Genomic DNA, 57,671 nt, shown 5'->3' with positions numbered 1-57,671 from the left:
CCGACACACCTTCATATACAAGGATACCGGCTGCACCAATAATTTTGTTGTTTTTCCATATTGGAATTCGATGAACGACTAAGTTTTGCCCTTGTAACCGATGAGGTTGGCTACGTTCTGGAATGCCTGTTTTTAAAACAACAGGTAATCGCGTGTTTTCGATAATGTCATCTGCCTTCTTTCCTAAAGCCTCTTCTTTAGCTACTCCAACATAACGACTGTACGCTTGATTAAACAATTGGATAACCCCTTGATCATCAACAACCGTCAACCCTTCATATGCCGTGTCAAAAATTAACTCGTACCAATGCATCAGATTTTCCATTTGGATAAACTGACGATACATATACTTTTGAAAAGCAAGTAACTCTTTTGCCGTTATTTGTCCAAGTAATTCTTCCGTGTTACCATCAATGACATAAACAGGGGTTTGATAAATATCTTCCATAGATGACCCTACAAAAGCTGTAGGATAATGTTTATTCATGATAGAAACTACTAACTCTTTTTGGCCCTTTATTTTTATATACTTCCATACATCATAACTTGACACAACACCTTGCATACACCCTTCAGCTACAACCGGTATATGAGTAATGGCGTGATTACATAACGTAGTAAATGCTACTTCAAGAGACGTAGATGGAGAAATAGATAGGGGGTTCGTGTCCATCCAATGCTCAACAAAAAAATTCTTTTTCAACTTATCTCTCCTCCAGTCATTTTAGCAACAGTACACTAATATATTTTCCTGATTTCACTTTTAAAAATGAGTAAAAATGAACATGGTTTTAAATGATGCATTTTTCAGAATTATATCATTGTCGCTATCACACCGCAAACGGATAATAGTTACATAATTTATTTCATTTAAAGCACATTAATGGAAAAGGAGGTTATACAATGGCTAAAGATAAAACAAAAACGAAAAACAAAAGCAAGCAAGAGCTAAATGATATGAAACAGCAAAACAAGTACAAGCGCAATCGCCCTCCAAGCAACTAATAAAACAACACTCTATGTGGGGAAAATCTTTTCTCCACGTACTATTGCCCTTCTCTCATAAACTCTCCTTGACTTTTATATGATTCCCCCAGACAATACAGAGAGAAGCACAAGTTCAAAATCAAAAACAAACTATTTATCGGAGAGGCAGGGAGAGTACGTATGGAGAAAAAAAATACTGTGAGAACGATTGACTTAGAAGGAAGTTTTAATTTTCGTGATTTAGGTGGATATGAAACGCGTTCAGGAAAAAGGGTAAAAAATGGAATTCTATATCGTTCTGGTAATTTGCAACATATTACAAAGAACGATATCGAGAAAATTAATCAAACTGGCCTAAAGACGATATTTGACCTTCGCGGAAGTGACGAAGTAAAAAACTACCCTACGCCTTCCATTTCAGGAGTTACGATAAAGCATATGCCTTTAATAGAAATAGATAGGGAAATGGTACGACAACCTAAAGACCTACAAAGATTTGGCGAACACCCACAAGAACCGGGAATGATATTAGAAAAGCTTTACCGGGAAGTAACGAAAAACACTAACGTCTATAACACATTTTTCTCAGCCTTACTAACAGATCCTGAATCGCCTCTATTATTTCATTGTATGGCGGGAAAAGACAGAACTGGTGTCATGGCAGCATTAACTTTGTATGCGCTAGATGTCCCCGAGGAGCTCATCTTTACAGATTACTTATATACAAACAACTTCCTTGATATTTTACGTGCAAATTTACAACCTGAATCTATTCAAGTAAATCAAGCTTTTATGCAAGCAATGCTCGAAGCAAGGCGAGAATATTTACAAGCCTTTTTTGATGAAGTGGAGAGCCAATTTGGTTCCGTGAATCAATATATTAATGAAGGTATCGGTTTAAGCAAGTCAGATGTTAAAACCCTACAAGCAGCTCTACTCGTTAAGTAATAACGGTAAAGACCAAAGAGAGGTTTATACTCCTTTGGTCCTTTTTAAGATAGTATAAAATTAGTATGGATTATAATATAAGAAAAACGAAGGCTTCCGTTATGGAGACTTAGCGGCAAGCCAAGTTTTTCTAAGCGAGCAATATAGGAAAGTATTGCGGGTTCAATCTTATAAGCCGCGTTTCTTACTATATAAAAAGCAAAAAGTGAAGGAAGATCCTTCGCTTATCCTTTTCTCGCTACTTGATCCATATATTATAACGTAGCAGCTCCTAATACTTTGGCTGCATGCAATAAAGCGCGCTCATCTATATCAAATTTTGGATGATGGTGTGGGTATGCCCTAGCCCAGTTAGCATCACTAGCTCCTGTAAAAAAGAATGCACCGTTTACATGTTGTAAGTAATAAGAAAAATCTTCTCCACCCATTATTGGTGGAGTTTCGGTTACTTCTTTAATCCCAGGAACTTGTTTAGCTATGTTGGCAACAAATTCTGTTTCTTGCGGGTGGTTTATGAGAGTAGGATATCCTCGAGTAAACGTAAATTCATAATCAGCATGAAACATGTCGTAAGAAGCTTTTATTGTGCGTTCCATTTCTGCTTCAATACATGTTCGCGTTTGCTCTGTTAACGTACGTACTGTTCCTGTTACGTACGGATGCGCAAAGTAGCAAAAACTAATTGCGCTATTACAACGATAGGTTAATATGCATTTATACAGTCAACAAGAAAAATTATTGACCCTATAAAGGAACAAGGACCCAATCATTAGGTCCTTGAAATAGTATTTTCTATTGAAGTAGTAAATTATTTTGCTCGTTTTGCTGCAAGGGAAAGTTAGCTCGAATATTGATTAAATAGTATACTGCATTTGGTTACTCTTTCATTTAAATGACACCTTGTGAAATCATAGCAGCAGAAACTTTTTTGAAAGCAGCAATATTCGCACCGACAACCAAGTTTCTTGACTCACCATATTCCTCTGCAGCTTCCGTTGAGTCTTTGTAAATCGTATGCATCATTTGATGTAATTTCCGATCCACTTCATCAAAACTCCATGCAATTCGTGCACTATTTTGCGCCATCTCTAACGCAGATACAGCTACACCACCAGCATTTGCTGCTTTAGCAGGAGCAAATAAAATATGGTTGTTCATGAAAACTTCTACCGCCTCTAAAGTGGATGGCATATTTGCCCCTTCGCCTACAGCTTTCACTCCATTGGCAATGAGTTGTTTAGCAGCTTGCACATTAATTTCATTTTGTGTCGCACACGGTAAAGCAATATCACAGGGGATAGACCAAATTTCTGTACATCCTTCATAAAAAGTTGCTTTAGGATGGACGTTGACATATTCATAAATTCGGCAATTTCCTTCTTCTTTTAGACGTTTTACTGTTGCCAAATCGATGCCTTGTTCATCATAAATGCAACCATCTGAATCACTGCAAGCAATCACCTTTGCACCTAATTGGGTTAATTTTTCCATTGCATAAATGGAAACATTTCCTGAACCAGATACAACCGCCTTACTCCCTGAAATACTTAAACCATTATCCTTAAGCATAGCGTCCATGAAATAAACTGTCCCATACCCAGTTGCTTCTTTACGGGCTAAACTACCGCCATATCCTACTCCTTTTCCGGTCAACACACCAGCCTGATAGCCTCCGCGCATTTTTTTATACTGACCAAACATATAGCCAATCTCTCTTTGGCCAACACCGATATCTCCAGCAGGTACGTCTTGATCTGGTCCGATATAATTACTGAGCTCTGTCATAAAACTTTGTGTAAAGCGCATAATTTCAGTATCAGACTTTCCTTTAGGATCAAAGTCTGCCCCTCCTTTTGCTCCACCAATTGGCTGGCCAGTTAAAGCGTTCTTAAAAATTTGTTCAAAACCTAAAAACTTAATAATACTATCGTTTACCGTAGGATGGAAACGAATTCCGCCTTTATAAGGGCCAAGAGCACTATTAAATTGGACACGGTACCCGCGGTTTACCTGAACATTGCCTTCATCATCGATCCAAGGTACACGAAACGAAATCATCCTCTCTGGTTCTACAATACGTTCAAGAATAGACTGTTTCATATATTCTGGATGCTTTGCCAAAACTGGGATTAAGGAAGCTAAAACTTCTTTTACTGCTTGCTGAAATTCTTCTTGATGAGGGTTACGCATTTTCACCGTTTCGTATACAGATTCTACATATTCTTTCGCTTTTTGCATGTACGTAAATTCCATTTTGTCAACTGTTTTCATTCAAGTCATTCCCTTATCCGTCATAATGTTTAGAAAGATATGGCCTGTCGCCAAGTTTAAATGGTAAAAGTTATCGTTTTTGCTAACCACTTTAAAGATATTTACTTTCTATAAAAAACTTATCTGCAAACACTTTTCCATGAAGACGCTAACTCTTTGAATGCCATGATGGTTTTCCTAACGTTTCAGAAAAACTTGGCTTCTATCGTGCAAAAATAGTAGATTTCCTTATAAGGAATATTCTATAATTAAACAAAGTATCGAATCAATATAAAGAAACGATAAAATCAATGCGTTTTACGCATGAATAAGGAGCATGAGGCAAAATGGAACTGAGGCAAATTCGTTATTTCATGGAAGTAGCTTCCAGAGAACATGTTACAGAAGCAGCGGCTGCGCTACATGTTGCCCAATCTTCGGTAAGTAGACAAATTGCCAATTTAGAATCTGAGTTAGGCGCTGATTTATTCATTAGAGAAAACAGAAAAATAAAGTTAACCCCTATTGGGAAAATCTTTTTCGAACGGATGAAGCAAGCGATGAACGTTATAGATCATGCCAGTAGGGAAGTAGAAGAATATGTAGACCCTAAAAAAGGTACCATTCGCATCGCCTATCCAATTAGTCTCGCTGCTTATATGTTACCTACCGTTATTCATGCCTTTCGAACAGAATATCCAGAAGCAAAATTCAACCTGAAGCAAGCACTTTATCCTGAATTAATGCATGGGCTTACAGATGGAGATTTTAATTTAGCTTTGCTTGGTCCGTTGCCTAAAGAAAATAGCAAATTTCAACGAAAAGCATTATTTACTGAAAGAATCGTAGCATTACTACCCCTTCATCACCCACTTGCAAATAGAAGTTCCATTCGCCTCAGGGAGCTAAAGGATGATCCTTTTATTGTTTTGCCAGAAGGATTTGTATTACGTAATCTAGTTGAGGAAGCATGTTACACCAAAGGTTTTGCTCCTATTATTGGGTTTGAAGGAGACGACACAGATGCTTTAAAGGGGTTGGTGTCAGCAGGACTTGGCATTGCGCTTATGCCAGAAGTCACGTTAATTGATAATACACCACGCTCTACGGTTGCCATTCCGTTAGCAGAAAACGATATTACACGAACAGTTGGCGTGATTACCCCTTCCCATCGACAATTATTACCAACAGAAGCAATCTTTTATGACTTTTTATTGCATTTTTTTTCTAGAATAAACTACTTTAGTCATTAGTTGTGCCTACAAAAGTAGCCTCCCGACAAGCATTTGTTGTTAACGGAAGGCTGTTGTAAGGTTTTTTTATTATACTGTAGGAGCGTTTAAAGATTTATCGTATAGGAAAAACGACATCTTTTTTCTCCATAAGACCTGGCGACAAGCAAAGTGCTGTAAGACTGCTGCTCCAAGAATTGGAACATGTGAAGTAAAAGAAAGATCCCACAGATGAACAATCAATTCTTATTGCAAAAGTAATTGTTGTTCCTTTAGGCTAAATGTGCTTTTTCTATATTGATAAACGAAGACGCTTCATGGATTAATTTATCAGCCGTTCACTATCCCAATACATTTGACGCAAACGAAATTTCTGTAATTTTCCTGTAGCTGTTTTAGGTAATTCTTTAACAAAAACTACTTTTTTTGGTGCTTTAAAATGTGCCATATTGTCACGACAATACGTAATCATATCTTCTTCAGTAACTGTAGCGTTTTTCTTCAAAATAATAATTGCTAGTGGTACCTCCCCCCATTTATCATGTGGAATAGCGATAACAGCTGTTTCTAATACGGCAGGATGACGATATAAAACACCTTCAATTTCTGTAGAAGAAATATTCTCACCGCCAGAAATAATAACGTCTTTAGCTCGATCACGTATTTCTATATAGCCATCAGGATGCGTTACAGCTAAATCACCTGTATGAAACCAACCGTCCTTGAACACCTCTTTGGTTCGCTCCTCATCTTTATAATAACCTTCCATAACAACATTGCCTCTAGTTACAATTTCTCCAAGTTCTTCCCCGTTCCATGCAACTTCTTCGCCATCTTGATCGACTACTTTTGTTTCTCCATTAAAAACCATTTCTACACCTTGTCTCGCTTTTAAAGCGGATTGTTCTTCAAGAGATAGTTGGTTGAATGAAGATTTCCACTCATTGTATAAAATGAATGGAGAGGTTTCTGTCAAACCATACACATGTAAGATATCCAATCCAAGCAAATCTTGCGCTTGTTGGATTAACGCTGCTGCTGGTGGAGAACCTGCTGTAGCCATTCGTGATTTCACATTAATCGAAACCTCGTTTACTTTTGGCTCGTTTACAAGCATGTTAATTACGATTGGAGCGCCACATAACAGCGTTATATGGTGTTTTTCAAATAAGTCTAAAATGACCGTTGGATCAACTTTTCGTAAACATACATGTACACCACCTACAGCCGTAATCGCCCAGACACCGCCCCAGCCATTCACATGAAACATGGGAAGTGTGTGAAGATAAACGTCTTCGTGCTTTACCCCTAAATGAAACATAAAATCTGCGGCATTCATATAATTGCTACGATGTGTTTGCATCACTCCTTTAGGCTTAGATGTTGTACCACTTGTATAATTAATGGTTAAAAGTTGATTTTCATCTAAGTGAAGTGGTGAAAATGAAGTGGGCTCAACGTATTGAATGAAATGTTCATAATCTATTCCCTGTATTTGATTATCATAGCCAGGTACCTCGACAACAATAATATCATTCAGATTCAATTCAGATTGAATCTCTTTAATAGAGGCAGTGAATGCTGCATCAACAATAAGTAATTTAGCATCGCTATGATTAATAATATACGCCATGTCTTCAGGTGAAATACGATAATTTAACGGAACCATCACCGCCCCCGTTTGACATATCCCATAAAAACATTCCAGCATATAATGTGTATTCGGTAACATAACTGCTATGTGATCTCCTTCATGGATTCCCGCATTGATTAACGCTTGTGATAGTCGATCTGTTCTTTCTCCAAATTGCGCATACGTAAATGTTTTTTCTTCATCAATAACTGCCACTTTGTTCGGATAATATTTAATTGCTCTTCGTTTCCAATCAATTGGTGTTAGTGGATAATGCATACAACCTGCCCCTTTGTATGTAGTTTTTATCTTCTTCATAATAGATGTCGTAAACGAACAGAAACTACGGATACGACATCTCTATGGCTAAAGTATTAGTCGGTACGTGCACGAGTTTCTTAACAAATCAGATAGTTTAGTAGAGAAGATTATTTGGTGTATACAGCATTTCGTTGTTTTATATTTCGTATGGCCTTTTCATAGGAATATTCTAGCTCATCCACAATTTCTGAAATAGTTTGAATCTCTTTAATAGGACCAATTCCTTGTCCAGCACCCCAAATATCTTTCCATGCTTTTGCCTCTGTTTGCAGCTTATTAAAATCAATTTCCTGTTTCGGTTTTAAGTTAGTTGGGTCTAACCCTGCTTTTGTAATACTCGGGATAAGGTAATTAGCATGTACTCCACTAAAAGCATCCGTATAAATAATATCTTCAATAGCAGATTCAACAATCATTTGCTTATAATCTTGAGAAGCTTCACTTTCTTTTGACGGAATAAATCGCGTCCCCATATAAACAAAATCTGCTCCAAGTACTTCAGAAGCTAGAATATCTTCTCCTTTTGACATTCCACCAGCTAAGATAACCGGACCTGAAAAGAAAGATCGAACCTCATGCAGAAATGATATCGGATTTAGCTGCCCTGCATGACCACCTGCACCACTTGCTACTAAAACAAGTCCATCTGCTCCTTTTTCTATTGCTTTTTTAGCAAATTTGATATCAATGACATCTGAAAAAACAATTCCACCATATTCATGAGCAATTTTCACAACTGGACTAGGATCACCTAAAGAAGTAATAACAATTGGCGGTTGATATTTTTCTATTAATTGTAAATCCTCCGTATAACGCTTATTAGAACGATGCGTTATAAAATTTATTCCCCACGGAGCAATTTTTTTATTTGGATTATCTTTTTTCATCTCCTCTAACTCGTTCGTAATTTGTTCCATCCAATCCTCCAATATTTCTTTTGTTCTTGCATTTAATGCAGGAAATGTCCCTACAATCCCTGCTGCACAAGCTTCTGTGACCATTTTAGGACTAGAAACTAAAAACATTGGTGCCATAACGACAGGTAAACGCATAGAAGCTTTCATTTCTTGGATTGCTTCGTTAACCATCATTTTTACTCCCCCTTTTGTCTGTATTTAGACCTACCACCCAAAGTAATCGCTTTCAGTAGCGCGTCTAGCAAATTTACTATGAGCATTAAATCCATCGTATGATTACTGATAATTCTAATAATTATTCCAATAATTGTCAAGACTTTTTATGCATAAATGCCTATGGCTTACAAACGTACTCCTCTAAAAAAACAGCATAGTGCCAATGCATATAAGAGGTATTTTATATGCACAAATAATAATTGGTCGCTAGCGCTCTCGGCAGTCATGATGGCTTTTTATTCGATTGAAACGATAACTACTTCATAGCAAAAATAGCACTTATAATCTAATGGCTTGATAGCGTATCAGATAACCGCTCTATATCTTTTGAAAAAACGCGATCTTTGGTAATCCTTGGCACAAATTCTCTATATTTCTTCCATTTATCTCTCGTTCTTGGAGCCATCTTATCAACTCCCCTATATTCTACAGCTTCAAGAGCACAAATACATTCTATAGCAATGACTTTTCGCAAATTATCAATAATTATTTTCGCATGTCTAGCTCCGATAGTTCCCATACTTACATGATCTTCCTGATTAGCAGAAGAAGGAATAGAATCCACACTAGCTGGATGCGCCAACGTCTTGTTTTCTGATACTAAGGAGGCAGCAACATATTGCATAATCATAGTTCCTGATTCGAGTCCTGGTGATGGGCTAAGGAAAGCTGGCAAATCATTTAACTGTGGGTTAACTAACCTTTCCACCCTACGCTCAGAAATATTTGCTAACTCAGCAACTGCAATTTTCAAAAAATCCATTGCTAAAGCAATTGGCTGCCCGTGAAAATTCCCGCCTGAAACGATCAACTTTCCATCATTTAAAATTAACGGATTATCTGTGGCTGCATTGATTTCTATCTCTAACTTCTCTTTCACATAATCCAATGCCTGCCATGAAGCTCCATGAACTTGTGGGATGCACCGTAATGAATACGCATCCTGTACTCGTTTTTCACCTTGACGTGTAATTAACTTGCTTCCTTTAAGCCACTCCCTCATTCGCTCTGCTACAGCTGTCTGTTGAGGGTAACCCCGCACTTCATGAACGGCTGGATGAAATGCATCGATAATACCTTCAAGCCCTTCCATCGTCATTGCTGCAATCCATTCACTATCAAACGCTAGTTTTTCCGTTTCAATATAATTCATCACACCTACTGCCACCATTGCTTGCGTTCCATTAATTAACGCAAGCCCTTCCTTAGACTGTAACATGATTGGGACTATTTCTTTTTCTGAGAAAACCATTTCTGTAGACCTTATTTCACCGTTCTTACCGAAAACGTTGCCTTCTCCTATCAACACTAAAGCTACATGCGCAAGTGGAGCTAAATCACCTGAAGCCCCTAATGATCCTTGTTGAGGAATAACTGGATGAACTTGTTTGTTAATCAGCTCTGCTAGTAAGTGTACCAATGTTGGCCTAACACCAGAAAAACCTTTCACTAGAGCATTTAGTCGCAGTAATAGCATAGCCCGAGAAATTGTTTCAGAAAAAGGCTCGCCAACTCCACAAGCATGCGAACGAATTAAGTTCAACTGTAAATCGCTTACGTCATCATTATTAATAATAACGTCACTAAGTTTCCCAAATCCTGTATTTATGCCGTAAACTGTTTTCTGATTTGCTACTATTTGATCGACGCTATTACGACTAGCTTTCACTTTTTCCATGCTTTCTTTGCATATAGATATATCTTCCATATTAACACAAACACGCCTCACTTCATCGACCGTTAATGAATGACCTGTTAATTCCACCATACGTACTCCCCCTTTTGAAATGTCTTTGTTAAACTGTATCTTCAAGTAGTGGGGTTTTCCTTCATCCCAAAACTTGTGCATAAGAGAAACTTGGCATTTTCCTTTTTTTATGACGAAAGCCGAAGTTTATACCCCTTTGGCCTTTATGCTTTCTTATAGTACAACAAAAAAGAGGTAATAATGGCAGATAAAACTAGCCATCATCACCTCTACTTAGCTAACGACTATAGGTAATGATTATATATGATTAATTCCTAAGCCAATTGCTTCGTGTTCCAGTCCTTTTATGGGCGCTCCAATTGTCCCATAAAAGGCTACCGCTATCCACTCGCCTTCTTGTTCAAGCTCATACGGCTTTCCGCGTACGACAGCAAAGCGCAAACCAACCGTTCGCATCATTTCTCCAAGCGCCCACTGCCCTCGTGTCACACCTTCAAGCGCTTCCAATATAGCATGATATAATGCATGCGTTTCACGGTAAAGCTTTCCTTCAATCATTCCACTCCGTTTAACAGCGGTTTCTACAGAGGAAATAACCTTCTGTAATTCCATTGACCCTACTTTCCCCTCACAAACCTGCACCGTTTCAAAAGCAGATGAGAAGTAAGTACGTTCTTCCTCATCCAGCATGACATGTAAAGTTGCAATCTTACCAATACGCAAATGGTTATTCATGATTAGTACATACCCCTAAGCCGACATCTTTTCTAATAACTAATAGCTATCTTCAGTATATGCGTTCTCCAATAATTTCGTCAAGATTGTGAAAACGAAGCGTAATATTATTTTTTACTTTTAACAAAAACTGTACATTCTCATCAATTCCAATTACTTAGTAATACACTAAATGTCTATCTTCCACAACAATTCCCCCATTTTTAATCACTGTATCTACATGATTCATCCCATACTGATAGGATAATGTTAAGTAGTTAGGTACATCAAAAATCGTTATATCTGCTTTTTTACCAACTTCTAAACTACCAACCTCTTTTGCACAGTCAATAGCGTGAGCAGCATTTATTGTTGTTGCCGTAAGCACCTCTTCTGGTGTCATTTCCATCTTTAAACAACCTAAATTCATAATAAATGGCAATGATAATGTTGGAGAGGATCCTGGATTAGCATCCGTTGATAATGCAACAGCAACCCCATTATCAATCATCTTCCGTGCATCTGCAAATGCCGCCATTAGGAAAAAAGCAGTGCCAGGCAGAAGAACACCAACGACATCATTTTCTGCCATTTTATTCATTCCTATTTCAGAAGCTTTTAACAAATGATCTGCAGAAATAGCACCTACTTCCGCAGCTAACTCTGCTCCACCGTATGGCTCAATTTCATCCGCATGAATTTTAGGTATAAGGCCATATTGCTTTCCTGCTTCTAAAATTCGTCTGGATTGATCAGGCGTAAATACACCACGCTCACAAAAAACATCGTTAAACACTGCTAAATTACGCTTGGCTACTTCTGGAAGCATTTCATGAATCACTTTATCGACAAATTTTTCCGGGTGGTTTTTTTCTGTAATTGGAATTGCATGCGCCCCCATAAATGTAGATACAATATCCATGACATGATCCATATTTAACTGCTGCGCTACTTCCAATTGCTTTAATTCGTGTTCTGTTGTAAGACCATAGCCACTTTTCGCTTCAATTGTTGTCACACCATGTAATAGAAACGTATCTAACCTTTTTTTTGCCGCTTGATAGAGTTGTTCAAAATCTGCTTTCTGCGTCGCTTCTGTCGTTGCATGAATTCCACCGCCTGCATGCATAATATCCATATACGTCTTTCCTTTTAGTCGCATTGCATACTCATTTTCTCTCGTTCCAGCATGTACAAGATGTGTATGTGGATCAATAAGCCCAGGTGTGACAATTTTTCCTGTTGCATGAATTTCTTTCGCATTTCTAACTACGTCTGGATAATTGTTTTTTATTTCTGCTTCCGTACCTACTGCTATTATTTCTCCGTCTTGAGCTAACACACTTCCATTCTCAACAATGCTTAATTGCTTCATCGCTTCTTTTTTAGCTGGTTTATCTGTATGACCTTGCATCGTAATTACCTGCGCGGCATTTTTCACAAATAGAGAGTTTGACATCTATAACGCCCCTTTATAGCATATTTTTTCTATTTTGTATGGATTGCATAGCTTCTGCAATAAAATAAGCAGCTAATTTTACTGTTTTATTATTTTCATCAACAACAGGGTTTACCTCGGAAATATCCATACTAAGTACATTCGGTTTGGCTACTATATACCGTATCAAGTCTCTAACTATTTTAGGTTCTAACCCAAGCGGAGATGGAGCGCTCACACCTGGAGCTGCAGTTGCTTCCACCGCGTCCATACATAAAGTGAAGATAATATAATCATGCTGTTTCGTAAAATCGTCTATCACTTTTATAGTTTGGCTATCATTGGCTACGTCCTCAGCAAAAATATAATTACTTTGATACTGAGCTGCTTCTTGAAAAAGAGCTTGCGTATTTCCCCATTTTTGAATACCTAAACATAAATACCCTGCATACTTATCTTGCTCCAATATTTGTTTAAACATCGTACCTGAAGTTGGCGGAAAATCATTTCGTAAATCAAAATGGGCATCCATATTGATTATCCCCAGTTTCGTTGTTTGATTGGCATATTGACGTGCCCCAAGATAATGTCCATATAATGTTTCATGTCCTCCACCAAGTATAATTGGTGTGGATTGTGCTCGTAGTAAATAATGCATGTATTTCCCTAATTCTTCTTGTGATGCTTCTAATTGTTGATCTATACAACTTACATTCCCTACGTCAAATAGAGACAATTTTTCTAAATGGTAGGCTAAATTTGCCAGTACAGATCTAATTTCATATGGCGCTTTTGCCGCACCGACTCGACCTTTATTTCTACGAACACCTTCATCAGAAGAGAACCCAAGCAAAGCTATGGATTCCTTTAAATCATTATCTTGTTTACATGATGCAATGTCTTTTAATTGAATAGCTTGGTGAAACCGAAAGTAAGCTGGATCTGTCGCATGATCAACCCTTCCAGACCACCATTGTTTTTCTGTCATCGAGTACATGTTTCAACCACCTTTCAGATGCTTTGTGACAAAAGCTATTGTTCTATACGAAAACCCTTTATTTCTCTATGGGAGCACACTGATCATGGTTAGAAAAATTTTGCTTGTCACCAATCTGATGACGAAAAAACGCTGTCGTTTATTTAACGATAAACTTTAAAATTTGTATAAAAAGGAAAATCTCAGCAGTTCAAATTCTTCGACTATACTTCGGAATCCATCATCGGAATGTGAATTCCTTTCTCTTTTGCTGTTTCAATGGCAATATCATATCCAGCGTCCACATGCCTCGCTACTCCCATGCCAGGATCAGTGATTAAAACCCGCTTTATTTTTTCAGCTGCTTCTTTCGTGCCATCTGCTACAATAACTTGACCCGCATGCTGTGAATATCCCATACCAACACCACCACCATGATGTACGCTAACCCAACTAGCACCACCTGCCGTATTAAGGAGTGCATTCAATATTGGCCAATCAGAAACGGCATCACTTCCATCTTTCATCCCTTCTGTCTCTCGATTTGGAGAAGCTACCGACCCTGAATCAAGATGATCACGACCGAATACAATAGGAGCTTTCATTTCCCCTGTGGCAACCAGCTTGTTAACTTCTAAAGCAAAACGATGACGATCTCCATATCCGAGCCAGCAGATGCGAGAAGGAAGCCCTTGCCATTGTATCATTTTTTGTGCCATATTTATCCACTTTACAAGAGACGCATCTTCAGCAAACATTTCTTTAACTAGACGGTCCGTACGATAAATATCCTCTGGATCACCTGAAAGCGCTGCCCAACGAAATGGCCCTTTCCCTTCACAAAATAACGGACGGATATAAGCAGGAACAAAGCCAGGAAAATCAAAAGCATTTTCAACTCCCATTTCTTTCGCATAAGCCCGAATATTATTACCATAATCAAACACTTCAGAACCAGATGCTTGAAAATCCAACATTGCCTGAACATGAACACCCATAGCAGCTTTTGCCTTTTCTTCATAAGCTTTAGGGTCATTCTTTCGTAATACCAAGGCTTGTTCGAAACGCATTCCATTTGGTATATATCCATTTATTGGGTCATGCGCGCTCGTTTGATCTGTTACAATATCTGGGACGATTCCCTTTTCATAAATAGCTGGAAATATATCAGCACAATTACCAACAAGACCAATGGAAACAGCTTCCCTTTTTTGGCGATATTTATTCACTAGCTGTAAAGCCTCGTCTATGTCGGTAACCAAGTAATCACAATAGCCCTCATTTATTTTGCGTTCAATTCGTTTTCTTTCTACTTCGACTACAAGCGTAACCGCTCCAGCCATTTTCCCTGCTAATGGTTGCGCACCACTCATACCTCCCATGCCGCCTGTTAAAATAAGTCTTCCGGATAAATCTGCCGATCCAAACGCTTTTTTGCCAGCTTCTACAAAGCTCAAATAAGTTCCTTGTAAAATGCCTTGTGCCCCAATATATATCCAACTACCAGCTGTCATTTGCCCATACATCATAAGGCCTTCACTTTCCAATTTATAAAAGTGATCCCAATTTGCCCAACTGGGCACGATATTTGAGTTTGCGATTAATACACGAGGTGCATGGTCATGTGTTTTAAATACAGCTACAGGCTTTCCAGATTGTACAATTAGTGTCTCATCGTTTTCCAGCTTTTTCAACGTAGCAATTATTTGATGGAAAGATTCCCAATTCCTTGCTGCTTTGCCTATCCCACCATAGACAACTAATTCATCTGGATTTTCTGCCACTTGTGGGTCTAAATTATTCATTAACATCCTCATTGCTGCTTCTTGCTGCCAACCTTTACATGTTAATTCCGACCCCGTAGGTGCCTTAATAACTTGATTTGTCTTCATCGTAACATCTCCCCTTTATATTCTTTATGAAGGAATCATTTTAATAAGTGACTAGCGATAACAATTTTTTGTATTTGAGACGTGCCTTCAAATATTTCTAATATTCGTTGATCGCGATAATATCTTTCTACCGGAAATTCTTTCATATATCCATAACCGCCATGAATTTGAACTGCTTTATGTACAATTCTTTGACTCGCTTCAGACGTTATTAATTTCGCAATAGCTGCTTCTTGAGAAATTCTTCCTCCGTTATCTTTTAATGAAGCTGCGTAATACGTGTACATACGAGATACTTCTAAATCAGCTTTCATTTCAGCCATCATCCACTGCACACCTTGATATTCCGCAATGGGGTTGCCAAATGCTGGCCTTTCTTTAGCATATTGAACTGCTGCATCTAAGGCAGCTTGTGATAAACCTACAGCCATCGCCGCAATGCCTATCCTTCCCCTATCCACAACTTGCATAGCAAGCTTAAAACCATCCCCCTCTTCTCCCAAAAGATTTTCTTTTGGTATTCGACAGTTTTCAAAAATCACTTCATCTGTGGTTGCTCCCCTAATCCCCATTTTGTCATCCCCTACTCCAAACGAGAGCCCTTCTGTTCCGTTTTCTACTATAAAAGCACTAATGCCTTTATTTCCTTTTGATGTATCCGTTTTTGCATAAACAACAATAATATCAGCGTATTTACCATTAGTAATAAAATGTTTCATACCGTTTAAAACATAATCATCCCCATCCTTTACGGCTGTCGTTTTCATGGAACCTACATCTGTTCCTCCAATCGGTTCTGTTAACCCAAATGCAAATAGCTTTTCACCTTTACAACCAGGGGTTAAGTACTCCTTTTTTTGTTCAACACTCCCAGCTAAGAATAAACCATCAACTCCTAAATAATGGGCTGTTAATATGGAACCAGTTGCTGCACAGCCATATGTTATTTCTTCAACTGCTATTGCTTCCGTTATAGAGTCAGCACCTACACCGCCAAATTCTTCTGGGTATGCTATTCCTAACAATCCAAGTTCCCCCATAGACTTTATGTGCTCCAAAGGGAATGCATTCTTCTCATCCAACTCTTTTGCGCGGGGCGCCAATACATTTTTCGCATATTCATGAACCATGCTTCGAATACTTATTTGTTCCTCCGTATACCCAAAGTTCATTTCATCATCTCCTTATATTTTTCAAGTATAGCTTCTGTATGCTCTCCAAGCTCTGGTGCTCGCTGCATATTCGTTTGTTTTAAGCTTGATAACTTAATAGGATTCCCGGGTATTTTAAACAACCCATGATCTAATTGGTTTACATCTACAAGCATATTTCTCTCTTTTATATAGGCACTTTCAGAAATATCTTTAATGTCGTGTATAACAGAACAAGGTATTCCCCCTTGTTCAAGTAAAGCTGCTGCCTCTGTTGCAGTGTATTGACATAACCAATTTTCTATTTCAACTTTTAATAATTCTTGGTAATTCTGTCTATTATTATCTGTACGAAATCGTTCATCCTCTAGCATATCTTCTCGATGAATGAATATAGCAAATCTTTCAAACAATGATTCATTAGCAATAGCAATAGCTAAATATCCTTCTTTTGATTGATATATATCAAACGGTGCACTTATCGGGTGCCGATTTCCAATACGTTGTGGAATATTTTTTTCTACGGTATACCGCATCACATTACTCTCCAATAATGCATATATCGAGTCTACCATCGCCACATCAATTTGCTGCCCTTCGCCCGTTCGCTCTCTATGAAATAAAGCAGTAGTGATACCAATCGTTGCATTTAAACCAGCACTAGTATCTCCTAAAGAAGCGCCAACTCGAGTCGGTGGTGAATCGGGATAACCATTAATACTCATTATGCCTCCTGCTGCTTGTGCAATAAGATCATAGGCAGGCTTATTACTCCAGACACCTTCTTGTCCAAAACCGGAAATAGAAGCATAAATTATATCTGGTTTGATAGCTTTTAAAGACGCGTAATCTAAATTAAATTTGCGCATAATTCCAGGTCTAAAATTTTCAATTACGACATCTACATCTTTCACCATTTCCTTTAATAAACAAATAGAGTCAGGGTCTTTTAAGTTTAGTTCAACGCTCTTTTTTCCAGTATTTAAACAAACAAAATAGCCACTTAACCCATTTTGAAATGGACCAAAAGAACGTGTATCGTCTCCTTGCCCTGTTCTTTCTATTTTTATAACTTCAGCACCGAAATCTGCTAGTATTTTTGTAGCAAATGGGCCAGCTAAAACCCTTGTAAAATCTAACACTTTTATTCCCTCTAATGGTTTCACAGTAAAACCGTCCCCCTTTTATTTAAATTTAGAAAAACTCCTATAGTGTAAAAAAGCTTTTTCTTAAAACTACTCTTTTCAAAAAATGAACTTTGCTATAGGTATGATGATAACTAACGTTAGCACAACTCTCTGAAACCATATAATAATCATCTTAGATATCGGTATTGGTATATCCGTTGAAATAATGACAGGGATGACTGCTGAAAAAAATAAAATGGATGATACGGAAAGTACAGCAACTATAAATCTAGTTGCAAGCTCAGCTTCCACCACAAGTAAAGATGGTAAAAATATCTCTGAAATGGAAATAGCAGCAGCTTTCGCCGTTAATAGAGCTTCAGGTGCTTGTAAGAGCCATGTAATTGGAACAAAAATATAAGCCAACCAATCAAATAGTGGTGTATAATAGGCAAGTACTAAACCAAGTAGACCTACAGACATTATGGAAGGGAGCGTATTCATTGTCATCATTAATCCTTCTTTTAAATGCGCAACTACACTAGTAAATATACTAGGAGCTCGATTTGCCGCATGAATGCCTTCTTTCCATCCATGATATAATCGATTCTTTTTGATAATCGTTTCTGGATTTCCTTTTCCGCTAATGTACGTATTCTTTATCCTACTTAAGGGCCAAATTCTTACTGTAATAGCTGTTACAACAAACGTTATGATTAAAGACATCCAAAAGTACAAGTTCCAAAAATCCATTAGATTTAACGTATTTGCAATAACTATCATGAACGTAACAGAAACTGTAGAAAAGCCAGTAGCAATAATGGAAGCCTCTCGAATTGTGTATTTACCCTGATTAAAGACTCGATTTGTTACTAATAAACCTATCGAATAACTACCGACAAACGATGCAACTGCATCAATTGCTGAGCGTCCTGGAGTTTTAAAAACAGGGCGCATAATTGCTTGCATAAATACGCCAACGAACTCTAAAAATCCATAGTTAACAAGTAATGCTAAAAACATAGCTCCTATGGGTATTAAAATACCAACAGGTATGATTAATTGCTGTAATAAAAATGGCCCGAGATCAGGATGAAAGAGCCAAGCTGGCCCAACATTCCATACAAGCATGGTTCCAAAAACAAACCCAACAACTTTAAATAAAGTAAGGATTACATTAATAAAACTATTTTTCCATGTCTTATTAGCTATTGGATATACAGCCCCAAGGAAAAGAATGAGAACAATATAACTATGTATGACAAACATGGGGAGGGTAGTTTCAATTCCATTTACAATATGGTCGAGTAAAATCGATGATTCTCCTCCAAATGGTATGGGAACAAAGAAAGAAATGATCCCAAACAAACTGAATAGCACAAACTTCCAAGCGGCTCTTTTATCCGATAACGATTGCTCCTCTCGAATTTTTGTTTTTTCCATTGCTTAACCCCCAGAACTAATAATGCGCTTACATTTTTATTATTTTCTTTATTATATTTTTTCTGATATCATTAAAAAAGAGATTTTTTTACGAACTTTAGCATATTTTTATTACTCAATTCGATATAGCAATTCCTTTGTAGCAATACTATTTTATAGTTAGGATTTTTTATTGAAAGCAGAAAAACTAGGCATGCCTCCAATCTTATACTACAGCCTAATTAAGATGTTCAATACGTTAAGGAAAGGGTCTAGATTATGGATATTTTAATTATTGATCGAGATGAAACCGAAAGAACTGGAATGGAATGGTTTATTCGTTCCAACCAGCTGCCATTTGAGCATATTCTTCATGCAAGGAATATCAAACAAGCAAATATGCTTTTAAGCAAAGGAAAACCGCATGTTGTCATACTTGAACTGGAATTGCTTTCTCCTACTAATTTTGCAGCTTTTGCTATGAACATTCGCAGGTATTCCAAAAGCTTAATTACAACAACAGCAGAGCCTGTCTTTGAAAGAGCCTCGCAAGCTATTGAACTGCAAAGCAAATCACTACTTGTCAAACCACTTAACCTTACACTATTAAAAAAAGCACTAACAAACGCAACAAAAATAGAGCACAGCAGTCAGTCTATGGAATACATTTCAAGAAGTCACGAAATATACCATTCCTTATTTTTAAAAACTTCTTTATCAGATCCTGTTCAGCCCATTTTTTTGCTAATGGAACCAGAAAAGCAAGCACACATACAGGATTTATTTACATGGTTATACAATAATAGCCCATCATTTAAAATTGAACTTTACCCACTGCATAACCGAATTGTTTGTTTAGCGTATGTCAGGTATCCGTATACAATGGAGAACATCAAATTCGAAGTCTCAAAAATAATGCAGTTATGGAGAGAAGCATTTGACTTCAACATAAATATCGCTATTTATAAAAACGAGAAGGATCATATCGATCTGCATCAAGCCTATACAGTGACAAGAACTGTGCTCAACATGAGATTTTACAAAGGGTTTAATCAGGTATTTGTAGTTGATCAAGTTCACACCTTCTCATCTTTCGACCCTTTTTTAACTTCTGATGAACAGAGATTTTGGATGGAGAGCTTAGAAAAAGGAGATATTGAGAGTATTAAAGATTATTTATATCAAACGTTTACAAGACCATTTAACAATTATCCCGAACCAGAGATTGTACGAATTCAACTTACAAGTGTTCTTGCACAGGTGCGACGGTTTATTAATAACTGTAAATTATCTAAAATAGAAGTTGTGGAAGAAGCTTATCACCATACGTTTCAAATCATTTTAAATCATCCAGTTCTGTACACAATTGTGCAAGAATTCATTCTGTTTTGTATCAATATCATCAAACATGCTCAAGTTCAAAAGCAAAAGCGAGAATTTAATTATTTAGAAAGGTCGCTTTTGTATTTAGAACATCATTTTAATAATGTAAATCTTCGCCTAGAAGATTTAGCGAATCACCTAGAAATCAGCCCCAATTACTTAAGTCATTTACTTTCAATGGAGAATAAACCATTCAAAAAAATTGTAAATGAATTCAGAATAAATAGCGCAAAAAAACTTTTACTCCATACAAATGAAACCATCTATAACATAAGCAATTCGGTCGGCTTTAAAGACCAAAATTACTTTTCCAGAGTTTTTAAGCAATTCAACAATACATCACCAAAAGAATATAGAAGGTCACATCAAACGCAGCCAAGAACAAAGGCGCAAGCGCCCGTTCAGCAACGTAGCGACTGGAACGAATCAACTGAGATAAAGGAATCACGGTGAGGAACGAACCGATGATGACTTATCGTAGGGCGATTTCGTGAAGTAGCCTAGTTGCTGGGCGCTGGAGCCGGACGTGGCTAAATAACTTAGTAAGTTTATCCACAGCTGCTAAATTTTATAACTTCCTAGACCATTAAAAACGACCAGTTCCAATAAAAGAACTGGTCGGTCGTATTATTTATCTTACAGGCCACAATTGCCGTATTTTGTAATAAAAAGTTTTAAACCACCACTTCGCTAAGTGGGTGTTTGCAGAAACTGTCCTGTCTTCCGCTCGAAGACGGCACGACATTAAAGCTTCGATATAAAACTCCCTATTCATTCATTAGAGGTTAAAACTAAATAAAATACGTACATTGCAGCTTGTAAATTTATTATACCACCGCTAACAAAAAAATCAATGAAAAAAGCAACGGATGATCAAATGAACCACAAAAATTACACTTATTTTTCAAAAGCTGTTCACAGATGCTTAGATTAGGAATCAATAGCCCTGCAATTTATCTCCTATTAGATCTTCGTATTTTTCTTTTTCGCCCTATCTTCTAGTTGCGTTTTTGGACGATGATCTTTTTTATCTTCAGACAGACCTTGGGGATTGACACTACTTTGAGCGCGCTTAGAACGATATGCATGTTGCTCTTCTTTCACGGATCACACCTCCTACTCCTACTACAATAGTGTGATCCAAGCAGCAACTTCCTATGCAGTTATCTTTATTTCAAACAAAGAAGATTTAAGTAAGAAAAATCTGTTTATATTGACGTATTTTCTTTTTCTTTGGTGCATGATACCCATGATGAAAAATCTTACCACTTTGTATATGATACATAGCTAATAAGCCTTCTATTGTATGCTGCTTACTTTCATTTAAAGATTTAGAAAAAAGTTTTGCTGCAACACGGGCATCTTCTAAAGCATGATGATGTTCAAAAGGGATTTGATGGAAGGCAGCCAATGTATCCAATTTATGATTATGTAGCTGTGGCCATACTTGTTTTGCAAGCATAACTGTACATAGATAATTCAAGTCAGGGTATGTTAACCCAAAACGATCTAATGTATTTCTTAGTACACTCATATCAAAGCTCGCATTATGAGCAATAACCATACCTTGCTGTAAGTATGTAGAAAGGACTGGCCAAACATCTGTAAAAGTTGGAGCATAACGAACATGTTCTGGCGTAATACCATGTATTCGTATGTTCATTGCTCGAAAATCTGTAAGCGGATTGATCAAACTATAGTACTCATCCACTATTTGTGTCCCATCTGATACAACGATGCCAACTGCACAAGGGCTTGTCCGTTTTTCGTTAGCCGTTTCAAAATCAATTGATACTAGAGTCATATTAGAATCCACCTTCATCCTTAAAACTTAAACTATTTATCGTGAACTAAATCCATTTAATTAGAACTATTAATAAGCGGGTAGATTGGAGATCACATGCCTTTACTAAGCTCGCAACAGTTAACTATGCCGACATAATTTATCCTCATATTACTATAGCATAGTCATTCACTTCGTTGATCATGACATCTACAGACAAGCTACATAACGCTTCAAGCTATTTCAAACTATGAAATCTCCAAAATATCCCACGCTGTAATAATACCTAATAATTTGGCTGAAGGTTCACCATTCGAAGTGATGAGCAAGGCTTCTAATCGCTTGCCCCTACTTGTATGTTCTTTAAACATTTCAATTGCTTCATACAAAGTAGTGTCCTGGGCAATAAACTTCGAATTCTCATTGTTTTCAAAAGGAAAAATATCTTTTAAGTGATAACTGCTTTTTAACATTTCACCTTGTTGATCTATGCTCGCCAACCAATTCGTAATTCCTTTTTGGGTAAGCAAACCTCGGTACACTTTACCTTCATAAATTGGGAATTTGGACAATCTTTTTTCATGAATAACCTTTAACAATTTATTTAATTCATCATTACTTTGAAAACAATATACATACTTTTGAAACGTAGGAATAACGAGTTTAGGCTTTCTTAGCTCCTCTTCAATCCATTCAATTCTTTCAACAATTTCATCGTGTGGTTCAGCTATGGCATAAGTCATATCCACTTTATTATGCACGATTGCATTTCTGAGTTCCGCAAACTCAAGCAAATCATCACTGTATTGGCTCACTAATGCATTTGAATTCCGCAGAATTTTTACTGTTTTAGAAAAGCTTACATCCTTTTTATGTATCATGAAAGAACGGAGCATCTTTTCAATTCGATTAAAAGAAGTTAAGAATCGATCTGAGTTTTTGTACATATATCTTTCTCCTCTTATTTGATATCAACTTTCCTTTTATTGTATACGTGCTGCAACAAATGACAAAGCTGTACGATATTCCAACTCCAAAGCTACTTGTAGGAAGCACCATACTAAATATACACGGTTTCAGAATAGATGGATTGAATTTTTTCCACAATTGCTTTTTCTCCATCTTCTTGGTAAGAAACGTGCTCATCAGCAAATCGTGACAATTGATCGTGATCGTCAATCATAATTGCCTGTGCAGCATGTTGGAACATGGAGATATCATTCGCATCATTGCCAAAAGCTATATAACTGTTCGGCTTTATACCTAATACTTGTAACGCACTCCACTTATCAATATTTCTTGGACTTACGTCAATCAGTTGTTCATTACGATGTTCGTGAACAGTTATGTCCAAGTGCTGTAATTGAGTGAATAAAATTTCGTAATCCTTCATCGTAATGAATAATATTTTTACTACAGAGGAAAGTTGATCAACGGCTACATGTTGAGCTAATTTTCCTTGATCCAGATTGTGTACAATCGGATGATCCTTTGGGCCTGTATACACATAGTCCCAATCACTATCCATTAAGAAAGTCGCTTCCTGCTCCTCAATTAGCTTTAAAATGACATGTAGCTGTTGATTGGTAAATGTTTGGGCGTGTAATAGCTTATTATCTTGATAAATCAGTGCACCATTTCCACCAATGAGCGTATAAGAATGAAAATCTTTAGGAAGCACTGGAAGCATATCCCTGATTGGTCTAGCCGATGCAAAGATAACGTCATTTTTATTTAACTGTTTTAAACATTGGACAATCGTATTTGAAAGTGGTTTACCGTTGAAACATATCGTTCCGTCTAAATCAAACACAAACTTCATGGTTACACCTCGCTATCATCTATACTTTCCATTATAAACTATTTTTCAGGAACGAAAACAAAAAATAGTTAGCTAATCTAATTAGCGACGCTCTATTCTTACACTATAGGCAAGTATAGAAGTTTTAAGGGTTATAGAAAAACTTAAGCTATCACCATTCTTTATGACAAAGGATTCATGAAGCTTTTTAGAAAAACGAAAAATCTATTGCCAATTCATTTGAGTAGAAGCCTTCATTTTACTCATAGTAAGGTATACCCCTAAATTTTTATCCTTTTCTATAGTGTAAAAAATCTTATAATTTTATACTTATCTACAGTCAATAAATTTAAAACAAATAGCTTAAATTTATTGACAATATATAAAGTTCTGCTATGCTGTTAACTATTATTCAGAAAAAATATCAAAATAAAGCAACTAGTTTGAAAGGAGATAATCATGCAACCCGATCAACATCTACTTAGAATTCCTGGCCCAACACCCATTCCACCTAGTGTAGAACGTGCAATGGCACAGCCTATGATTGGACACCGAGGACAGGAAATGAAAGAGCTCTTAAAGATTGTAAAGGAAAAATTAAAACCTATCTTTGGTACAAAAGAGGATGTACTTATTTATACTGCAAGTGGTACCGCAGCATTAGAAACAGCAGTCGTAAATACCGTACAACCGGAAGAAGAAGTGCTTGTAATTGTCACAGGCGCATTTGGTGAACGTTTTACAAAAATTTGTGATGAGTATCACATTGAAACCCATAAATACTTGGTCCCTTGGGGGGAAGCAGCTGATCCGAAACAACTAGCATCTTTATTGCAACAACATCCCAATATTAAAGCAGTGTTTGCGACTTTCTGTGAAACTTCTACAGCCGTATTAAATCCAATTAAGCAACTTGCAGAAGTCGTGCACAATGAATCTGAAGCACTATTTATCGTTGACGGCGTCTCTTGTATTGGGGGAACAGAAACAAAAATGGATGAATGGGGATTAGACGTCGTTGTAACCGGATCGCAAAAAGCAATGATGCTCCCTGCAGGGCTAGCTTTTATAGCTGCAAGCAAACGTGCCTGGGACGTTATTGAAAAAAATCCACATGCTAGATTTTATTTAGATATGCGCAGGTATCGTCTTAAACTTCAAGAAGATTCGACTCCCTTCACACCAGCAGTATCCTTACTACAAGGCTTAAAACAAGCCCTTACCCTCGTGGAGGAAGAAGGATTAGAAAATATTTTCTATCGCCATGAGATGATGAAGAATATGACTCGGGAAGCATTTAAAGCTTTATCCATTCCATTGCTTACATCGGATAAAAATGCTTCCCCAACAGTTACTGCTGTAAAACCAGGAGATTTTGCACCTGAAGACTTACGAAAGATCGTTAAAAGTGATTTCGGTTTAACTTTAGCGGGAGGACAGCAGCATTTAAAAGGACAAATTTTTCGAATTGGACATATGGGCTACTGTTCCCCTGCTGATGTGTTACAAGTAATAAGCATTATTGAAATTGGTTTACAACATATTGGTAAACACGTAGAGCTTGGAACAGGCGTACAAGCTGCCCAAGCTACCTATTTGAAAATGAAGGGTTGATACCAAATTTTAAATAGATTTCATCCTTTCTAAAATGAAAAATACATTGTACCATATAATAAATTTATCTGAGGATATGGATATGTAAGTTGCCTCATAGATTCTATTGCTGTAAAACAAACCATGCTATATATAATAAAACGAATTACACTGGGAGGAAGACGAAAGATGGGATTTAGAGTATTAATTGCTGATCCTTTAAGCCAAGAAGGAATTACCCCTTTATTAGAATCGGAAGAGATTCAATTAGATATTGGAATAGAATGGACAAATACGGAACTGTTTGAACGAATTTCAGAATATGACGCCTTAATAGTTAGAAGTCAAACACAAGTAACGCGTGCACTCATTGCGAAAGCAACCCATTTAAAAATCATTGGCAGAGCTGGTGTGGGTGTTGATAATATTGATCTAGATGCTGCAACAGAGCAAGGAATCATTGTTGTAAACGCACCAAATGGTAATACAAATTCAGCAGCTGAACATACAATGGCAATGATGATGGCTTTATCTAGAAAAATTCCACAAGCATATTTATCTTTAAAAAACAAACAATGGGATCGGAAAAAATATATTGGCAAAGAGCTAAAAAATAAGACTTTAGGCATCATTGGATTTGGTCGTATCGGAGCAGAAGTCGCCTACCGAGCGAAAGGACAACGGATGCGTATAATTGCATACGACCCGTTTTTAACAGAAGAACAAGCAAGTAAATTAGGTATTAAAAAAGGTTCCCTTGAAAGTGTTTATGCGCAAGCGGATCTCATTACCATTCACACGCCATTATTAAAGGAAACGCGATATCTTTTAAATCAACAAGCCTTCGAAGCAATGAAGGACGGTGTTTACATTATTAATTGTGCTCGAGGTGGAATCATTGATGAAGCGGCACTGTATGATGCTATCCAAAATAAAAAAGTTGCTGGAGCTGCTCTCGATGTATTTGAAGAAGAACCATTTTATGAACACCGTTTATTAGAATTACCTGAAATAATTGCTACTCCTCATTTAGGCGCAAGTACGGTAGAAGCACAAGAAAGTGTTGCGATAGATGTTAGTGAAGATGTCATTCGCTTCATGCGTGGAGAGGCTGTTCATAATCCTGTCAATCTTCCTTCTATTCCGCGAGAAGCTTTAACAGAAATTAAGCCATATTTCCTCTTAGCTGAAAAGCTTGGCCAATTTCTTATTCATTTAGCAAATGAACCGATTCAAGAAATTAACCTTTATTATTCTGGGGATGTGGCTAAAACAAAGATTGGTCCAATTACGAGGAATGCAGTGAAAGGACTGTTAGCTCGCCATTTAGGTGATCATGTAAATGATGTAAATGCCCTTTACCTCGCAGAAAAAAGAGGCTTAACTATTCATGAAAACATGACTTCTTCCACGCAAGGATTTACAAACTTAATGCGTGTAGAAATAGTAACTAAATCTGAAAAGAAAAGCGTTGCCGGTACACTGCTTAATGGATTAGGCCCTAGAATTGTTAAAGTAGATCCTTATAGTGTTGATGTAACTCCAAAAGGACATCTTTTAGTTATCCACCATCAAGACCAACCAGGCGTTATTGGTAAAATGGGCAGCCTGCTAGCTACAAAGGAGATAAACATTGCAACCATGCAAGTAGATCGTGCCAATGTTGGTGGAAATGCTATTATGGTTATGACAGTAGACAGACATATAGAAAAGATAGAGTTAGAAGCATTAGAACAGCTTGAAGAAATTCATAAAGCTATTTCTATCGATTTATAATACATTATATTTTTGCGCTCATGTTGAAGATCAGCAACTACTATATAACAAAAGCCGAACAATTAAATGCTAGTTGTTTGGCTTTTGTTGTACCATGAGAAGCGTTCAATGTTCGTATTCTCCCCCTACCTAGCACGAAAAAACTGCTACCAAAGATCGTTTTTTTAACCTATTTTCCTAGGACTCACCAATGAATAGCCCCCAACAGGTCATCCTCAGCGTTTGTAAACTACGAAACATTAAATTGACAATTCTTTCATTTCTAATTAAAATGAATTTTACTATTTTATTTTTTTACAGAAAGGAGCTTTTGCATGACAGAAATATCTAAAAAAGATATTAGCTTTTGGTGGGCACTTACACCTCTTTGTGTGATGATTACTTCCATGATACTTACCATTGTTGCTTTTCAAGGAGAACCCCACGTGCCACTCATTATTGGCACAGGAACAGCCGCGCTTGTAGCTTGGAAACAAGGCTATTCATGGAAAGAAATAGAAGAGATGATGTTTCGCGGCATACGATTAGCCCTACCGGCCATTATCATTATTATGCTTGTTGGATTAACTATTGGTGCTTGGATTGGTGGTGGTATTGTTGCCACCATGATTTATTACGGTTTAAAGATCATATCACCGTCTATTTTTTTGGTAACGATTACAATTATATGCGCTGTTGTAGCTTTAACCGTTGGCAGCTCTTGGGCAACAATGGGGACGATTGGGGTTGCTGGCATGGGAATAGGAATGAGTATGGGAATCCCAGCTCCTATAGTTGCAGGTGCAGTTATTTCAGGCTCTTACTTTGGAGATAAAATGTCCCCTTTATCAGACACTACGAATCTAGCTTCAGGTTTGACAAATACAGATTTATTCGTTCATATTAAACATATGCTATATACAACAGTACCAAGTTTGATCATTGCTTTACTCGTTTTTAATTACATAGGAAGAGACTTCGGAAAAGATGCCATTGAGAATGAAAGAATTACGCAAACCATCTTAGACATGCAGGCGAATTTTGTCATGTCTCCATATCTTTTGCTTATACCGCTACTTGTCATCGTACTGGTTATGTTCAAAGTACCCGCTGTGCCTGCTATCGCAACCGGAATCGTTATGGGCTTTTTCTCGCAAATATTCGTACAAGGAGACGACCCATCCTACGCGCTACAAGTGTTGCAAAATGGCTACACGATAGATACAAGCAACGAAATGGTTTCTGAATTATTTAATCGCGGTGGACTGATGTCTATGATGTATACTGTGTCAATGACCATTGTCGCTATGACTTTTGGAGGGATCATGGAATATTCGGGGATGCTAAAAGCGATGATGGATCAACTATTAAAATTCATAAAATCAACTGGGAATTTAATTGCATCTACATTGGGAGCAGCTTTTTTAACGAATGCAACATGTTCTGAGCAGTATATTTCCATTGTCGTTCCATCTAGAATGTTTGCTACCGTATATAAAAAGAAAGGCTTACATTCGAAGAACTTATCAAGATCTTTAGAGGATGGCGGAACATTAACTTCTGTCTTTATTCCTTGGAATACTTGTGGGGTCTTCATCTACACAACGCTAGATGTGCATGCCTTTAGTTATGCACCTTATGCTATTTTAAATTTCACCGTACCAATTATTGCCTTGATTTATGCCTATACTGGGTTCACCATTACAAAAATTGAAAAAACAGATCGCTCTCAGCAGACGACATTGATTAGTAAAAAATCTATGTAAGCCTTTAAACCAAATGTAGCTATCATTAAGCTTTTATGGCGACAAAACGCCGTTATACTCACACTATAAATATTTTAAAATTTATACTTTTCAATCAAATGAACAAAAATCTAAATAAAAGAAGGGGATTGCATGCATACATCGATTATTACTACAGGGAAATTACCTTTGCATGGTCAAGCTTTTTTCGTTCGTTTTTTACATAAAGAAGATATACATGAGATCTTACATTTGCAGACAATGGTTAAAAATGCCTTGGAAGTGCCAGATTTTCTTCAACCCTTAACAGCAGAGGAATATAAATCTATTTTGGGAGGCTGTGGTTCTATCATTGGGGTCTTTGTTAATAACAAGTTAATTGCATTTCGTGCTATGCTCATTCCCAAAATGAATGATCCCGAACATTTAGGAATAGACCTGCGGCTAAACGAATATCAACGTAAAAAAATGCTTTATTCAGAAATATCAAATGTTCATCCTGCGTTTCGAGGCAATCGGCTGCAAAGCTACATGGGGAGATTATTATTTGATCAAATTGATCAGCAATCCTTCCGCTATGTAGCTACGACTGTTGCTCCATTAAATATTGCTAGCTTAAAAGACAAGCTTGCTTTAGGGATGGCTATTTGTTCGCTCAAAGAAAAATACAATGGTAAATTACGCTACATCCTATTTCGTGATTTGCATACAACCGATGATACTCCATTTTATTGTGACAAACAGGAAGTAAACATACAAGATATTACAAAACAACAGCAATTGATTAAGAAAGGATACAGGGGAATTTCGCTACAAGAAAAAGAACAGATGTATTGGGTATGTTTCATTAAAGAACAAAGGCGCTGGAGCCCCGTTTAGCAATGTAGCGAGTGGAACGAAGCAACGAAAGTTTTAGGAATCATGCTCCTGCAACAGGAGTATGCCCGCGCCCTCTGGCAAGCCCGTCTTTAGTCGGCCTTCCTATTTAGAACGAACCGATGATGACTTATCTTAGGGCAATGGAGTGACGTCGCCTAGTTGCTGGGGCGCTGGAGCAGACGTGGCTAAATAACTTAGTATGTTTATCCACAGCTGCTAAATTTTATAAATTGCCATTTATTTGGCGACAGCCTTTCTTTTGCTTATAACCTAACCCTAAAATTTTTTCAAATTTTGAAAGTGCCTTTTGCTTTCCCAAGCCTGTTATAAACAACATCTAATACTTGTAATAAGTCATCTACTTCAAAAGTGGGGCATTCGTTACTGTCTATATGATTCCAATTTATCCATATAGAAGCCATCTCACTTTTGAAGGCCCCTACTATATCTGTATTTAAATTATCACCAACCATGACTGCTTCGGAAGCGTCTACCTCTAATTTTTCCAACATATGTTGAAAAATGGCTGGATCAGGCTTCCCACTCCCAAATGCGCCTGAAACAACGATTTCATCAAAGTAAGGCTTCAATTGAGGCGTCATATCAAGTTTCGTCTGTTGTAAACTCGGTGAACCATTTGTTAATAAACCTAATTTATAATCTGCACGTAATGCGTTTAACACTTTAAATGTACTAGAAAATACAATCGGTTTCTGTTTTCTCACCTTAGGAAATGCTTCCGCTAACGTTTCCGCTAATTGTTCATCTAAGAACCCAGTTTTTTCCAACCCTCGTTTCCAGGCTGATTTTCGGTATTCAGGGGCAATTTGCTGTAATTTGTCAAACTCTCTTCCGCCATCATCAAAGTCTCCCCAAAGCCCCTCAAAAGGATTAATCCCAATCATTTGTGTAAATGCATACGTCGGAAAAGACGCATACAAGGCACGTGCTTCTGTTCTCACATTCTGCTCTAAACGTTCGGGATCAATTTGCGGATACACATCTCTCGCCATATTACAGGTTGCCCGAAAAGATTCAGCAACACTTTTCTTATCCCATAAGAGTGTATCGTCCAAATCAAAAATAATTGCTTTAACCATCCATACATCTCCTTTTTGTCTTACATACAATAATGTAAAGTATACAACATTTTATAAAAAATAGAAAAGTAAGTATTTAGGGTTGATTTTATTGAAAATATAGACTAATATAGTTATTAAAATTTTACAGCTAAGGGGATAGTATCATGGAAGAATGGACAGTTAAAGTTAATCATTGTGCAGTCAAGAAAGAAAAGCCTCAAACAGACCAACTAGAATTCGGGAGGATTTTTACCGATCACATGTTTGTCATGGATTATTCTGAACCTTTAGGTTGGCACGATGCTCGAATTGTCCCATATCAGCCTTTAACGATTGACCCATCAGCAATGATATTTCATTATGGCCAATCCGTTTTTGAAGGATTAAAGGCATATCAAACTCCTGAAGGAACCATTCAATTATTTCGTCCGGAAAAGAATTTGCAGCGTTTAAATAGATCCAACGATCGCTTATGTATTCCTGCGATTGATGAAGCTTTTATACTGGAAGCTCTAAAACAATTAATCTATTTAGATAAAGAGTGGATCCCCTCTGCAGAAGGAACATCCCTTTATATTCGCCCATTTATTATTTCAACAGAACCTTATATTGGCGTGGCACCTTCTCATCAATACAAGTTTGTAATCATTTTATCACCCGTAGGAGCTTATTATAAAGAAGGCATTAACCCGGTGAAAATTGCTGTGGAAAATCATTACGTCCGAGCGGTGAAAGGTGGAACTGGAGAAGCAAAAACTGGTGGAAACTACGCTTCAAGTCTGAAAGCACAAGAAACATGTTCCCAAAAGGGCTTTGCTCAAGTACTTTGGCTTGATGGAGTGGAAAAGAAATATATTGAAGAAGTTGGCAGTATGAACGTATTCTTTAAAATAAACGGAAAAGTTTATACTCCGATGCTAAATGGAAGTATTTTAGAAGGAGTTACGCGTAATTCCGTTATTCAGTTATTAAAACACTGGAATATCCCTGTTATCGAAGAAAAGTTATCCATGGAAAAGTTATACCAAGCATATCTTGATGGAGAGTTGGAAGAAGCTTTCGGCACGGGTACAGCAGCAGTTATCTCACCAATCGGTCAACTAAGTTGGGAAGACAAAGATCTAATGATTAACAATGGGACAACAGGTGAATTAGCTAAATCACTATATACTACACTAACAAACATCCAATATGGTAAAGAGGCCGATCCATTTCATTGGGTCGAAAAAGTTAGCGAAGCATATGCTGTAAAGTAGTAGCAAGTGCACTTATTTTACATTTTACATCACTCTATTATTAGTATATGCATGGGAAATCGTAGTTAGCTTATGATAAGTAGAAAGACTTGCTCATCGACAAATTTTTTAGCACACGCTATCCTCTTTCTTATACGGTAAATCTTAACATTTAATTTTCTAATAGCACCGCTAATAAGCCGAGCAATTTTATTGTTCGGCTTTTGCTATGTTAACCATCTTAATCAATCGGCTACCTATTTATTTAATTGTACTATTTTTGTAATTTTCGTTGACGAAACAACCATTGTTTGCGTATAATAACTTAATTCCTACTTTTATTATAGGAATAATAAACTTTGTGTTGCCAAGGAGGTTTTCATCTTTGCTTTTAGAAATCGAACATGTAAATAAATCCTATTGGGATGACAAACAACAAGTACATTTCCCTGTTTTTTCAGATGTGATGATAAGTATAAATGAAAATCAATTCGTCTCTATACTTGGCCCATCTGGTTGTGGAAAGTCGACTTTACTTTCTATGATTGCTGGTCTGGAGGAGACAACAGAAGGAACGATAAAGCTAAACCGCGAACCTATTAGCGGCCCTGGGCCAGATCGAGGAATGGTGTTTCAGCAACCTTCCTTACTTCCATGGCTCAACGTTAAAGAAAACATCTTATTTCCAATTAAAAAACGGTTCAAAAAGAAGGAAGCAGAAGAGCAAGCTGCTTATTTTCTACAGTTAGTTCAACTAGATAAATTTCAACATCATTATATCCATGAACTTTCAGGTGGGATGCAACAGCGAGTAGCCATTGCACGTGCCTTAGCAATGAATCCAAAAATATTATTAATGGATGAACCGTTTGCCGCTTTAGATGAGCAAACAAGAGAGAACCTTCAAGACAAATTGCTTGCTATTTGGCAGAAAAAGAAGAAAACGATATTGTTTGTAACGCACAGCATTAAGGAAGCACTCATCCTTTCTGATAGAGTCATCGTCATGGGAACCAATCCCGGACGAATAATAAGTGATGTAAATATTAATCTAAGCAGGCCACGTAAACGAGAAGATGAACAAATCATAATTTTGGAGAAAAAGATTAGAAAGCTTTTAAAAAATGAAGTGAATAAAGCATTAAAGGATGTATGGTCAAATGAATTTCAAAATGCTTAGCAAGCAACTACTATTTCTAGTTTTCTTTATAACGATTTGGCAATTGGTTTACTCGATAGGTATTTTTGAAGCAATCGTATTTCCTTCACCAAAGAATGTAGCTTTTGCCTTATATAATGGATTTTCAAGTGGCGATTTTTTAATTGCTTTGGGAGCGAGCTTTAAGCATCTTCTACTTGGAATAACAACAGCATTATTCATAGGTACTGTTATTGGGCTTATTCTTGGCAAATCAAAAGTTGCCAATGAAACAGCAGGCATGTATTTGATAGGAATGCAAAGTATACCAAGTATTGTTTGGGTGCCACTTGCAATTATGTTATTTGGTTTTACCGAGTCTTCTGTTGTATTCGTAGTTGTACTAGGGGGAACTTTTGTCATGGCACTTCAAGTAAGGTCAGCCATTCAAAATATATCCCCTCAATTAGTTCGTGCGGCAAAAACGATGGGAGTTAATGGTATTGAGCTTTTTTACAGAGTTGAAATACCTGCGGGGATGCCCCATTATATAACAGGCATAAGGCTTGCATGGGCCTTTAGCTGGCGTGCATTAATGGCAGGAGAATTATTAAGTAATGGTCCTGGATTAGGCTATTCACTTAGATATGCGCAAGATTATGCTCGGATGGATCAAGTCATCGCAATCATTATAGTTATTGGTGTTATAGGAGCAACTGTAGATCATGGCATCTTTTCAAAAATTGAACGTAATGTCATGAAACGCTGGGGTTTATTAAAACAATAGAAAAATAAATTTTGCCGATTTCCCCCCGTTCAAACATATATTTTATAGAAAGGGTGACGAAAATGAGAAAGAAAAAACTGTTTTTATATGTATTCATTATTTTCATTGCGGTGTTAGCAGGTTGTGCTAAAGAAAATAAGGATACTGACAATAAAGAAAAAATAACTATTGGTTACTTTCCCAATATTAATCATGTTGCAGGAATGGTCGCAGAAGAAGAAAAAATGTATGAATCCGAGATGCCAAACGGTATAAAAGTTGAATATCAATATTTTCCTGATGGTTCTGCATTTATGACTGCATTAGAAACTGGTGAAATCGAAGGAGGTCTTGTTGGTCCTGGCCCCGCAATGAACCACTTTGCTAGCGGCGCAAAGATTAACATTGTAGCAGGAGGATCGACTGGTGGCACTGTCATTATGGCTCGCAATAAAGCAGGGATTGAAAGCCCGAAAGATTTAGCAAATAAGACGTTTATTTCTCCACGAGTTGGTTGTACGCATAATGTACAATTTGAAGCTCAGATGAAGAAAGAATATAATCTAACATCTGATCGAGTCCAAGGAAAAATGAAACATGTGACTGGCAAGCCTGCAACTTATCACAGTATGTTTATCTCTGAGAAGATTGATGTTGCTACAGTGCCAGAACCTTGGGCATCTGTAATTGAAGCAGAAGGAAGCGGAAAAGTGTTGATCGACACACCTGAAGTCGCTTGGGGAGAAATATTGCCTGCTGCAGTATTTGTAACTTCTCAAGATTTAGCCAAAAACAATCAAGAGCTTGTGCAACATATGGTGAACGCACATCAGCAAGCAACAGCGTTTATTCAAGATAATCCTGAGAAAGCCAAAACGATTGCTATTAAAAAGATTGCAGACATTACGGAACAAAAGCTGTCCAAACAAGTCATTGATAAGGCATGGAAGCGTATTGATTTCACATCCGAAGTGGATAGCGATGTACTACAGGATTTTTCTAATGCTTCCTATGATTTACAGTTTCTCAAAGACAAACCAAATCTGAAAGGGTTAGTAGATACACAATTTTTACAGTAACGAATAGTCTTTTAGAAAAAATCGGTGCGTATATAAAGTTTTTTCCACACCAGAACCGATTTTTCTTCACGTTGGTAGTTCACTAATTACAAGACAAGATGTTTTGTGAGAGTGAAATTGAAGAACTTAAATGATACTATAAACCCAAAAAATTTTTATACTTTTCTACAGTGCAAAAAAAACAGCCAGACGCATTCCCATGCTTGGAAGATTAGCGTCTGGCTTTTCTTATAAAATAAGGTGCTAGTGAACAAGGAAATAACCGAATAGTCACGCTCCTAATCCATGACTCAGCAACGAGGTGACTTCTCGAAATTGCCCTAAGCTAAGTCACCATCAGTTTCTCCCTAAAAGGAAGACCGACTAAAAAAGGCTTGCCGACCAAAGTGGACATACTTCTGTTTTAGTGGCATGATTCCTATATCTTTCATTGATCCATTCCATCGCTTCGTTGCTAAACGAGCGCTGTTCCTTAAACCATGACTTTACAAATATCATTCGTAAATTCAACAGGGTCGTTTACAGGTATACCTTCAATTAATAACGCCTGATTATACAATAAGTTTGTATATAAACCTATTTTTTCCTTATCCTCTTTATGAGACTTTAATGCTTGGAATACGTCATGATTTACGTTAATTTCTAATATCTTTTCAGCCTTTATTTGTTGATTATTCGGCATTGCATTAATTACTTTTTCCATTTCCAAAGAAATTTCGCCCTCAGCTGTTAAGCATACAGGATGCGATTTCAAACGTTTAGAAGCTCGGACATCTTTTACTTTATCTCCTAGATGTTCCTTCATAGCTGTAAACAATGCTTTATTCTCTTCTTGTATTTCTTCATCTGCTTCATCTTTTGTGTCATCCTCTAAACCAAGATCACCACTAGATACAGATTTAAATTCTTTCTCTTTATATTCTCGCATCATTTTAATCGCAAATTCATCTACTTCTTCGGTGAAGTATAAAATTTCATACCCTTTATCTGCTACCATCTCCGTTTGTGGTAATTTTTCAATGCGATCAATAGATTCACCAGCAGCATAATAAATATACGACTGATCTTCTGGCATACGTTGTACATATTCAGCAAGCGTGACTAATTTCTTTTCTTTTGATGAATAGAACATAAGCAAATCCTGCAGTGTTTCTTTATTCGCACCAAAGTCATTATATACACCAAATTTCAGCTGTCTGCCAAAGGCTTGATAAAATGTTTCATACTTTTCACGATCATCACGTAATAGGTGCTGTAGTTGTGTTTTAATTTTTTTCGTCATGTTTTTTGCAATTACTTTCAACTGTCTGTCATGTTGTAACATTTCACGTGAAATATTTAAAGACAGATCTTCGGAATCTACCATACCTTTAACAAAGCTAAAATAATCTGGTAGAAGATCTGCACATTTATTCATAATTAATACACCGTTGGAATAAAGTTCGAGGCCTTTTTCAAATTCCGGCGAATAATAATCAAATGGTGCATTTTCTGGAATGAATAAAATAGCATTATAGCGAACTGTACCATCCACATTAATATGCATGGATTTTAACGGTTTATCGAAACCATATCTTTTTTCTTGGTAAAAATTCGTGTAATCATCTTCTGTTAATTCACTTTTATTCTTTTTCCAGATTGGGATCATACTATTAATCGTTTCTTCTTCTACATAATCTACGTATTCTTCACTATCTTCCTCTTTCGGTTTGCTCTTTGTAACATCCATTTTAATTGGATAACGAATGAAATCCGAATACTTTTTAATAATTTGTTGTAATTGATGCTCGTCTAAAAATGTATCAAACGAGTCTTCCTCTTCGTTTTCTTTTATTTTGACAATAATTTCTGTACCAACGCTTTCTTTATCAGCAGGTGTAATGGTATAACCATCTGTCCCTGTTGATTCCCACTGGTATGCTTGATCGCTATCCACTGATTTCGTAATCACCGTTACTTTATCTGCCACCATAAATGCCGCGTAAAAACCAACACCAAATTGCCCAATAATATCACGGCCATCTTTTAGTTCCGTGTCATTTTTAAAAGCAAATGAACCACTTTTAGCAATCGTTCCTAAGTTTGTTTCTAATTCTTCTTTCGTCATGCCAATTCCCGTATCAATAACTTGCAAAGTACGATCTTCTTTATTTGGGATAAGTTTAATATAATAATCTTCTTGATTAAAAGTTAAGTTTTCATCTGTTAAGCTACGATAATACATTTTATCCATTGCATCACTTGCATTGGAAATTAGTTCTCGTAAAAACACTTCACGCTGCGAATAAATGGAATTAATCATTAATTCTAACAAACGTTTGGATTCCGCTTTAAATTGCTGTTTTCCCATAAGATCCTCTCCTCTACTTAAACTCATATGTTTAAATACCATAAATGTTATTTCATGTCAATCATGATGCATGTATTCCTATTTTATACACGATAGGAAAGTATAAATAGTATGTTTTTAATATAACACCCTTAGCAATATAATTACACTACTTTTGTCTAGCGAGATCTGTTATGTAGGAAAAAAATTGTTCCCGTTTCACTTCATAGACAAGGTTCACTTCACGCCCTTGTTTATTCAGTTCTGTTCGTCCCTGACTTTTCCCATCAGGATGCACGAAACATCGAACGATTTTCCTTTTAATTACATTTGAATTTCCTATTGTTGCTGTTGTAAGTACATCCCATAGAAAATATGTTGAATTTGTTTGGAAGTGGACAAGTGGGGGAACCATTGCATAACATTGTCCTAAAAAGTCTATTCCTATATCTTCTCTTTCTCTCGCCCATTTATTACGAACATCTACCGTTAGTGGCACATTATTCGTGCTTTCTAATGCTACTAAATCAATAGTTATTTCACTATCCCAAACTATTTTTGCAGCTTCTGGGTCCCAAAATGCGTTCCACTCAGCTGTTCCATCGTGTTCAGGCTCTTCTACATTTCCAGTCGGTAAAAACGTGCCACCCATCCAAACGAGTTTTTCAATCTTTTCCTCAATATCTGGCGCTTCGTCCAATGCTCTTGCCAAATCCGTTAATGGCCCGACGAATAATAATGTCACTCGTTCATTACTATTTCTTAAAGTTCGAATAAGGTGTTGATGTGCTGGTAATTCTGCTTCCTTTGTTTGGATTGGTAAATGCTCATTGAGTATTGGTAGTGCATCTACATAAAAAGCATGCATGCGCCAATCTTTAGGAAATGGATTTTTCCCACGTGAAGTAGAAGCTGCTACTTCTATCTCTTTCCCTTGTCCAAACCGATCAATAATTTTGCGACTTGCATATATTGCGGGTTCCAAATAACAATCTGCTGGGATAACGCTAACACCTACTAGATCAACATCTTCCATTTGCAATAATAAAAATAACGATACTAAATCATCGACTCCACCATCGTGGTTCATGTATACTTTTCTCTTCATTCTGTGTAAATGTCCTCCTCGAATTAACCCATTTCCAATATGTATACAACCCATTGTCTCAAGTTTTTCAATTCTTTACAAATGATATAGTAGAGAGATGTATATCAAGTTTTTTCGACATAGTTATATTTTTAATGCAACAGTTGGTTTGAATTAGAGACAGCTGCAGAAAAACACTACGCTAGCTTAACAGTATGAACTATCGCTATATGTGCAATGTCAACTTCTCCACTTCACGAGGTTGAAAATATAACAGCTAGCCGTTTGCTAGCCTGTTTTTATATATGCTCTACAAACTACTCCAACCTTAAAATGAACCTCTTTGGCGATTTTCTTTTATCTCACACGAAGGCTTTAGTAGCTCAAGGGGTGTAAGACCTCTTACGAAAAATGGGATTTAGGTACTGTAAGACGAGTGGGTAATAACAGTACAGCAACCTGTTATAAAAATGGAAATGTAGGCCATAGCCTAGCGAAATTTTAATAGCTTGCAGAAAAAGGAGAAGGAGATATATGATAGCATTTTCTGGTGCTTAATCCAGTTTTCCTAAAAACATATACAAGCCGTGAGGGAAAGGACCTACCACGGCTTGTACATTCACTTTATTGGTTATTTTGTCGATACGTTTCAATTTCTTGTCTTGCATTATGCAATTTTTCAAAGGTTTGTTGAAATTGTGGGTTGTCTAAAGCATCTTGTCCTGCTTGATACTTTGTTTCTTTCAATAAGTGGTCCACTTGTAACAGTTGGTTTTGCGCTTGCATCAACTCTTCCTCATTTCCACTTGTTTTAGCCTGTTGGATAAGCTCGTAAGCATCTGTAAATTGCTGTGTAGCCAACTCTAATTGCTGGTGAAGCATTTGCTTTTCCATTGTATACCTCCAAACGTATCGTAAACATATATTCATAAACATCCTATTAACAATATATGTTTTGTTATTCCCAAAACTTTTATATTCATACGTTTTAAAAAAGGAATAAGCTTCTTTTTAGAGTTGACGAGCCTAATAAAGCAGGAGCATAGACATCATAATTAATCGTAACTATCTGGGTTTGTTCCACTTCGATCATTTTGATTTAAACGGCTAATTTTTTGCATTTCTTTTTCAGTTAGCGAAAAATCAAAAATAGCAGCATTTTCTTTAATTCGTCTGGGATTCGTTGATTTCGGAATCGTTATTACTTCGTTTTGAATATCCCAACGCAAAATAACCTGGGCTATAGTCTTTCCATACTTTTCAGCTAAGCTTAGTAAATACGGCTCGTCCATTAGTCGCCCTCGTTTTAAAGGGGACCATGCCTCTAACTGGATACCTTGTTGTTTGCAAAACGCATACAGCGGCTTCTGTGTTAAATGGGGGTGATATTCAACTTGGTTGATAGCAGGAACTATTTTACTATTCGCTAACAAATTTTCTACATGTTGTTGGTGAAAATTGCTCACTCCAATTGCACGGACTTGACCGCTTTCATACAGCTCTTCCATAGCTTTCCAAGTCTCTGCATACTTTTCTTTCACTGGCCAGTGAATTAAATAGAGATCTATATAGTCTAAGCCAAGCCTCTGCAAGCTCTTTTCAAAAGCTTCTTTTGTCTCAGCGTATCCTTGTTCGTCATTCCATACCTTTGTCGTAACAAATAACTCTTCACGGGGAATATTTGACTGCTTAATGGCTTCCCCAACACCTACTTCATTGTCATAAAATGAGGCAGTGTCTATCATACGGTAGCCTGCCTCTAAAGCTGCCTGAACCGCAGTTTGAACCGTTTTTCCATCTTCAACTTTGTAGACGCCTAAGCCGAAACCAGGCATTTCTACTCCATTATTTAACAAGACAGTATCTTGTAAATGTGTAATCACGTAACATTCCTCCCCTTAGACTACCTCCATTATTAACACAAAGAAAACGAACGTTCAATTAGGAGACCCTAATTTCTTACATCATGATGATAACTCCTCCTTACTATATGAACAGCGTTTTCCAGACTTTTGATAAAAGCATCTTAGTTACGCAAGAGCTGAAATTATTTTTAATAAATTGGTGTTATTTTTAAACGGGCGGGGAATAGACAAAAATAGAAATAAAGGGGGGGTTTTCCTGTTGATTCCAGCAGTCCAACAATCAAATATAACAATACTTTCTATTTCCCTTATATTAATAATTAGTATTCTAGCTGTAAAATTCTCCGCAAAAGTAAATTCTCCCTCGCTTGTCTTCTTTATTGGTATAGGGATGATTTTCGGTAGTGAAACTGTTCATTTATTTCACTTTGATGACCCATCTGCGGCGCAATTAATAGGGATGCTAGCTTTAGTTGTTATTCTGTTTGATGGCGGGATGCAAACAAATTGGCAATCTTTACGGCCTCATGCAGTTCCTGCTTTATCTCTTGCTACGATCGGAGTGTTATTAACGACTATTGTGATGGGTCTTGTAGCAAAATTACTGTTTCCTTTTAGCTGGCCAGAAGCTTTATTATTAGGAGCTTTAGTTGGCTCAACAGACGCTGCAGCAGTATTTGCTATGCTTAAAGGAAAAGATGTATCTAACAAAATTACTTATACGTTAGAAGGAGAGTCTGGAGTAAATGACCCCATGGCTGTATTTTTAACTACTTCGTTGATTACCGTGGTAACCAACGAAACTCCCAATAGCTTATCTTTTATTGGAGATTTCATATGGCAAATGGGCGGAGCAATCGTTTTTGGTTTTATTATTGGTAAATTAGGAAGTAAAGGATTGCATCGCATGGCCTTATCTGCAAGTGGTTTATATCCTTTATTAGCACTTGCTTTTGCTCTATTTGCCTATAGTTTTGGTTCATTGCTACAGACAAGTGGTTTATTAACCGTCTACATTGCAGCCATTGTTATTGGTAGCCATCCTTTGCGCCAACGCTACACGATTTTGCGTTTTAATGAGGGATTGAGTTGGATAGCACAAATAGGAATGTTTGTACTTTTAGGTATGTTTGTCATTCCGTCTGACTTATTTTCGTTTTCTATTATTGCAAAAGGTTTGTTGCTCTCTTTTACATTAATACTTATTGCGAGACCAATTGCAACAAATATCGCCGTTATACGAATGGACTTTAATTGGAAGGAGAGATGTTTTATATCGTGGGCTGGATTGCGTGGAGCTGTGCCAATCGTGCTTGCGCTATTCCCAATGCTTGCTCAAATAGAGCATAGTCAGCTTTATTTTAACCTCATATTCTTCATCGTGTTAACATCTAGCATGATTCAAGGAACTTCACTACCATGGCTGGGAAGAAAACTTGATCTATCAAAAAACAGCAAATAGCCGTATTCAGATCATATAGTATAAAACGGGAATGAAAATGATAAAGTACATCTTCATTCCATGCTTTTACATGCCCTTATTTGCACTTGCTTTTTGCTTGGTTTTCTATAAGGAGCTCCTTATTTATTTTAAATAACTCACCTATGAATGTTGTTCGCTATGTACAGTTTCTACATGAACGGTTTTTGATTTTGTGTGATTGTGTAAATCACAATAATATACGGTTGTTTTTATTTTTTGTGATATATGGCACGTACGTTTATGTCTCATAAAATTCTTCCAGTACGTAAATTCATGACTACCCGTATGTATGTAATTAATATCTGAGCTTTTTTGCTTCCATTCATGCAAAATAGCTGCATAAGAATGGTTCGGTCTGTCCAACCAGCCAAAAGAAATAGTACAAAATAAAGTGATACTACAAATGTAAAAAAATCGCCTGTATACCATGTTCAATCACCAACCTACTATTCGTTTTTTACTATTTTTATACAGGCGAATTGGAATTATACATCTTGGGTTTACATTAAAATCCGTGGTTGGCAAAACGGATGAAAGGATACAGTAAACGCAAATAGAAAAAATCGTTATGCACAATAAGCTAACTTATAACCCAACATATAGACTTCACGTATGCGAAACGATTAATTCAGCATCCCCTGCCAAGCGATACGTTGTAATTCCATGTGGCAAAATAAAATGATCACCTTTTTGTATGGCGAATGACTGCCCATTTATTTCAATTTCTGCTTTCCCAGAGATTACGCTACATTGAAGAAAATCAGCGTCTAACTGTTTTGTTACTTGTCCATTTACTTTCCAGTGGTAGACAGTGAAATAATGTTCTTTAACCAATTGCTTTATTTGCAAATCATCTATTTGACTCTGTTTCTGATCAAATACAGAAGCTTGATGGGGAATATTTGTAACTTCTTTTGCTTTCTCCAAATGTAGTTCTCGTGTATTTCCATGACTATCCGTGCGATCATAATCATAAACTCGATACGTAATATCTGAACTTTGTTGCGTTTCTAGTATAACAATACCTTTACCTATCGCATGAATAGTACCACTAGGGACGTAAACAAAATCGCCCGCTTTCACAGGAATTCGTTGTAATAATTGGTCCCACTTTCCTTCATCCATCATCTTGGCTAGCTCTTCTTTTGTTTTGGCATGGTGCCCTAAAATAAGTTCCGAACCCGAGTCTGCTTGTAACACGTACCAGCATTCTGTTTTACCATACGGCTGTTTTTCTGCCTTCCTTGCGTACGCATCATCAGGATGTACTTGTACAGATAAATTATCATCTGCATCTAGTATTTTCACCAATAACGGGTATGCTTCACTACGATTAGACTCTCTGTTAAATAATTCACGATTGGTATTCCACGCATCTGCTAATGTTTGGCCAGCAAGGGGGCCGTTTATTATTTCACTTGGTCCATGAGGATGAGCAGAAATAACCCATGCTTCCCCAGTTTGATTTGATGGGATAGGATACTGAAACATTGACTTCAACTTTCCCCCACCCCATATTCTCTCTTGAAATACAGGTTTTAAAAAGATCGGTTCTTGATACACATTCATTCCTCCAATTGTACGAACATAGTTGAAAAGCATGTCAAACTTCAATGAAGCACTCCATTTTTTCTTCATGAGTTGTGCCCATGTGATAGTTTGAACGACATTATTATACCAAAGAAAAGGAAGGAGCTTAAATCTCACCTCCCCTTCCCGGTTAGCAACGTAGCTCAACGAAAGTTTTAGGAAACACCCTCCTGCAACAGGAGTATGCCCGCGCCCTCTGGCAAGCCCGTCTTTAGTCGGCCTTCCTATTTAATGCGAACAGATGATGACTTATCTTAGGGCCCTAATAAATTGTTAATTTACCATTATTTTCAGGGCTACAAACAAGCAGCCTAAGATAACAACTTAATTGTAGCTTCTTTTTTTATTGAATTTCACTTAATAATTGATGCGCTTCTTCTTTTGTTGTGACATGAAGTAATTTTTCTCTGTAATTGTCATCCATTAATTTCCGTGAAAGCATTTGTAAAATTTTCAAATGATCATCTCCAGCCCTCTCTGTAGGCACGGCAATCATAAATATTAATTTAGCAGGGTTTCCGTCTAAACTTTCCCAATCAACTCCAGCGCGATGCATACCAAAAGCTACAGCTGGTTCACTTACTGCATCGGATTTTCCATGTGGGATAGCAATGCTCATCCCCATTCCTGTCGTCCCTTCATGCTCTCGAGCGATAACAACTTGCTTATATGCTTCTTCGTCAAGTACTACTCCTGCTTGTTTCATACTAGCTATTAACTCATCTAATACTTCTTCTTTTGTATTTCCTTGAAGATCTAAATGAATTAAATCGTTCGTTACAATATTGGTTAATTTCGTAATCTCAGTCGTTTTAGATGAAGCATCTTCTTCCGCTCGTTTAGGTGACGTATCATTTCCCTTGAGCGTTCCTGATACATCTTTCTTAAGAAAGTTAACCATGAAAGCCGTGACAATCGTACCGATAATGGCAGCTACAAAGAACATAAGCACATTATCTACTGCTCCTAGTACAGCGACAATAGGTCCGCCGTGAGCTACTCGATCACCGACATTCCCAATCATTGCAATGACAGAACCTGTCATGGAACCAACCATAATACTTGGAATAACTCGCAATGGATCTTGCGCAGCAAAAGGAATCGCTCCTTCCGTTATGCCAAATAGTCCCATAGTGAAACTTGCTTTTCCTGCTTGTTGCTCTGCAGGTTGATATTTACGTTTGTTCATAAGCGTCGCTAGTCCCATCCCTAAAGGTGGAATACAGATAGCGACAGCAATTGGTCCCATAATTTCATAATTTCCTTCTGCAATCATGGCTGAACCAAATAAGAAGGCTACTTTATTAAAAGGACCACCCATATCAATGGAAATCATAGCCCCTAAAATTAGAGCGAGCAATATAGAACTTGCTCCTTGCATCCCTTCTAGCCATGCTGTTAACGATTCAAACACTTGTGCTACTGGCGCACCAACAACATAGACAAATAATAACCCAACTGCTAAAGTTGCTAAGATTGGTATAAAAATAATTGGCATTACAGGTTGAATGGCTTGTGGCACTTTAATCTTCTTAATTGCTAATGTAATATATCCCGCAAGAAAACCTGCAATAATACCACCAATAAAACCTGCACCTGCTTCACTTCCATAAAAGCTACCATTTGCAGCGATAAACCCACCAATAATTCCGGGAGCTAAGCCTGGACGGTCAGCAATACTAACAGCGATAAAACCTGCCAATATAGGCACCATAAAGCTAAAGGATGTCGCGCCAATTTCTTCTACCTTTTTCCAAAACGAATCTTCAGGAATAACGATTCCTCCTGGTGTTTGTTCACCACCTAAAGTTAGTGCAAGAGCTATCAGCAATCCACCAACTACAATAAAAGGAATCATATAGGAAACTCCACTCATCAAATGTCGATATATGGGGTTTTCTTTTTCTTTTTTCTTCTTTTTCACGTCGTTTGCGGACATTAAGTCAGCTTGATAAACAGGTACATCTTCGGTAGCAAATCGGTTAATTAATTCTTCTGGACGTTTTATCCCTTCCTGCACACCAGTAGCAATTAACCTTTTTCCAATAAAACGTTCCTTCGTGACTTCTTTATCACTCGCTATAATTACACCATCTGCTTCTTCAATATCCTCATCCGTCAATGCATTCTCTACACCAATAGAACCTTGTGTTTCGACTTTTATGTCTACACCTAGTTTCTCACCAGCTTTTTGTAAGTTTTCAGCCGCCATATACGTATGAGCAATTCCTACCGGACACGCTGTAACAGCAACTATTTTCATCATTACGCCTCCTACTCATCTATTTTACATTTATGATTTATAATTGCTTGCAAACTTAGTATACAGTAGCTTTATCTACAATATATTCTTTATTCTTTCCGGAACTATGGTAATTATATTTTATTATTATTTTAATATTTCTAGCCGGTTGGTTTTTTCCATTCGCATTAAAGAAAACGTAGCTTACCTTCAACTCTTAGAACAAAGGCTCGGGGCGCCCGGTTAGCAACGTAGCGACTGGAACGAAGCAACGAAAGTTTTAGGAATCATGCTCCTGCAACAGGATATGCCGGTGCCCTCCGGCAAGCCCGTCTTTAGTCGGCCTTCCTATTTAGAACGAACCGATAATGACTTATCGTAGGGAAATGGAGTGAAGTCGCCTAGTTGTTGGGCGCTGGATCCGGACGGGGCCCATTCCGTTATTTGGTTACGCCATAGCAGCAAATTTTATACTTTCCCATTTTAATAGAAAAACTTGGCTTGTTGCCAAGTCTTATAGTGAAAGCTGTAGTTTTTCTTATAAACTTTTCCAATTCATGTTCCCAGAGCAGAAATGAAAAAACACGACGAACCGCTACTTACCACTCTTTTTCTATCAATACACGTAAGAATGCTTGCTTATCAGTAGCATTTAATAAATCTCTTACTGTCATTGGGTCGTTTGATAGTGATGATAGCTTATGAATAATTGCTTTAATTGGATTCGCTTTTTCATTCGTTAAAGCCAACATAAACACAATTGACACCTCTTCTTTTCCCCACTCCAACGGCTCGGTTAAAACAGCAATGGCAATCGTAGAAGCAATAACAAGCGTCGGATCTCCATGTGGAATAGCTATGGCACCACCAATTGCTGTAGCTGACTTCCTTTCACGCAAAAGCGCTTGGTGGACATATGATTTTTCTACTTTACCTTGTTTGTATAAGGCATTTCCTAGCATTTCAACTACTTGAAAACGATGTTGAGGATTAATATTTAGAAACAGTAATTCTTCTTCTATAAAATCATGTAAAACTTGAGGACTGGTAGCCAAAACAGAAGAACGACCCGCTTTTTTCTTCAGAAATCGTTGCAATTTTTCTTTATCAGTTGCTTCTAAAAGCGGAGAAATAATAATCGTTGGGATATTAATTTTTTCTATAGGCGTAGTCGATATAATTAAATGCACTTGTTCTCGCTTTATAAAACGTTGCACTTCTCCCTTCCCAACAGTTCCTACAATTTTCATTTCTTGATACTGTTTTTCCATTTTTGCTTGCAGTAATCTAGACATCCCTATTCCCATATCACAAACAATTAACACGCGAGGTACTGCATAATTTTCAGCATCTAACCTTTCTATGGAAGCTTGAAAATGCAGAACTATATAAGCTGCTTCTTCTTCAGGTATATCAAATGGAAATTTCTCACTCACCTTCTCTAAAGACAGCGTCACCATACTCAGCATATACGGATACATCTTTTTTATGTCCTGTAACAATGGATTACTAATTGGAAATCCATACAGCAAACGATTAGTAACAGCTTCTAAATGAATCATAAGTCCATTAATTAGTTGTTCATCTTCATAAAAGGATACATGCGTCAACTGTTGCATCGTCTCAATCATTGTCGATAATACTTGGTGTGTAATTTCTTCTTCCGTAGATGTATGTAACGAATATTTTTTACTCCCACGTAAATGCCACGTTAAATATATTGTCTCGTCTTGAGCTAACGTAATCCCAAATTTGTGTTCAAGCTGATCTAAACACCAAGCAGCCGCTCGGTACTCATTTGTCTCACTCATCGATGCACTTTGCTTATCAATCACTATTGGGCTAGCCTGCTTTGTACGTTGTACCATAACGAGCACGTGGACAACTAAATTATCCAGCGCATGACTTGCCATGGGAATTTTCCATTTTTCTATCATTTGGTTTAGTATTTGTCTTACTGTAGCAATTTCAAAGGGCGCAAATACATTCTTTAAAAATGCCGTCGCACCTTGGTTCACCATTTCCTCTATATGTGCCAGAGCCATTCGTTTGTTTAATTCTTCCCCTTTTACGTAATGACCTAGCTTTTGCCTTGATTCAATAACCAATCCAAAACTTTCAAACCACTGCTGAATCGCTTCAAGATCACTCTTTATAGCAGTATGATGGACATAGTAATCCATACTCAGCTGTTGCAACGTGAGTGGGTTTTTATCAGTTAATAAACGATAAGCTATTTCCATAAGCCGTTGATACGATGATTTATTTTCACGAAAAAGTGCATGAAACAAGTCTTGCTTATCTGAATTGTTTATCTCTAAATAAATCCCTGTTCCAGGTTTTCGAATTAAACATGCAGACGAGTAGTTTTGCAAATAAACATCAATTGTTCGCAAATCATTACGAACTGTTTTTTCTGAACAATCAAGTTGTTTAGCAAGATCATTGACTAAAATTGGACGGTTGCCATAAGATAATAGAACTTCTATAATCTTTCTCTGTCTAGCATTCATCTTAGCCCCTCCTTGTTCACATAGTTTGTGTACAATATGCGCCCATAAAAACTTAACGTATATAACTGTTTTTACTGAGCACACACTCTAGTATACTGTATCACAACAATTTCTCCTCATGTATAACTTCGTTCGACTAATCACAAATAAAAATAATATATTACAAGACTTTGCTTGTCGCGAATTTTGGTGAAAGCCACAGCTTTTCCCGATAGCATAAAAAACCCCTATTATAAAGAAATAAGGGTAGTATGTAAAATATTAGCTTTTGAGGATCATAAACTCGTCAATTACGATATTCATCTAAAACACGGATAAAGTCATAGTAATCTGTTGCTTGAATTAAACGTTGGACGATTGTTTCTGAGTTAACGATCGTTCCTAATAAATCGTACATTCCTTGCAGATCTTCTTTACTATCTTTTTGTACATTTAATAAACAAATAAATTGAACAGGTTTACCTCCCCAATCCACTGCCCTTTTTAATGTGCAAACCGTTAAAAAAGTTTTCTTGGATTGGGGCGTGACAGGGTGAGGAATAGCAACTAAGTTACCATATGACGTGGCTGCAATTTCCTCTCGTTCATATATGTGTTCTAAATAATTATTTGGCACTAATCCCATCTGGTTTATTTGCTGATATAAATAGTGAAGTATTTCATCCCTATTCTTCAAATTTTGTTGCAAAAATACGAGCTGTGGCTGAAAGTAGGTCCTAATCGATTCTTGACCATGAATAAATGATGTAATGTTTTCCATGTCTGATTTTTCTAATATAGCATTAACTCGAATTATAGGTATACCTATGTCTTGATCAATTGCTACAGAACTAATAATAAAGTCTATATTACTTAGTTGACAGTCCTTTAACTTATACAATTCAATAACACCAATCACTTCAACAGCATCTCTAAATTCCGTTTTTACTTTATAATATATTAATTGTGCTGTACCAAACCCTGATGCGCATACAATTAAGCAACGCTTTGGTCCCGTGTGGAAATTTTTCCGCTCCATTGCCGCACCGATATGCAAAGAAATATACCCGATCTCGTTTTCATCAAATTCACTGCCTGTCATTTTTTCAATAACCATACCGCCTAGAACGGCTGATTCAAAAGCTAATGGATAGCTTTTTTTAATATCTGCTAATAATGGATTTCGAATGTTCATGCCATATTTATACCGATTAATAGCAGGCTTGAGATGTAACCCCAAAGCGACTATCAGTTCTTTATCATGTTGAATCCCTAGATGATACTCTTCATCTATTTTTTTTAGCATCTGCATAATAATTGGCAAAATATCAGGTGCAACTAAGTTTTCTTCCAATCCGCCTGCCTGTTCAAGTGGAGCGATCATTTTTGTTCCCAATAAGTGAATGGCGATATAGGCTGTTTCTGAATCAGGAAACTGTATGTGTAAATGCCTTTCTACGTTCTGAACAATGCGTTTAGCTACTTCATATTCCGATTGATTAACAATTTTTTTCAATTCACTAGACTGCAATGTTATATATTTGCCGTCTTTTATTCGTTCATAAGCAATTAATATATGAATGAGCAAATTCTGAATCGCTACATCCGACATACTAATATGATTCTGTTTTATTTGTTCCATAATAATGTTGTCAATGGCAACAAAGTCTTCCTTACGTATGGATGGGATTGCAGGATGATGGGGGTGCTCACCATGTCTATGTGTTCGATCAACAATGTATTCAGCCATACAAAAGCGTAATTTCAATTCGTCACCTTGTAATTTAAGACCATAGTTTGGTCTTGAATGAATCTGAATCGAATAAAGCTTTAGCCGCTCCTTTACTTGTTTTAAATCATTTTGCACAGTAGATTTACTAACATACAGTTCATCAGCCAATTGCTCTAGCTTCACATAACCTTTCGTTACTAATAACCGACGAATAATTTGTATCTCTCTGTCTTCAGGTAATTGTGAGATAGACCTATTTTTTTGATCTTCCAGATGAACAATTGTATGCAAAAAATCGCGAAACTTTTCTTCATCAAAAATAGTCAGCTGATAACCTTTTGACACAACAGCTTCTACCTTGGCTCCATATTGACGTATTAATGAATCCAGTTTTTTTATATCTTCTCTCGTCGTTCTTGCTGTAACCTTATTTAACTGAGCCAAAAATTTCCCTGTCAACGGAGAATCAACAAGCATTAATTTTTTTAATATCATTCGCATCCTAGTTGTAAGCATCTAAATTCTCCTCATTATTCTCTTTAAAATCAAGGGGACAGGACAATATAGACAACGACATTCTCTTTTCTTATTTTTTTCAAATAACTTTATTTAAATCTATATCTTCTTTTTTAAAAGATAACAAAGTATAAACTTAGAGGCTTGTGTATAACACCATAACCAAATAAGCCACGTCCCGCTCCAGCGCCCAGCAACTAGACGACTTCACTCCATTGCCCTAAGCTAAGTAAGTCATCATCGGTTCGTAACTAAGAGGAAGGCCGACTAAAAACGGGCTTGCCGCCCCACGTCGGCATACCGCTGTTTTAGTGGCATGATTCCTTTATTTTAGTTGATTCGTTCCAGTCGCTACGTTGCTAAACGGGCTCCCTAAGCCTTTGTTCTACCCCATCCACACCATGTGGACGTGTGGATGGGTATCTAAATGCTAAAAACCATTGTTTAGAGACACTTCTTTAAACCATTCTGCACTCTTTTTCGGTTTCCGCTCCATCGTATTTAAGTCCACAGAATAAAATCCATAGCGATTTTTGTAGGCATTCATCCAAGACCAGTTATCCATAAATGTCCATAAATGATACCCTTTCACATTGCATTTTTCTTGCACAGCTCGATGTACCCATTTTAAATGTTCCCGAATAAATTCAATGCGGTATTCATCTTGAATTTGACCCTCTTTTATATATCGCTCTTCATTCTGAACGCCCATGCCATTTTCAGAAATAAACGATGATATATTACCATAGTTTTCCTTTAAATTCATTAAGATATCGTAAATACCTTTTTCGTATATTTCCCATCCACGATGCGGGTTCATTTTTCTACCTGGCATTTCATAAAGATCAAAAAACATATCCGGCATAAATGGAGCGTATGGATTAGGTAAATATTCTTTTGCTTTCACACGACGTGGCTGGTAATAATTAATCCCTAAAATATCTACCGTATTGTTTTTTAGTAGTTCTTTATCACCCTGTTTTGTTTGCGGTAACTGACCATGTTCTTTTAGAATGGCAATTAGCTCATCAGGATATTCACCTAATACAGCTGGATCCAAGAAACTACGGTTAAAAAATAGATCTGCTATTTTTGAAGCACGTAGATCAGCTGGGTTACTGCTTCTTGGATAAGATGGTGTTAAATTTAATATAATTCCAATTTGACTATGTGGATAATTTAGCTTACGAAAAGCCTTAATTGCTTTTGCGTTAGCAATCATCGTATGGTATGCTACTTGCACCGCTTTTTTAGCATCCACAATATTAGGATAATGAAAATCGTACAGATACCCACCTTCAACAGGGACAATCGGCTCATTGAATGTAAACCATTTTTTCACTCGATCACCAAAAAGTTTGAAACACATCTCCGCATAAGCTTGATAGCTATCTACAACTTCGCGATTTTCCCATCCACCAAATTGTTGGTAAGCAAGTGGCATATCAAAGTGAAATAGATTAACGAATGGCTCGATATCATTGTCTATTAATTCATTAATCACACCATTATAAAATTCTACCGCTTGTTCATTCATTTGTCCGTTCGGCATTAAACGGGACCATGAAATAGATAGACGAAAACTATTATGTCCAATCTGTTTCATTAATTGAATATCTTCCTTATATCGTTGATAAAAATCAGATGCTCTCGCTGGACCTACTTGGTCAAAAAAGCGATTCGGTTCCGTTTCATACCAATAATCCCAGATGTTTTTCGCTTTCCCATCTTTGTCTGCTGCACCTTCTATTTGCGTAGCAGACGTTGCACTTCCCCACCAAAAATTTGCTGGAAATTTATATTTTACTGTCAATGCAATACCCCCTCAACTATTTATTGCGATAAATCTCAATAATTTCGATTGCTAAATCCCTCATTGCCATAGAAGTCATTAAATGGTCTTGTGAGTGTATGAGCATAACATTAATGATATTTCCTTCTCCTCGTGCTTCATTGTGCAATAATTTCGTTTGATATTCATGCGCTTTTCCAAGTTCTTCTGCTGCTTCTTCAACAAGTTGATCTGCTTGATTAAAATTCCCTATTTTCGCTTCTTGAATTGCTTCCATCACATTGGATTTTCCATTACCAGCATGTAAAATAATTTGAAAAGCAATTTCAGTTGTTTGATCCATGTTCTCACCTCGTCCATTTACTCATTAACTTTTCTTTGCTGCTTTTTCTTTCTCGTAATAACTCTTGTCCATAATCTTCAAGAATGGCCACCAAATCATCATAACAACCACTAAGTTGACTGCTTGCAACAACCCGCCTTGCCAAGCGTTTCCTGTAGCTAAAAAACCATTTAATACAACAGGGGTTGTCCATGGAACAATAACTCCAGCTGGTGGTGGAACAAGCCCGGTCGCCATAGCAAAATACGTAATAATGGTAACCACTACTGGAGCAAGTAACCACGGAATAATGATAAGCGGATTCATAATAATTGGTAAACCAAAGATAATTGGCTCATTCACATTAAATATCCCTGCTGGCGCCCCAAGTTTACCCAACTCTTTCATTTGTCTGCTTCTACCAATAATAAAGATGAGGATTATAACTGCTAACGTCATTCCCGATCCACCCATTCCAACAATAAATGAATCGATAAATTGTTTTGTAACGATATTCGGTAATTCCGTTCCTGCTTGGAAAGCCGATAGGTTTTGCTCATTTAACGTGTACCAAATTGGATCAAAAACTGAGTTAACAATAATCTGTCCATGTAATCCGAAAAACCAAAATACCTGAATTAATAAAACAGCTACAATAGTTGCTGGCAACCCACTACCGAGTTGAGTTAATGGTTGTTGAATAATTGTATAAATAAAGTTCTGTACTGTGTCAAAGCCCGTGTAGCTAAAAATAATTCGAATAATTAAGAAAACAGACAATGTTAATGTAATTGGAATTAGTGCACTAAACGACCTGGATACTGCTTGTGGAACACCAGCTGGCATCTTAATTGTCCAATCTGTTCTAACAAAAAAGTTATAAAGTTCTGCTGCTATAAATGCAGTAAAAATTCCTAAAAACATTCCTTGTGCACCTAAACTTACCGTTGGGATGACACCTGTTAAACCCTCAAGCACTTGCGGCGTAAGAATTAAAAATGCAGTTAATGCAACTACCCCGCCATAAATAGCCTCATTTTCGTAATGCTCAGTCAATTTGTATCCAATCCCAATAATGACAAACATTCCCATAATACTTAACGTTGCTGCTGATGCAGGACCTAAAGCACTTTGATAAGCAGCAAACGCATCCTCACTTATAACGCGATCGAGGAATGGTAGGTTCGCAATAACAACAAAAATGGAACCAAAGATGATTAATGGTAAAGCAACCATGAATCCATCACGAAGAGCGGTTAGATAACGGTTGTTATTTAATTTATCAGCAATTGGTAATAATACATTTTCAAGCATTTCCATAAATTTATTCATTTTTCAACACCCCCCATTAGTTAGCTTCTTCCATTAGTTCGAGTGCTCTATTTAAGACTGCTTCGCCATCAATTCTTCCATAAGCAGTTGGATCAATAACATCAAGATGTACATTTACTTCATCCGCGAGTTTGGCTAATTTTTTCTTTAAAAAACGCATTTGTGGACCAATTAATAACACGTCTGCTTGTTCAATATCTTTCGTTACTTTATCTTGAGCAACTGCCCAAATCTTCACATCTATCCCCTTTTCTTCTGCTACTTCTTTCATTTTGGAAACCAAAAGGCTCGTTGACATTCCTGCTGAACACGCAAGTAAAATATGTTTCATTTTTGTTTCCTCCTAAAAATTTCTGATTTATTTCTCTTGCTATCTTTAGTTTAAGTTAAGCAAGTGGATAACTAAACATAGACTTTTTCCTTTTAAAGACGGAAACGGTTACTTCCATTGAAAACGCAACCACTTTTCTACGTTTAAAATGACATACATTAATTTTTGAACCTTTTCGATATGATATGTTTCCTTTCCGATTAATCAAGGAATATACTAAAATAGAGATTATATTTAAAATGATAAGAAAGGGGTTTTCTATTTGACTAACAAAATCACCGTTACAAACCCGGCTACTGGTGAAGTACTAAAAGAATTGAGTTCCTGGTCTAATGAGGAAGTAAAGAAAGCGCTTTATAAAGGTCATGCATTCTTTCCAACTTGGGCAAGCATACATGCACATAAACGTTCACAATTACTGCAACGTTGGGCAATGCAAATCAGAGAGCATAAGGATGAACTTGCTAAACTGATGACGAAGGAAAACGGAAAGCCACTAAAGGAATCTTATGGTGAGATAGAATATGCGGCAAGTTATATTGATTGGTATGCAGAAGAAGCAAAGCGAATTTATGGGCGAACAATTCCAGCAAACACCGAGTCAAAACGAATCCTCGTTCGTAAAGAGCCTGTTGGTTTAGTCGCTGCTATTACACCTTGGAATTTCCCTGCAGCCATGATGACAAGAAAAGCAGCACCAGCACTAGCTGCCGGGTGTACATTTATTGTCAAACCTGCTTCTGAAACACCGCTATCAGGTATTCGAATAATTGAATTAGCTCATAAGGCAGGTATTCCAGAAGATGCTATTCAATATGTCGTCGGTTCCGGCAAAGAGATTGGCGCATTATTTACAGAAAGTGACTATGTGCGTAAGATTACCTTTACAGGTTCCACTGCTGTAGGAAAAAACTTAATTAAAGGAAGCGCAAACACGGTCAAACATGTCACCATGGAGCTTGGTGGGCATGCACCATTGATTGTTGCTAAAGATGCGGATATTGAATTTGCAGCTGAACAAACGATCATCTCAAAATTTCGTAATGCTGGCCAAACATGCGTCTGTGCAAATCGAATTATCGTTCACGAAGATATTGTAGATCAGTTTGCAGCAGCTTTTGTACAACGTGCCAAACATTTAACGGTTGGCAATGGACTTCATGATAATATTGATATTGGACCAATCATTAATGAACGAGGCTATAACAAAATTAAAGAACATATTGATGATGCTAAGCAAAAAGGTGCTAAAGTATTGTTAGGAGATACATTTGATGCAGACCATGAGAAAGGATATTATTTTGTATACCCAACCATACTTAATGAAGTAACAGCGGATATGACAATTATGCATGAGGAAACATTTGGTCCAGTGGCTCCTATAACTACTTTTACAAATATCGAGGAAGCTGTACGCCTTGCTAACGATACGCCATTTGGTTTAGCTGCCTACTTTTTTACAAATGATTACCGTACTGGTACTTATTTGTATGAGCATTTAGATTACGGCATTGTTGGCTGGAACGACGGCGGACCATCTGCCGCTCACGCCCCATTTGGTGGAATGAAGGAGAGTGGACTTGGTCGTGAAGGTGGGCTGGAAGGCATTGAACCTTACTTAGAAACTAAATATGTATCGATTGGAAATCTATCGTATTAGAAAAACTCGTCCTACCATCAAGTCTTTATGGCGAATGCTGTAGCTCTGCTTATACTATAAATCATAGAAAATTTTATACTTTTCTATAGTGAAACAAAAGGGAAACCTCCTGTTCTATAGGAGGCTCCCTTTTTCCTGCTATTAAAAGTATACCAATGTAAAATAATGACGATGCATACACGCCACCCCTCTTGCTTTAAGTTAATAAATGACCGGTTGAACATAAGCTTCATTTGCAATAAACATATCTTGAAGCAGCTTATGAGCTACTTCCGCAGATGGCACAAATGGATGCATGGTCATCGCCTGAATGGCTACCCCAATGTTTTTGGATATTCCTGCTTCCACAGTCAGTGACTCATAAGCTTTCATATATTGTAATAATCCGTGAACATGCGGTAAGATTTCTGGTACTTGAATTGGTATAATTCCATGTCTTTCCACTACACTATTCACCTGGACACAAGCATCGTTCCGTAAGCCTTCTATTGCTCCATTATTTCTAATATTTACTGGTAAAATGCGCTTTAAATTATAATGAATTGCTTGAATAACCTCGAGCACCCCTTCTGAAGCTGCTGCACCTCGCCTATCTTCCACTCCATTTGGTAACGTAGCTGTTTTTGCATGTTCATATAGAGAAAATAACTGCTTGTGTTCTTCTAGTTCAAAATCAGATGGAAGCACGCCTTGTTTAAACACATCTAATTGCTTTGTTAAAATTTGGTCACCCTGATAATAATAAGGCTGATAGTCGCAACCAATAACGCCATATGTTTGTAAAAAATACGTATCAACTGTAATGTCTTGCCGCTTTTTTCTACTATGCAGTTTTTTATAAAGTATGGCATCTGTTAACTTTGATTTTCCACGAACATATAAATCCGTAACCCATAACAATTGACTTGTCCCTATTAGTTGCATACTTATATCATTCTTGACAACATCGTACGCCTTTGCAAATTGATTCCGAAAAGCCATTGGCCCCTCATTGATACCAATAACTTTCACATTCGTATGCTTATCTATCGCTTCTGTGATTATACTACAAGGATTCGTCAAATTAAGTAACCAAGCATCTGGTGCTAATTCTTCAATATCTTCACAAATATCAAGCATAATAGGTATCGTTCGTAAAGCATTCATAAATCCAACCGGACCTGAAGCTTCCTCTGCTATGATACCATACTCTAAACATAACGTTTCATCTATTTGACGCATATCAAAGCCACCTACTCTGATTTGATTAATAATAAAATCAGCCTGCTTCAATGCCTCTCGCCTATCGAGCGTTTCCATTATTTCTATGTTACTATTTTCCTGTTCTATCATACGTCTAACGAATGATGCAATGATGGATAAACGTTCTCTCCCTGCTAAAATATCAACAAGATATATCTTTTTTATAGGTAATGCTTCCTCGTGTTGGATAAATTGGCCTATTAACTGTGGCGTAGATGCTGAACCTCCTCCAAGAATAGCAATATTCAAGGTGGTCATGAGTTGTATCCCCCTTTATCATGAATATAAAATGCTGTACCACTTCTTCAAGAATGTGAACATGTTAGCTTGGACATTAACCAAAAGATAAAAGATACATAAAGTCATTTATAAGCCTTTGCGTCATAGGATTGAAGTGAGCCATCAGCAGCAGATTGAAAAACGGCCACTAATTAAAATCCCACTTTATCGTACGTATTAAAAAGTATATGATAGAGGATGTCATT

General features: G+C 37.1%; 44 protein-coding genes (1 of these 44 only partly in view). 13 read left to right on the top strand and 31 right to left on the bottom strand.

Features of this window, described 5'->3' with window-relative positions; genetic code table 11:
- Window positions 1–703, bottom strand: the beginning of a protein-coding gene (locus BUB45_RS04930) for a sigma 54-interacting transcriptional regulator (RefSeq protein ID WP_244527655.1). The gene continues 1,055 nt to the left of window position 1, outside the view; 703 of the gene's 1,758 nt are visible here — the first part of the coding sequence; its start codon is at window positions 701–703; its stop codon lies beyond the left edge, outside the window.
- Window positions 704–1,167: 464 nt separating this feature from the next.
- On the opposite strand from BUB45_RS04930, the gene BUB45_RS04925 reads away from it, so the two are divergent.
- Window positions 1,168–1,935, top strand: coding sequence for a tyrosine-protein phosphatase (locus tag BUB45_RS04925; protein WP_073005913.1), 768 nt, complete (start codon window positions 1,168–1,170; stop codon window positions 1,933–1,935).
- A gap of 254 nt (window positions 1,936–2,189) precedes the next feature.
- On the opposite strand, the gene BUB45_RS04920 is transcribed toward BUB45_RS04925, so the two are convergent.
- Window positions 2,190–2,531, bottom strand: a complete 342-nt coding sequence (locus tag BUB45_RS04920; protein ID WP_073005911.1) for a M20/M25/M40 family metallo-hydrolase — start codon at window positions 2,529–2,531, stop codon at window positions 2,190–2,192.
- A gap of 292 nt (window positions 2,532–2,823) precedes the next feature.
- Complete coding sequence (gene gdhA, locus BUB45_RS04915) at window positions 2,824–4,206, bottom strand: NADP-specific glutamate dehydrogenase (RefSeq protein ID WP_073005909.1); 1,383 nt, start codon at window positions 4,204–4,206, stop codon at window positions 2,824–2,826.
- Window positions 4,207–4,532: 326 nt separating this feature from the next.
- Here gdhA and gltC point away from each other — a divergent pair, with 326 nt between their 5' ends.
- The gene (gene gltC, locus BUB45_RS04910) at window positions 4,533–5,438 is read left to right on the top strand and encodes a glutamate biosynthesis transcriptional regulator GltC (protein ID WP_073005907.1); all 906 of its coding nucleotides are present in this window, start codon (window positions 4,533–4,535) and stop codon (window positions 5,436–5,438) included.
- A gap of 301 nt (window positions 5,439–5,739) precedes the next feature.
- Here the strand turns inward: gltC and BUB45_RS04905 are convergent, their stop codons facing one another.
- The 10 genes from BUB45_RS04905 to BUB45_RS04860 form a co-directional block, all read right to left on the bottom strand.
- Complete coding sequence (locus tag BUB45_RS04905; protein ID WP_073005905.1) at window positions 5,740–7,329, bottom strand: long-chain-fatty-acid--CoA ligase; 1,590 nt, start codon at window positions 7,327–7,329, stop codon at window positions 5,740–5,742.
- A 149-nt stretch (window positions 7,330–7,478) separates the two neighbouring features.
- Entirely contained in the window at window positions 7,479–8,459 is a 981-nt protein-coding gene (locus tag BUB45_RS04900; protein WP_073006207.1) for an NAD(P)H-dependent flavin oxidoreductase, read from the bottom strand.
- 331 nt (window positions 8,460–8,790) lie between these two features.
- A complete protein-coding gene (gene hutH / locus BUB45_RS04895) occupies window positions 8,791–10,272 on the bottom strand; it encodes a histidine ammonia-lyase (protein ID WP_073005903.1) in 1,482 nt (493 codons plus the stop codon).
- A 237-nt stretch (window positions 10,273–10,509) separates the two neighbouring features.
- Window positions 10,510–10,947 carry a histidine utilization transcription antiterminator HutP gene (gene hutP, locus BUB45_RS04890; protein WP_073005902.1) on the bottom strand — a complete coding sequence of 146 codons (438 nt, stop codon included), beginning with the start codon at window positions 10,945–10,947 and terminating at the stop codon, window positions 10,510–10,512.
- 157 nt (window positions 10,948–11,104) lie between these two features.
- Window positions 11,105–12,385 (bottom strand): imidazolonepropionase, encoded by a 1,281-nt coding sequence (gene hutI, locus BUB45_RS04885; protein WP_073005900.1) that lies wholly within the window; start codon window positions 12,383–12,385, stop codon window positions 11,105–11,107.
- A 13-nt stretch (window positions 12,386–12,398) separates the two neighbouring features.
- Window positions 12,399–13,361 (bottom strand): formimidoylglutamase, encoded by a 963-nt coding sequence (gene hutG, locus BUB45_RS04880; RefSeq protein ID WP_073005898.1) that lies wholly within the window; start codon window positions 13,359–13,361, stop codon window positions 12,399–12,401.
- 203 nt (window positions 13,362–13,564) lie between these two features.
- Window positions 13,565–15,232, bottom strand: coding sequence for a urocanate hydratase (gene hutU / locus BUB45_RS04875; RefSeq protein ID WP_073005897.1), 1,668 nt, complete (start codon window positions 15,230–15,232; stop codon window positions 13,565–13,567).
- A 35-nt stretch (window positions 15,233–15,267) separates the two neighbouring features.
- Window positions 15,268–16,404 (bottom strand): acyl-CoA dehydrogenase family protein, encoded by a 1,137-nt coding sequence (locus tag BUB45_RS04870; RefSeq protein WP_073005895.1) that lies wholly within the window; start codon window positions 16,402–16,404, stop codon window positions 15,268–15,270.
- Window positions 16,401–17,549: a CaiB/BaiF CoA transferase family protein gene (locus tag BUB45_RS04865; RefSeq protein WP_073005893.1), complete on the bottom strand. Its 1,149-nt coding sequence runs from the start codon at window positions 17,547–17,549 to the stop codon at window positions 16,401–16,403. Before BUB45_RS04865 ends, BUB45_RS04870 begins: the two co-directional genes overlap by 4 nt.
- Window positions 17,550–17,627: 78 nt before the next feature.
- Complete coding sequence (locus BUB45_RS04860; RefSeq protein WP_073005891.1) at window positions 17,628–18,953, bottom strand: YjiH family protein; 1,326 nt, start codon at window positions 18,951–18,953, stop codon at window positions 17,628–17,630.
- Between the two features lie 258 nt (window positions 18,954–19,211).
- On the opposite strand from BUB45_RS04860, the gene BUB45_RS04855 reads away from it, so the two are divergent.
- A complete protein-coding gene (locus tag BUB45_RS04855; protein ID WP_073005890.1) occupies window positions 19,212–20,768 on the top strand; it encodes a helix-turn-helix domain-containing protein in 1,557 nt (518 codons plus the stop codon).
- Window positions 20,769–21,278: 510 nt separating this feature from the next.
- On the opposite strand, the gene sspL is transcribed toward BUB45_RS04855, so the two are convergent.
- The 4 genes from sspL to BUB45_RS04830 form a co-directional block, all read right to left on the bottom strand.
- Window positions 21,279–21,419 carry a small, acid-soluble spore protein L gene (sspL, locus tag BUB45_RS04845; RefSeq protein ID WP_073005888.1) on the bottom strand — a complete coding sequence of 47 codons (141 nt, stop codon included), beginning with the start codon at window positions 21,417–21,419 and terminating at the stop codon, window positions 21,279–21,281.
- Window positions 21,420–21,504: 85 nt separating this feature from the next.
- Window positions 21,505–22,119 carry a 3'-5' exonuclease gene (locus BUB45_RS04840; RefSeq protein WP_073005886.1) on the bottom strand — a complete coding sequence of 205 codons (615 nt, stop codon included), beginning with the start codon at window positions 22,117–22,119 and terminating at the stop codon, window positions 21,505–21,507.
- A gap of 227 nt (window positions 22,120–22,346) precedes the next feature.
- Window positions 22,347–23,045 (bottom strand): CBS domain-containing protein, encoded by a 699-nt coding sequence (locus BUB45_RS04835; RefSeq protein ID WP_073005884.1) that lies wholly within the window; start codon window positions 23,043–23,045, stop codon window positions 22,347–22,349.
- 113 nt (window positions 23,046–23,158) lie between these two features.
- A complete protein-coding gene (locus BUB45_RS04830) occupies window positions 23,159–23,920 on the bottom strand; it encodes an HAD-IIB family hydrolase (RefSeq protein WP_073005882.1) in 762 nt (253 codons plus the stop codon).
- Between the two features lie 438 nt (window positions 23,921–24,358).
- Here BUB45_RS04830 and BUB45_RS04825 point away from each other — a divergent pair, with 438 nt between their 5' ends.
- The 4 genes from BUB45_RS04825 (at window position 24,359) to BUB45_RS04810 (ending at window position 29,871) form a co-directional block, all read left to right on the top strand.
- On the top strand, window positions 24,359–25,513 hold the full coding sequence (locus BUB45_RS04825; protein WP_073005880.1) for a pyridoxal-phosphate-dependent aminotransferase family protein: 1,155 nt from the start codon (window positions 24,359–24,361) through the stop codon (window positions 25,511–25,513).
- A 168-nt stretch (window positions 25,514–25,681) separates the two neighbouring features.
- Complete coding sequence (serA, locus tag BUB45_RS04820; protein ID WP_073005878.1) at window positions 25,682–27,268, top strand: phosphoglycerate dehydrogenase; 1,587 nt, start codon at window positions 25,682–25,684, stop codon at window positions 27,266–27,268.
- Window positions 27,269–27,582: 314 nt separating this feature from the next.
- Window positions 27,583–29,013: a Na+/H+ antiporter NhaC gene (gene nhaC / locus BUB45_RS04815; protein ID WP_073005877.1), complete on the top strand. Its 1,431-nt coding sequence runs from the start codon at window positions 27,583–27,585 to the stop codon at window positions 29,011–29,013.
- Window positions 29,014–29,145: 132 nt separating this feature from the next.
- Window positions 29,146–29,871 carry a hypothetical protein gene (locus BUB45_RS04810; RefSeq protein ID WP_073005875.1) on the top strand — a complete coding sequence of 242 codons (726 nt, stop codon included), beginning with the start codon at window positions 29,146–29,148 and terminating at the stop codon, window positions 29,869–29,871.
- A 287-nt stretch (window positions 29,872–30,158) separates the two neighbouring features.
- Here the strand turns inward: BUB45_RS04810 and BUB45_RS04805 are convergent, their stop codons facing one another.
- Complete coding sequence (locus BUB45_RS04805) at window positions 30,159–30,971, bottom strand: HAD family hydrolase (RefSeq protein ID WP_073005873.1); 813 nt, start codon at window positions 30,969–30,971, stop codon at window positions 30,159–30,161.
- Between the two features lie 146 nt (window positions 30,972–31,117).
- On the opposite strand from BUB45_RS04805, the gene BUB45_RS04800 reads away from it, so the two are divergent.
- The 4 genes from BUB45_RS04800 to BUB45_RS04785 all read left to right on the top strand — a co-directional run bounded on the left by BUB45_RS04800 (window position 31,118) and on the right by BUB45_RS04785 (window position 35,171).
- Window positions 31,118–32,209 carry a branched-chain amino acid aminotransferase gene (locus BUB45_RS04800; protein ID WP_073005871.1) on the top strand — a complete coding sequence of 364 codons (1,092 nt, stop codon included), beginning with the start codon at window positions 31,118–31,120 and terminating at the stop codon, window positions 32,207–32,209.
- A gap of 364 nt (window positions 32,210–32,573) precedes the next feature.
- Window positions 32,574–33,368 carry an ABC transporter ATP-binding protein gene (locus BUB45_RS04795; RefSeq protein WP_073005869.1) on the top strand — a complete coding sequence of 265 codons (795 nt, stop codon included), beginning with the start codon at window positions 32,574–32,576 and terminating at the stop codon, window positions 33,366–33,368.
- A complete protein-coding gene (locus tag BUB45_RS04790) occupies window positions 33,349–34,113 on the top strand; it encodes an ABC transporter permease (RefSeq protein ID WP_084723538.1) in 765 nt (254 codons plus the stop codon). The genes BUB45_RS04795 and BUB45_RS04790 overlap by 20 nt, the downstream gene beginning before the upstream one ends.
- Before the next feature lie 62 nt (window positions 34,114–34,175).
- Window positions 34,176–35,171, top strand: a complete 996-nt coding sequence (locus BUB45_RS04785; protein ID WP_073005867.1) for an aliphatic sulfonate ABC transporter substrate-binding protein — start codon at window positions 34,176–34,178, stop codon at window positions 35,169–35,171.
- A 472-nt stretch (window positions 35,172–35,643) separates the two neighbouring features.
- Here BUB45_RS04785 and htpG read toward each other — a convergent pair whose 3' ends face one another.
- The 4 genes from htpG to BUB45_RS04765 form a co-directional block, all read right to left on the bottom strand.
- A complete protein-coding gene (gene htpG, locus BUB45_RS04780; protein ID WP_073005865.1) occupies window positions 35,644–37,521 on the bottom strand; it encodes a molecular chaperone HtpG in 1,878 nt (625 codons plus the stop codon).
- Window positions 37,522–37,669: 148 nt separating this feature from the next.
- Window positions 37,670–38,608: a nucleoside hydrolase gene (locus tag BUB45_RS04775; RefSeq protein ID WP_073005863.1), complete on the bottom strand. Its 939-nt coding sequence runs from the start codon at window positions 38,606–38,608 to the stop codon at window positions 37,670–37,672.
- Between the two features lie 603 nt (window positions 38,609–39,211).
- Window positions 39,212–39,481: a hypothetical protein gene (locus BUB45_RS04770; RefSeq protein WP_073005861.1), complete on the bottom strand. Its 270-nt coding sequence runs from the start codon at window positions 39,479–39,481 to the stop codon at window positions 39,212–39,214.
- Window positions 39,482–39,642: 161 nt separating this feature from the next.
- Entirely contained in the window at window positions 39,643–40,470 is an 828-nt protein-coding gene (locus tag BUB45_RS04765) for an aldo/keto reductase (RefSeq protein ID WP_170861709.1), read from the bottom strand.
- A 241-nt stretch (window positions 40,471–40,711) separates the two neighbouring features.
- Here BUB45_RS04765 and BUB45_RS04760 point away from each other — a divergent pair, with 241 nt between their 5' ends.
- Window positions 40,712–41,914: a potassium/proton antiporter gene (locus BUB45_RS04760; RefSeq protein ID WP_073005859.1), complete on the top strand. Its 1,203-nt coding sequence runs from the start codon at window positions 40,712–40,714 to the stop codon at window positions 41,912–41,914.
- 627 nt (window positions 41,915–42,541) lie between these two features.
- On the opposite strand, the gene manA is transcribed toward BUB45_RS04760, so the two are convergent.
- From manA to BUB45_RS04720, 8 genes are all read right to left on the bottom strand, one after another.
- Window positions 42,542–43,498 (bottom strand): mannose-6-phosphate isomerase, class I, encoded by a 957-nt coding sequence (gene manA / locus BUB45_RS04755; RefSeq protein WP_073006201.1) that lies wholly within the window; start codon window positions 43,496–43,498, stop codon window positions 42,542–42,544.
- A gap of 370 nt (window positions 43,499–43,868) precedes the next feature.
- A complete protein-coding gene (locus tag BUB45_RS04750; protein ID WP_073005858.1) occupies window positions 43,869–45,788 on the bottom strand; it encodes a PTS fructose transporter subunit IIABC in 1,920 nt (639 codons plus the stop codon).
- Between the two features lie 578 nt (window positions 45,789–46,366).
- Window positions 46,367–48,280, bottom strand: a complete 1,914-nt coding sequence (locus tag BUB45_RS04745) for a BglG family transcription antiterminator (protein WP_073005856.1) — start codon at window positions 48,278–48,280, stop codon at window positions 46,367–46,369.
- Window positions 48,281–48,566: 286 nt separating this feature from the next.
- The gene (locus tag BUB45_RS04740; protein ID WP_073005854.1) at window positions 48,567–50,507 is read right to left on the bottom strand and encodes a BglG family transcription antiterminator; all 1,941 of its coding nucleotides are present in this window, start codon (window positions 50,505–50,507) and stop codon (window positions 48,567–48,569) included.
- Window positions 50,508–50,937: 430 nt separating this feature from the next.
- Window positions 50,938–52,320: a glycoside hydrolase family 1 protein gene (locus tag BUB45_RS04735; protein WP_073005852.1), complete on the bottom strand. Its 1,383-nt coding sequence runs from the start codon at window positions 52,318–52,320 to the stop codon at window positions 50,938–50,940.
- Window positions 52,321–52,336: 16 nt separating this feature from the next.
- Complete coding sequence (locus BUB45_RS04730) at window positions 52,337–52,642, bottom strand: PTS lactose/cellobiose transporter subunit IIA (RefSeq protein ID WP_073005842.1); 306 nt, start codon at window positions 52,640–52,642, stop codon at window positions 52,337–52,339.
- A gap of 24 nt (window positions 52,643–52,666) precedes the next feature.
- Window positions 52,667–53,953: a PTS cellobiose transporter subunit IIC gene (gene celB, locus BUB45_RS04725; RefSeq protein ID WP_073005840.1), complete on the bottom strand. Its 1,287-nt coding sequence runs from the start codon at window positions 53,951–53,953 to the stop codon at window positions 52,667–52,669.
- 16 nt (window positions 53,954–53,969) lie between these two features.
- The gene (locus tag BUB45_RS04720; protein ID WP_073005838.1) at window positions 53,970–54,284 is read right to left on the bottom strand and encodes a PTS sugar transporter subunit IIB; all 315 of its coding nucleotides are present in this window, start codon (window positions 54,282–54,284) and stop codon (window positions 53,970–53,972) included.
- 262 nt (window positions 54,285–54,546) lie between these two features.
- Between BUB45_RS04720 and BUB45_RS04715 the strand changes: the two genes are divergently transcribed.
- Window positions 54,547–55,944, top strand: coding sequence for an NAD-dependent succinate-semialdehyde dehydrogenase (locus BUB45_RS04715; protein ID WP_073005836.1), 1,398 nt, complete (start codon window positions 54,547–54,549; stop codon window positions 55,942–55,944).
- Window positions 55,945–56,145: 201 nt separating this feature from the next.
- Here the strand turns inward: BUB45_RS04715 and BUB45_RS04710 are convergent, their stop codons facing one another.
- Window positions 56,146–57,444 carry a family 4 glycosyl hydrolase gene (locus tag BUB45_RS04710; protein WP_073005835.1) on the bottom strand — a complete coding sequence of 433 codons (1,299 nt, stop codon included), beginning with the start codon at window positions 57,442–57,444 and terminating at the stop codon, window positions 56,146–56,148.
- Window positions 57,445–57,671: the final 227 nt, after the last annotated feature.

This window comes from Virgibacillus chiguensis (assembly GCF_900129865.1).
In the GTDB taxonomy this organism is placed as follows: Bacteria; Bacillota; Bacilli; order Bacillales; family Amphibacillaceae; genus Virgibacillus; species Virgibacillus chiguensis.
Note: the sequence above shows the minus strand (reverse complement) of the source record. Positions and strands in the feature narration are given on the sequence as shown.

Excerpts from the sequence above, each read along its gene's own strand:
- BUB45_RS04925 (WP_073005913.1), top strand. The coding sequence starts at position 1,168 with ATGGAGAAAAAAAATACTGTGAGAACGATTGACTTAGAAGGAAGTTTT.
- BUB45_RS04920 (WP_073005911.1), bottom strand. The coding sequence starts at position 2,531 with ATGGAACGCACAATAAAAGCTTCTTACGACATGTTTCATGCTGATTAT.
- gdhA (WP_073005909.1), bottom strand. The coding sequence starts at position 4,206 with ATGAAAACAGTTGACAAAATGGAATTTACGTACATGCAAAAAGCGAAA.
- gltC (WP_073005907.1), top strand. The coding sequence starts at position 4,533 with ATGGAACTGAGGCAAATTCGTTATTTCATGGAAGTAGCTTCCAGAGAA.
- BUB45_RS04905 (WP_073005905.1), bottom strand. The coding sequence starts at position 7,329 with ATGCATTATCCACTAACACCAATTGATTGGAAACGAAGAGCAATTAAA.
- BUB45_RS04900 (WP_073006207.1), bottom strand. The coding sequence starts at position 8,459 with ATGGTTAACGAAGCAATCCAAGAAATGAAAGCTTCTATGCGTTTACCT.
- hutH (WP_073005903.1), bottom strand. The coding sequence starts at position 10,272 with ATGGTGGAATTAACAGGTCATTCATTAACGGTCGATGAAGTGAGGCGT.
- hutP (WP_073005902.1), bottom strand. The coding sequence starts at position 10,947 with ATGAATAACCATTTGCGTATTGGTAAGATTGCAACTTTACATGTCATG.
- hutI (WP_073005900.1), bottom strand. The coding sequence starts at position 12,385 with ATGTCAAACTCTCTATTTGTGAAAAATGCCGCGCAGGTAATTACGATG.
- hutG (WP_073005898.1), bottom strand. The coding sequence starts at position 13,361 with ATGTACTCGATGACAGAAAAACAATGGTGGTCTGGAAGGGTTGATCAT.
- hutU (WP_073005897.1), bottom strand. The coding sequence starts at position 15,232 with ATGAAGACAAATCAAGTTATTAAGGCACCTACGGGGTCGGAATTAACA.
- BUB45_RS04870 (WP_073005895.1), bottom strand. The coding sequence starts at position 16,404 with ATGAACTTTGGGTATACGGAGGAACAAATAAGTATTCGAAGCATGGTT.
- BUB45_RS04860 (WP_073005891.1), bottom strand. The coding sequence starts at position 18,953 with ATGGAAAAAACAAAAATTCGAGAGGAGCAATCGTTATCGGATAAAAGA.
- BUB45_RS04855 (WP_073005890.1), top strand. The coding sequence starts at position 19,212 with ATGGATATTTTAATTATTGATCGAGATGAAACCGAAAGAACTGGAATG.
- BUB45_RS04840 (WP_073005886.1), bottom strand. The coding sequence starts at position 22,119 with ATGACTCTAGTATCAATTGATTTTGAAACGGCTAACGAAAAACGGACA.
- BUB45_RS04835 (WP_073005884.1), bottom strand. The coding sequence starts at position 23,045 with ATGTACAAAAACTCAGATCGATTCTTAACTTCTTTTAATCGAATTGAA.
- BUB45_RS04830 (WP_073005882.1), bottom strand. The coding sequence starts at position 23,920 with ATGAAGTTTGTGTTTGATTTAGACGGAACGATATGTTTCAACGGTAAA.
- BUB45_RS04825 (WP_073005880.1), top strand. The coding sequence starts at position 24,359 with ATGCAACCCGATCAACATCTACTTAGAATTCCTGGCCCAACACCCATT.
- serA (WP_073005878.1), top strand. The coding sequence starts at position 25,682 with ATGGGATTTAGAGTATTAATTGCTGATCCTTTAAGCCAAGAAGGAATT.
- nhaC (WP_073005877.1), top strand. The coding sequence starts at position 27,583 with ATGACAGAAATATCTAAAAAAGATATTAGCTTTTGGTGGGCACTTACA.
- BUB45_RS04810 (WP_073005875.1), top strand. The coding sequence starts at position 29,146 with ATGCATACATCGATTATTACTACAGGGAAATTACCTTTGCATGGTCAA.
- BUB45_RS04805 (WP_073005873.1), bottom strand. The coding sequence starts at position 30,971 with ATGGTTAAAGCAATTATTTTTGATTTGGACGATACACTCTTATGGGAT.
- BUB45_RS04800 (WP_073005871.1), top strand. The coding sequence starts at position 31,118 with ATGGAAGAATGGACAGTTAAAGTTAATCATTGTGCAGTCAAGAAAGAA.
- BUB45_RS04790 (WP_084723538.1), top strand. The coding sequence starts at position 33,349 with ATGAATTTCAAAATGCTTAGCAAGCAACTACTATTTCTAGTTTTCTTT.
- BUB45_RS04785 (WP_073005867.1), top strand. The coding sequence starts at position 34,176 with ATGAGAAAGAAAAAACTGTTTTTATATGTATTCATTATTTTCATTGCG.
- htpG (WP_073005865.1), bottom strand. The coding sequence starts at position 37,521 with ATGGGAAAACAGCAATTTAAAGCGGAATCCAAACGTTTGTTAGAATTA.
- BUB45_RS04775 (WP_073005863.1), bottom strand. The coding sequence starts at position 38,608 with ATGAAGAGAAAAGTATACATGAACCACGATGGTGGAGTCGATGATTTA.
- BUB45_RS04770 (WP_073005861.1), bottom strand. The coding sequence starts at position 39,481 with ATGGAAAAGCAAATGCTTCACCAGCAATTAGAGTTGGCTACACAGCAA.
- BUB45_RS04750 (WP_073005858.1), bottom strand. The coding sequence starts at position 45,788 with ATGAAAATAGTTGCTGTTACAGCGTGTCCGGTAGGAATTGCTCATACG.
- BUB45_RS04745 (WP_073005856.1), bottom strand. The coding sequence starts at position 48,280 with ATGAATGCTAGACAGAGAAAGATTATAGAAGTTCTATTATCTTATGGC.
- BUB45_RS04740 (WP_073005854.1), bottom strand. The coding sequence starts at position 50,507 with ATGCTTACAACTAGGATGCGAATGATATTAAAAAAATTAATGCTTGTT.
- BUB45_RS04730 (WP_073005842.1), bottom strand. The coding sequence starts at position 52,642 with ATGGATCAAACAACTGAAATTGCTTTTCAAATTATTTTACATGCTGGT.
- celB (WP_073005840.1), bottom strand. The coding sequence starts at position 53,953 with ATGAATAAATTTATGGAAATGCTTGAAAATGTATTATTACCAATTGCT.
- BUB45_RS04720 (WP_073005838.1), bottom strand. The coding sequence starts at position 54,284 with ATGAAACATATTTTACTTGCGTGTTCAGCAGGAATGTCAACGAGCCTT.
- BUB45_RS04710 (WP_073005835.1), bottom strand. The coding sequence starts at position 57,444 with ATGACCACCTTGAATATTGCTATTCTTGGAGGAGGTTCAGCATCTACG.